Origin of the sequence: Pseudomonas sp. NPDC008258 (assembly GCF_042956345.1) — a bacterium.
Lineage (GTDB): Bacteria > Pseudomonadota > Gammaproteobacteria > Pseudomonadales > Pseudomonadaceae > Aquipseudomonas.
Window position 1 is genome coordinate 1 of sequence record NZ_JBIBGE010000029.1, and the last position, 55,591, is coordinate 55,591.

General features: G+C 62.1%; 54 protein-coding genes and 1 pseudogene (1 of these 55 cut by a window edge). 24 read left to right on the top strand and 31 right to left on the bottom strand.

Going from position 1 to position 55,591, the window contains the following annotated elements:
* On the top strand, positions 1–69 hold a 69-nt coding region (locus ACFY9W_RS21420; protein ID WP_391134548.1), incomplete at its 5' end, for a hypothetical protein.
* A 125-nt stretch (positions 70–194) separates the two neighbouring features.
* Here ACFY9W_RS21420 and ACFY9W_RS21425 read toward each other — a convergent pair.
* From ACFY9W_RS21425 to pedF, 7 genes are all read right to left on the bottom strand, one after another.
* Positions 195–1,865, bottom strand: a complete 1,671-nt coding sequence (locus ACFY9W_RS21425; protein WP_391134311.1) for a NahK/ErcS family hybrid sensor histidine kinase/response regulator — start codon at positions 1,863–1,865, stop codon at positions 195–197.
* Positions 1,849–3,012, bottom strand: a complete 1,164-nt coding sequence (ercA, locus tag ACFY9W_RS21430; RefSeq protein ID WP_391134314.1) for an alcohol dehydrogenase-like regulatory protein ErcA — start codon at positions 3,010–3,012, stop codon at positions 1,849–1,851. The genes ACFY9W_RS21425 and ercA overlap by 17 nt, the downstream gene beginning before the upstream one ends.
* A 144-nt stretch (positions 3,013–3,156) precedes the next feature.
* Entirely contained in the window at positions 3,157–3,228 is a 72-nt protein-coding gene (gene pqqA / locus ACFY9W_RS21435) for a pyrroloquinoline quinone precursor peptide PqqA (protein WP_010455123.1), read from the bottom strand.
* Between the two features lie 229 nt (positions 3,229–3,457).
* Positions 3,458–4,978, bottom strand: coding sequence for an aldehyde dehydrogenase family protein (locus tag ACFY9W_RS21440; protein ID WP_391134317.1), 1,521 nt, complete (start codon positions 4,976–4,978; stop codon positions 3,458–3,460).
* Between the two features lie 102 nt (positions 4,979–5,080).
* Complete coding sequence (locus ACFY9W_RS21445) at positions 5,081–6,046, bottom strand: quinoprotein relay system zinc metallohydrolase 1 (protein ID WP_391134320.1); 966 nt, start codon at positions 6,044–6,046, stop codon at positions 5,081–5,083.
* Between the two features lie 38 nt (positions 6,047–6,084).
* Entirely contained in the window at positions 6,085–6,849 is a 765-nt protein-coding gene (locus ACFY9W_RS21450; RefSeq protein WP_391134323.1) for a quinoprotein dehydrogenase-associated SoxYZ-like carrier, read from the bottom strand.
* 5 nt (positions 6,850–6,854) lie between these two features.
* Positions 6,855–7,316, bottom strand: coding sequence for a cytochrome c-550 PedF (gene pedF, locus ACFY9W_RS21455; protein WP_391134326.1), 462 nt, complete (start codon positions 7,314–7,316; stop codon positions 6,855–6,857).
* Positions 7,317–7,648: 332 nt separating this feature from the next.
* On the opposite strand from pedF, the gene exaA reads away from it, so the two are divergent.
* Positions 7,649–9,466 carry a quinoprotein ethanol dehydrogenase gene (exaA, locus tag ACFY9W_RS21460; protein WP_391134552.1) on the top strand — a complete coding sequence of 606 codons (1,818 nt, stop codon included), beginning with the start codon at positions 7,649–7,651 and terminating at the stop codon, positions 9,464–9,466.
* A gap of 178 nt (positions 9,467–9,644) precedes the next feature.
* On the top strand, positions 9,645–10,304 hold the full coding sequence (locus ACFY9W_RS21465) for a pentapeptide repeat-containing protein (RefSeq protein ID WP_391134329.1): 660 nt from the start codon (positions 9,645–9,647) through the stop codon (positions 10,302–10,304).
* Between the two features lie 145 nt (positions 10,305–10,449).
* Here ACFY9W_RS21465 and ACFY9W_RS21470 read toward each other — a convergent pair whose 3' ends face one another.
* Together ACFY9W_RS21470 and ACFY9W_RS21475 are read right to left on the bottom strand one after the other, a co-directional pair.
* The gene (locus tag ACFY9W_RS21470) at positions 10,450–11,088 is read right to left on the bottom strand and encodes a response regulator (RefSeq protein WP_391134332.1); all 639 of its coding nucleotides are present in this window, start codon (positions 11,086–11,088) and stop codon (positions 10,450–10,452) included.
* Positions 11,088–11,789, bottom strand: a pseudogene (locus ACFY9W_RS21475) (sensor histidine kinase); the annotation flags it as partial. The pseudogene ACFY9W_RS21475 and the gene ACFY9W_RS21470, both read right to left, overlap by 1 nt.
* Before the next feature lie 285 nt (positions 11,790–12,074).
* Between ACFY9W_RS21475 and ACFY9W_RS21480 the strand changes: the two are divergent.
* Both ACFY9W_RS21480 and ACFY9W_RS21485 read left to right on the top strand, forming a co-directional pair.
* A complete protein-coding gene (locus ACFY9W_RS21480) occupies positions 12,075–12,635 on the top strand; it encodes a rhodanese-like domain-containing protein (RefSeq protein ID WP_391134335.1) in 561 nt (186 codons plus the stop codon).
* A gap of 58 nt (positions 12,636–12,693) precedes the next feature.
* Positions 12,694–13,359: a response regulator gene (locus ACFY9W_RS21485; RefSeq protein ID WP_391134338.1), complete on the top strand. Its 666-nt coding sequence runs from the start codon at positions 12,694–12,696 to the stop codon at positions 13,357–13,359.
* Positions 13,360–13,465: 106 nt separating this feature from the next.
* On the opposite strand, the gene ACFY9W_RS21490 is transcribed toward ACFY9W_RS21485, so the two are convergent.
* From ACFY9W_RS21490 to pstS, 9 genes are all read right to left on the bottom strand, one after another.
* Entirely contained in the window at positions 13,466–15,361 is a 1,896-nt protein-coding gene (locus tag ACFY9W_RS21490) for a NahK/ErcS family hybrid sensor histidine kinase/response regulator (protein ID WP_391134341.1), read from the bottom strand.
* On the bottom strand, positions 15,330–16,493 hold the full coding sequence (nosP, locus tag ACFY9W_RS21495; RefSeq protein ID WP_391134344.1) for a nitric oxide-sensing protein NosP: 1,164 nt from the start codon (positions 16,491–16,493) through the stop codon (positions 15,330–15,332). Before nosP ends, ACFY9W_RS21490 begins: the two co-directional genes overlap by 32 nt.
* Before the next feature lie 272 nt (positions 16,494–16,765).
* Positions 16,766–17,953, bottom strand: coding sequence for a porin (locus tag ACFY9W_RS21500; RefSeq protein ID WP_391134346.1), 1,188 nt, complete (start codon positions 17,951–17,953; stop codon positions 16,766–16,768).
* Positions 17,954–18,291: 338 nt separating this feature from the next.
* Entirely contained in the window at positions 18,292–18,891 is a 600-nt protein-coding gene (locus ACFY9W_RS21505; RefSeq protein WP_391134349.1) for a hypothetical protein, read from the bottom strand.
* Positions 18,891–19,589, bottom strand: coding sequence for a hypothetical protein (locus ACFY9W_RS21510; protein ID WP_391134350.1), 699 nt, complete (start codon positions 19,587–19,589; stop codon positions 18,891–18,893). The genes ACFY9W_RS21505 and ACFY9W_RS21510 overlap by 1 nt, the downstream gene beginning before the upstream one ends.
* Before the next feature lie 94 nt (positions 19,590–19,683).
* Complete coding sequence (gene pstB / locus ACFY9W_RS21515; protein ID WP_218583469.1) at positions 19,684–20,469, bottom strand: phosphate ABC transporter ATP-binding protein PstB; 786 nt, start codon at positions 20,467–20,469, stop codon at positions 19,684–19,686.
* Positions 20,470–20,520: 51 nt separating this feature from the next.
* Complete coding sequence (gene pstA, locus ACFY9W_RS21520; protein ID WP_391134353.1) at positions 20,521–21,414, bottom strand: phosphate ABC transporter permease PstA; 894 nt, start codon at positions 21,412–21,414, stop codon at positions 20,521–20,523.
* Complete coding sequence (gene pstC / locus ACFY9W_RS21525; protein WP_391134356.1) at positions 21,414–22,379, bottom strand: phosphate ABC transporter permease subunit PstC; 966 nt, start codon at positions 22,377–22,379, stop codon at positions 21,414–21,416. Before pstC ends, pstA begins: the two co-directional genes overlap by 1 nt.
* A 70-nt stretch (positions 22,380–22,449) precedes the next feature.
* Positions 22,450–23,481, bottom strand: coding sequence for a phosphate ABC transporter substrate-binding protein PstS (pstS, locus tag ACFY9W_RS21530; protein ID WP_391134359.1), 1,032 nt, complete (start codon positions 23,479–23,481; stop codon positions 22,450–22,452).
* Positions 23,482–23,663: 182 nt separating this feature from the next.
* On the opposite strand from pstS, the gene ppk2 reads away from it, so the two are divergent.
* The gene (gene ppk2, locus ACFY9W_RS21535; RefSeq protein WP_391134361.1) at positions 23,664–24,581 is read left to right on the top strand and encodes a polyphosphate kinase 2; all 918 of its coding nucleotides are present in this window, start codon (positions 23,664–23,666) and stop codon (positions 24,579–24,581) included.
* Between the two features lie 191 nt (positions 24,582–24,772).
* Here the strand turns inward: ppk2 and ACFY9W_RS21540 are convergent, their stop codons facing one another.
* The 4 genes from ACFY9W_RS21540 to ACFY9W_RS21555 form a co-directional block, all read right to left on the bottom strand.
* Positions 24,773–25,162, bottom strand: a complete 390-nt coding sequence (locus ACFY9W_RS21540; protein WP_050491815.1) for an NUDIX domain-containing protein — start codon at positions 25,160–25,162, stop codon at positions 24,773–24,775.
* A gap of 225 nt (positions 25,163–25,387) precedes the next feature.
* Complete coding sequence (locus ACFY9W_RS21545) at positions 25,388–25,621, bottom strand: hypothetical protein (RefSeq protein WP_391134364.1); 234 nt, start codon at positions 25,619–25,621, stop codon at positions 25,388–25,390.
* Positions 25,622–25,693: 72 nt separating this feature from the next.
* On the bottom strand, positions 25,694–26,119 hold the full coding sequence (locus ACFY9W_RS21550; protein WP_391134367.1) for an MAPEG family protein: 426 nt from the start codon (positions 26,117–26,119) through the stop codon (positions 25,694–25,696).
* On the bottom strand, positions 26,116–26,430 hold the full coding sequence (locus tag ACFY9W_RS21555) for a DUF2834 domain-containing protein (protein WP_391134370.1): 315 nt from the start codon (positions 26,428–26,430) through the stop codon (positions 26,116–26,118). Before ACFY9W_RS21555 ends, ACFY9W_RS21550 begins: the two co-directional genes overlap by 4 nt.
* 106 nt (positions 26,431–26,536) lie before the next feature.
* On the opposite strand from ACFY9W_RS21555, the gene ACFY9W_RS21560 reads away from it, so the two are divergent.
* Positions 26,537–27,355: a helix-turn-helix domain-containing protein gene (locus ACFY9W_RS21560; protein WP_391134373.1), complete on the top strand. Its 819-nt coding sequence runs from the start codon at positions 26,537–26,539 to the stop codon at positions 27,353–27,355.
* Here ACFY9W_RS21560 and ACFY9W_RS21565 read toward each other — a convergent pair.
* A complete protein-coding gene (locus ACFY9W_RS21565; protein ID WP_391134376.1) occupies positions 27,345–28,130 on the bottom strand; it encodes a fumarylacetoacetate hydrolase family protein in 786 nt (261 codons plus the stop codon). The two genes, ACFY9W_RS21560 and ACFY9W_RS21565, sit on opposite strands and share 11 nt — an antisense overlap.
* A gap of 586 nt (positions 28,131–28,716) precedes the next feature.
* A complete protein-coding gene (locus tag ACFY9W_RS21570) occupies positions 28,717–29,181 on the bottom strand; it encodes a winged helix-turn-helix transcriptional regulator (RefSeq protein ID WP_391134379.1) in 465 nt (154 codons plus the stop codon).
* Between the two features lie 119 nt (positions 29,182–29,300).
* On the opposite strand from ACFY9W_RS21570, the gene ACFY9W_RS21575 reads away from it, so the two are divergent.
* From ACFY9W_RS21575 to ACFY9W_RS21585, 3 genes are all read left to right on the top strand, one after another.
* Positions 29,301–30,020, top strand: a complete 720-nt coding sequence (locus tag ACFY9W_RS21575) for an AzlC family ABC transporter permease (protein ID WP_391134382.1) — start codon at positions 29,301–29,303, stop codon at positions 30,018–30,020.
* Positions 30,017–30,319 (top strand): AzlD domain-containing protein, encoded by a 303-nt coding sequence (locus ACFY9W_RS21580; protein WP_391134385.1) that lies wholly within the window; start codon positions 30,017–30,019, stop codon positions 30,317–30,319. The genes ACFY9W_RS21575 and ACFY9W_RS21580 overlap by 4 nt, the downstream gene beginning before the upstream one ends.
* A gap of 173 nt (positions 30,320–30,492) precedes the next feature.
* Entirely contained in the window at positions 30,493–31,215 is a 723-nt protein-coding gene (locus ACFY9W_RS21585) for a TetR family transcriptional regulator C-terminal domain-containing protein (protein ID WP_391134387.1), read from the top strand.
* On the opposite strand, the gene ACFY9W_RS21590 is transcribed toward ACFY9W_RS21585, so the two are convergent.
* Positions 31,187–31,663: an AsnC family transcriptional regulator gene (locus ACFY9W_RS21590; protein ID WP_391134390.1), complete on the bottom strand. Its 477-nt coding sequence runs from the start codon at positions 31,661–31,663 to the stop codon at positions 31,187–31,189. The genes ACFY9W_RS21585 and ACFY9W_RS21590 overlap by 29 nt on opposite strands.
* 107 nt (positions 31,664–31,770) lie before the next feature.
* Between ACFY9W_RS21590 and ACFY9W_RS21595 the strand changes: the two genes are divergently transcribed.
* Positions 31,771–32,616: an EamA family transporter gene (locus ACFY9W_RS21595; protein WP_391134393.1), complete on the top strand. Its 846-nt coding sequence runs from the start codon at positions 31,771–31,773 to the stop codon at positions 32,614–32,616.
* A 153-nt stretch (positions 32,617–32,769) separates the two neighbouring features.
* Positions 32,770–33,996 (top strand): MFS transporter, encoded by a 1,227-nt coding sequence (locus ACFY9W_RS21600; protein WP_391134396.1) that lies wholly within the window; start codon positions 32,770–32,772, stop codon positions 33,994–33,996.
* 89 nt (positions 33,997–34,085) lie between these two features.
* On the opposite strand, the gene ACFY9W_RS21605 is transcribed toward ACFY9W_RS21600, so the two are convergent.
* Both ACFY9W_RS21605 and ACFY9W_RS21610 read right to left on the bottom strand, forming a co-directional pair.
* Entirely contained in the window at positions 34,086–35,711 is a 1,626-nt protein-coding gene (locus ACFY9W_RS21605) for a methyl-accepting chemotaxis protein (protein ID WP_391134399.1), read from the bottom strand.
* 186 nt (positions 35,712–35,897) lie between these two features.
* Positions 35,898–36,788: an alpha/beta fold hydrolase gene (locus tag ACFY9W_RS21610; protein WP_391134402.1), complete on the bottom strand. Its 891-nt coding sequence runs from the start codon at positions 36,786–36,788 to the stop codon at positions 35,898–35,900.
* A 226-nt stretch (positions 36,789–37,014) separates the two neighbouring features.
* Between ACFY9W_RS21610 and ACFY9W_RS21615 the strand changes: the two genes are divergently transcribed.
* Positions 37,015–38,256, top strand: a complete 1,242-nt coding sequence (locus ACFY9W_RS21615) for a DUF1835 domain-containing protein (protein ID WP_391134405.1) — start codon at positions 37,015–37,017, stop codon at positions 38,254–38,256.
* A 358-nt stretch (positions 38,257–38,614) separates the two neighbouring features.
* Here the strand turns inward: ACFY9W_RS21615 and ACFY9W_RS21620 are convergent, their stop codons facing one another.
* Positions 38,615–40,102, bottom strand: a complete 1,488-nt coding sequence (locus tag ACFY9W_RS21620) for an aminotransferase class I/II-fold pyridoxal phosphate-dependent enzyme (RefSeq protein ID WP_391134408.1) — start codon at positions 40,100–40,102, stop codon at positions 38,615–38,617.
* 79 nt (positions 40,103–40,181) lie between these two features.
* Here ACFY9W_RS21620 and ACFY9W_RS21625 point away from each other — a divergent pair, with 79 nt between their 5' ends.
* The 3 genes from ACFY9W_RS21625 to ACFY9W_RS21635 all read left to right on the top strand — a co-directional run bounded on the left by ACFY9W_RS21625 (position 40,182) and on the right by ACFY9W_RS21635 (position 43,680).
* Entirely contained in the window at positions 40,182–41,870 is a 1,689-nt protein-coding gene (locus ACFY9W_RS21625) for a M24 family metallopeptidase (protein ID WP_391134411.1), read from the top strand.
* A gap of 112 nt (positions 41,871–41,982) precedes the next feature.
* Positions 41,983–42,876 carry a LysR substrate-binding domain-containing protein gene (locus tag ACFY9W_RS21630; protein WP_391134414.1) on the top strand — a complete coding sequence of 298 codons (894 nt, stop codon included), beginning with the start codon at positions 41,983–41,985 and terminating at the stop codon, positions 42,874–42,876.
* Between the two features lie 99 nt (positions 42,877–42,975).
* Positions 42,976–43,680, top strand: coding sequence for an SDR family oxidoreductase (locus tag ACFY9W_RS21635; protein ID WP_391134417.1), 705 nt, complete (start codon positions 42,976–42,978; stop codon positions 43,678–43,680).
* A gap of 410 nt (positions 43,681–44,090) precedes the next feature.
* Here ACFY9W_RS21635 and ACFY9W_RS21640 read toward each other — a convergent pair whose 3' ends face one another.
* Positions 44,091–44,570, bottom strand: coding sequence for a winged helix-turn-helix transcriptional regulator (locus tag ACFY9W_RS21640; RefSeq protein ID WP_391134420.1), 480 nt, complete (start codon positions 44,568–44,570; stop codon positions 44,091–44,093).
* Between the two features lie 158 nt (positions 44,571–44,728).
* Here ACFY9W_RS21640 and ACFY9W_RS21645 point away from each other — a divergent pair, with 158 nt between their 5' ends.
* From ACFY9W_RS21645 to ACFY9W_RS21665, 5 genes are all read left to right on the top strand, one after another.
* Positions 44,729–46,555, top strand: a complete 1,827-nt coding sequence (locus ACFY9W_RS21645) for a tyrosinase family protein (RefSeq protein WP_391134423.1) — start codon at positions 44,729–44,731, stop codon at positions 46,553–46,555.
* Positions 46,552–48,288 carry a hypothetical protein gene (locus ACFY9W_RS21650; protein ID WP_391134426.1) on the top strand — a complete coding sequence of 579 codons (1,737 nt, stop codon included), beginning with the start codon at positions 46,552–46,554 and terminating at the stop codon, positions 48,286–48,288. The genes ACFY9W_RS21645 and ACFY9W_RS21650 overlap by 4 nt, the downstream gene beginning before the upstream one ends.
* A gap of 61 nt (positions 48,289–48,349) precedes the next feature.
* On the top strand, positions 48,350–49,954 hold the full coding sequence (locus ACFY9W_RS21655) for a hypothetical protein (protein WP_391134428.1): 1,605 nt from the start codon (positions 48,350–48,352) through the stop codon (positions 49,952–49,954).
* Positions 49,955–50,120: 166 nt separating this feature from the next.
* Positions 50,121–50,744 (top strand): NAD(P)H-dependent oxidoreductase, encoded by a 624-nt coding sequence (locus ACFY9W_RS21660; protein WP_391134431.1) that lies wholly within the window; start codon positions 50,121–50,123, stop codon positions 50,742–50,744.
* Positions 50,741–51,340 (top strand): TetR family transcriptional regulator, encoded by a 600-nt coding sequence (locus ACFY9W_RS21665; protein WP_391134434.1) that lies wholly within the window; start codon positions 50,741–50,743, stop codon positions 51,338–51,340. The genes ACFY9W_RS21660 and ACFY9W_RS21665 overlap by 4 nt, the downstream gene beginning before the upstream one ends.
* A 195-nt stretch (positions 51,341–51,535) precedes the next feature.
* Here ACFY9W_RS21665 and ACFY9W_RS21670 read toward each other — a convergent pair whose 3' ends face one another.
* Entirely contained in the window at positions 51,536–52,438 is a 903-nt protein-coding gene (locus ACFY9W_RS21670) for a LysR substrate-binding domain-containing protein (RefSeq protein WP_391134437.1), read from the bottom strand.
* 122 nt (positions 52,439–52,560) lie between these two features.
* On the opposite strand from ACFY9W_RS21670, the gene ACFY9W_RS21675 reads away from it, so the two are divergent.
* On the top strand, positions 52,561–53,409 hold the full coding sequence (locus tag ACFY9W_RS21675; protein ID WP_391134440.1) for a nitroreductase family protein: 849 nt from the start codon (positions 52,561–52,563) through the stop codon (positions 53,407–53,409).
* Between the two features lie 10 nt (positions 53,410–53,419).
* On the opposite strand, the gene ACFY9W_RS21680 is transcribed toward ACFY9W_RS21675, so the two are convergent.
* Positions 53,420–53,851 (bottom strand): GFA family protein, encoded by a 432-nt coding sequence (locus ACFY9W_RS21680; RefSeq protein WP_391134443.1) that lies wholly within the window; start codon positions 53,849–53,851, stop codon positions 53,420–53,422.
* 41 nt (positions 53,852–53,892) lie between these two features.
* On the opposite strand from ACFY9W_RS21680, the gene ACFY9W_RS21685 reads away from it, so the two are divergent.
* Both ACFY9W_RS21685 and ACFY9W_RS21690 read left to right on the top strand, forming a co-directional pair.
* A complete protein-coding gene (locus ACFY9W_RS21685; RefSeq protein WP_391134446.1) occupies positions 53,893–54,852 on the top strand; it encodes a LysR substrate-binding domain-containing protein in 960 nt (319 codons plus the stop codon).
* A 332-nt stretch (positions 54,853–55,184) separates the two neighbouring features.
* A protein-coding gene (locus ACFY9W_RS21690; RefSeq protein ID WP_391134449.1) for a DUF2199 domain-containing protein crosses the window boundary here: on the top strand, positions 55,185–55,591 show its 5' portion. It continues 82 nt past the right edge of the window; 407 of the gene's 489 nt are visible here — the first part of the coding sequence; its start codon is at positions 55,185–55,187; its stop codon lies off the right edge, out of view.

Consider the following 55,591-nt stretch of genomic DNA (forward strand, 5'->3'; position numbering starts at 1 on the left):
GGCCGTGACAAGTCGCTGCATGCACTGGAGAAGTACACCGAGCTGAAGGCGACCTGGATCAAGCTGTAATCGTAAGGGGCCGCTTTGCGGCCCATCGCCGGCAAGCCAGCTCCCACAGGGATTGCGCATGGCTTGAGGTCACCGCTGTCAGGGTGGGAGCTGGCTTGCCGGCGATGGGCTGCAGAGCAGCCCCCTCAGTGTTCCTGCAGCAACTGGCTCAACACCGCCCGTAACTTTCCAGGTTTGACCGGTTTGTTCAGCAGCGGTGCTCCCAACTTCTGCAAGCCGCGGCGGCACTGGTCACTGCGGTCGGCGGTGATGATCACCGCCGGTATCGCCTCGGCAAAATGCTCGCGCAAGTGCTTGACCACCTCGCAACCCACCACGCCATGGTCCAGGTGATAGTCAGCCAGGATCAATTCCGGTGCCCGCCCCTGCAAGGCCAGCAAGGCCCCTGCCTGATCTGTCGCGGTGACCACCTCACAGCCCCACTGCCCCAGCAGTGCGCCCATGCTCTCGAGGATGCTCACTTCATTATCCAGCACCAGCAAGCGGCGGCCCGGTAGCGGGTTGCCGACGCTTGGCAGCGGCGCAGCCTGGTGAACGGCCAACGGCATGTCTTTGCCAATCGGTACCTCAATACTGAACACCGAACCACGCCCCGGCCACGAACGCACCTCGATCCGGTAGCCCAGAATCTTGGCAATCCGCTCGACGATGGCCAACCCCAGCCCCACACCCTTGCGGTCAGCAGCGCGGCCGACGTCCAGTTGGTTGAACTCCAGGAAGATTGCCTGCAACCGGTCCTGGGCAATGCCCCGCCCGGTATCCCACACCTCCAGCCGCAAATGGCCACCTCGGCGCCTGGCGCCCAGCAAAATCCTGCCTCCATCGGTGTAACGGCAGGCGTTGCTGAGGAAGTTGCGCAGGATGCGCGTCATCAGCCGCAGGTCGGTGCTGATGGCATAGTCCGGGATGCGAGCATGCAGCTTGAGGCCTTCTGCGTCGGCCACCGAACGGAACTCCGAGACCAGTGGCCCGAACAGCTCGTCGAGGCGGTACACGGCCAGGTCCGGTTTGACCGCCGCCTGGTCGAGCCGGGAAATATCCAGCAGGTCGGTCAGCAGGTCTTCGGCACCCTCCAGGGCCTGGTGGGTGCGCTCCACCAGCACGTGCTCGGCCTCTGGCAATGGCCGCTCGCGCAAGGTCGAGATGAGCAGGCGAGCGGCATTCAGCGGTTGTAACAGGTCATGGCTGGCGGCGGCAAGGTATTTGTCCTTGCTGCGGTTGGCGGCCTCTGCGGCATCGCGGGCCTCCAACAGTTCATCGGTACGCGCTGCAACCCGTTGCTCCAGTTCGTCATTGAGCTGTTGCAAGCGCTGCTGGGCCAGCTTGCGTTCAGTGATGTCGGCGACAAAACCTTCCACCAGCCCTTCCTCCCCGGGCTTGAGCAGCAGGTTCATCAACACATCGAGGTGGCTGCCGTCCTTGCGTCGCAGGCGGGTTTCGTAGCCGTGCAGGCTGCGCTCACGGGCGAGAATCGCGGTAATGGCCTGCAACTCCTCGGCACCGCCATCAAACAGGTGGGTGGCCAGGTCTGTCAGGGAAAACAGTACCGCTTGCGGGTCGTCATAGCCAAGCATGCGTGCCAACGCCGGGTTGGCGGCCCGCATGCCGTCTTGCAGGCTGGCCTGGAAAATGCCGTGCACAGCGTTTTCGAACAGCCATTTATAGCGATTGCGTTCGGCTTCCAGTTCGTCCAGGCGGGCGGAAAGCTCCGGGTAATGGCTTTTGCGTGCCGAGTGGTCGCCCAGCCCCAGCAGCCCGGCCAGCGCCCGCTGCTGCTCGTCAGAGGGCCTCGCCATAGACCACCTCGACATCACGCTGGCTCGACGCGCGAGGGTTGGTGAGAATGCACGGGTCACCCATCGCATGCTGCGACAAGAACGGGATATCGGACGTGCGCACCCCGTGCAGCCCCAGGGTTTCGTGGAAGCCGATGGCGTGTTTCAGGGCGATCAGGTGCTCCACCAGGCGCCCGCAAATCTGCCGGTGGTTGAGGCCACGGCAATCGATGCCGAATACTTCGGCAATCACCTTGAAGCGCTCCGGCGCCGAGCTGTAGTTGAACGCCACCACATGCTCCACCAGCACGGCGTTGCACAAGCCATGGGGCAGGTCGAGAAAGCCGCCAAGGCTATGAGACATGGCGTGAACCGCACCCAGGATCGCGTTGGAGAACGCCAGCCCCGCCTGCATGCTGCCCAGCATGATCTTCTCGCGCAGGCCGATATCAGTGGGGTTGGCGATCATCTCCACCAGGTTGCCATTGATCAGGCGCATGGCCTCCAGGGCATGGGGGTCGGTCAGCGGGCCGTGGCCGGTGGACACAAAGGCTTCGATGGCATGCACCAGCGCATCGATACCGGTACAGGCCGACAGGAACGGGTCCATGCTCAGGGTGGTTTGCGGGTCGATCAGCGACACGTCCGGCACCACCGCCTTGCTGACGATGGAGAACTTCATGCGTTCCTGCTGGTTGGAAATGATCACGAACTGCGACACGTCCGCCGAGGTGCCAGCGGTGGTCGGGATCAGGATCAGTGGCGGGCTGGGCACGCGGATCATGTCCACGCCTTCGAATTCGAGAATGCTGCGCCCGTGGGCGACCACAATGCCGATGGCCTTGCCGCAATCCATAGGGCTGCCGCCGCCAACGGCGACGATCACGTCACAGTGGTTTTGCCGGTAGATTTCGGCGCCAAGCATCACCTCCTCGACCCGCGGGTTGGGTGATACGGCCGTGTACAGGCAGTAGTCGATGCCTTGCGCCTGCAAGCTGGCCTCCACGTCGGCCACCCAGCCGGCGGCGATCACGCCGGGGTCGCTGACCACCAGCACCTTGCGTGCGCCGAAGGTCTTTGCGTAATTGGCAACGTTGTGCCGGCAACCGGCACCGAAGATGATTTCAGGCGAGACAAACTTGCGAAGCGGGCTGAAACTCTGGCTCATCGTGAAGCCTGTTCTTATTGTTCTGGAAGGTAACTGCCAGCGTAAAGCATCCCGCAGCGAAAGCAACCAGACCAAAGCGTGGCACTGGCTCAACCACAGGTAATCAGGGGGAACCGGCCACCGTGGCGATGGCCGGGCGGCACATCAGCGATTGGCGAAATACATCGTCACTTCAAAGCCGATGCGCAAGTCGGTAAAGGCGGGTTTATTCCACATGGGCAGTCCTCTTGTTGTGCCGGAGGGTTCCGGTAGATGCATTAATGCACGGGGGGCGATGGGGCCGAATGCTACTTTGGAAGGAAATTGTGGGGTGCGTTGGTAGGGGTGCGTCGTAACCTGTACCGGCCTCTTCGCGGGCAAGCCCGCTCCCACAGGGACTGCACAACATCCAAACCATGTGCAGAACCTGTGGGAGCGGGCGAGCCCGCGAAGGCCACGACGCGGTTTAGAAGAAACCCAACGGGTTGATGTCGTAGCTCACCAGCAGGTTCTTGGTCTGCTGATAATGATCGAGCATCATCTTGTGCGTTTCACGCCCAACCCCGGATTTCTTGTAACCACCAAACGCCGCATGCGCCGGGTACAGGTGATAGCAGTTGGTCCACACGCGGCCAGCCTTGATCCCACGACCCATGCGATAGGCACGGTTGATATCGCGGGTCCACAGGCCAGCCCCCAGGCCAAACTCTGTATCGTTGGCGATCGCCAGGGCTTCGGCCTCGTCCTTGAAGGTGGTGACGCCCACCACCGGTCCGAAGATTTCCTCCTGGAACACCCGCATCGTGTTGTTGCCCTTGAGCAGGGTCGGCTGGATGTAGTAACCACTGGCCAGGTCGCCCTGCAACCGCTCGGCGCCGCCACCGGTGAGCAGCTGCGCGCCCTCCTCCCGGGCAACCTGCAGGTACGAAAGGATCTTGTCGTATTGCTGCTCCGAGGCCTGGGCGCCCACCATGGTTTCGGTGTCCAGCGGGTTACCACGGGTGATCCTGGCGATCTTCTTCATTACCTCGGCCATGAACGGCTCGTAGATCGACTCCTGGATCAGCGCCCGCGACGGGCAGGTGCAGACCTCACCCTGGTTGAAGAACGCCAGCACCAGGCCTTCGGCGGCCTTCTCGATGAACGCTGGTTCGGCCTGCATGATGTCTTCGAAGAAAATGTTCGGCGACTTGCCACCCAGTTCGACAGTGGACGGGATGATGTTCTCGGCCGCGCACTTCATGATGTGCGAACCCACCGGAGTGGAGCCGGTGAAGGCGATCTTGGCGATGCGCTTGCTGGTGGCCAACGCTTCGCCGGCCTCACGGCCGAAGCCCTGCACGATGTTCAGCACACCCGCTGGCAGCAGGTCGGCGATCAGCTCGGCAAAAATGGTAATCGACAGCGGCGTCTGCTCCGCCGGTTTGAGTACCACGCAGTTGCCTGCGGCCAGGGCCGGGGCGAGCTTCCAGGCCGCCATCAGCAGCGGGAAGTTCCACGGGATGATCTGCCCAACCACGCCCAGCGGTTCATGGATGTGGTAGGCCACGGTGCCTTCGTTGATCTCGGCTGCGCCGCCCTCCTGGGCACGGATGCAGCCGGCAAAATAGCGAAAGTGGTCTGCTGCCAACGGCACATCGGCATTGAGCGTTTCACGCACTGCCTTGCCGTTGTCCCAGCTTTCCGTAACGGCCAGTACCTCCAGGTTCTGCTCGATACGGTCGGCGATCTTCAGCAGCACCAGGGCGCGGTCCTGCACCGAGGTCTTGCCCCAGGCATCGGCGGCAGCATGCGCAGCGTCCAGCGCCCGGTCGATGTCCTGGGCAGTGGAGCGCGGGAACTCGGCAATCGGCTGGCCATTGACCGGCGAGCTGTTGGTGAAGTAATGGCCAGCCAACGGCGCCACGAACTCGCCGTTGATGAAGTTGCCGTAACGTGGCTTGAAGGACACGACGGCGCCTGGGGTTCCGGGTTGTGCGTAGATCATGCTGGGCCTCTGTGGGTCGATGCCTGTCCAGCGACAGGCGATGCTGCGATGGTAAAAAGCCCCGCCTGCCAGGCGAATGCATCGTTGGCAGCGTGGCTCTCGTCATTTGGTAGTAAGTGGCAGGGCCGGGCTGGAGGACGATGCGCTATCAACGCGCTGCAAACGCTGACGCTCATAACGCGGATACAGGTGGCTGACACTGCGAATCAACTCGTAACGGGTCAGGCTGATACCGGCAAACCGCTCGGGGATGGGGCTGCGGATCATCTCGGCCATGTCATCACCACGGGCCGCACCCTCGCGCATCAGGCCGTCCAGCCAGCCCAGGTAGTCGCGCATCTGCGCAAAGGGCCGGTCATCGCTGGCCACTGGACCGTGCCCAGCCACCACCTGCTTCCAGGGCAGTGCCTGCAAGATGTCCAGATCCGTGAGCCACACATCCAGCCCTGGGCTGTTGGGCGTGGTCAGGGCACGTTCGTAGAACACCAGGTCCCCGGCGAACAGTACGCCAGTGTTCTCATCCAGGATTGCCAGGTCAGCACCGGTATGGCCGCCCAACGCCAGCAGACGCAACCGGTGCCCACCGACTTCGTGGATACCCGCCTCCAGTACCCGGGTTGGCAGCACCACCTCGGTACCGCGCATCCAGTCGCCGACAAGGCGGTACATGTTCTCGGCCATGGCTTCCCCTTGCTGACGCAGCAATTCTGTAGTGCCGGCCAAGGCCCCGATCGGCACATCGGTAAAGGCCTGGTTGCCCAGCACATGGTCCGGGTGATGATGGGTCAGCAGCACCTCCAGCACCGGTTTGTCGGTAACGGCTGCAATGGCCTGGCGCAACGCTTCGCCGTAGCGTTTCGACGGCCCACTGTCGATCACCACCACGCCGCTGTCGGTGACGATGAACGCGGTATTGACGATATTTCCACCATTGGCCCTGGTGAAGTTGTCGGTGCTGCCCCCCAGTAGCCAGGTGCCCTCGGCGATCTGCCGAGGTGTCAGGCGGTATTGGAGGTCTGCCCAGGCCGGCAGCCCCAGGCACAGCAGCAACAGGACGATCCAACGCATGAAGGGCGCCTCCGGTCAGGGGAAATCGGGCAACGCGCTCAGGGCACCGCCGCTTCGAACTGGTTGCCGCTGTTGTCCTGTAACAGCAGCCGGGTCGGCCCGCTGCCCTGGACATCGAAACCCAGGTTGGGGTTTTCGCTGACCGCCGGGTACAACTCAAGGCTGGCCAGGCGCTGGCCGTCCGCGTCTTGCAACTCGGCATGGTTGAGGAAGAACTCGGGGATGCCGCTGACCAGGCCGTTGTCCATCGGGTGGGCCACCTGCAAGCGCAATCGGCTGCTGTCGCCACGCGGATAGCGCCCGCCCAGCACTTCACCGAGGTGCTCCTCCCACCCGGGTTGGGTGCGCACCACGCTGGGCGCCGTGCACCCGCCGCCAGCAGCGTCGATCAGGGTCGAGCCGACGTGCCACAGGCCATCGCGCGTCAGCACGGCAGCGCGCAGCGGGGTGGCTTGTTCGATACGGATGCGGATCGACAGCCAGGGCAGCACGTGCTCGCCGGGCTGAAAGTCGACAATACGCGGCAAGGGGTTCAGCTCTGCCCAGGCGATGATGCGTACCACCTCGCCAGAAAACGCCCGGGCGTCGATTTCCAGCGGTACCTGCCGGGCATCTTCGGCAAACGGCGGCACCAGTAGCTTGACCCGGTCATCGAAGACGAACGCGGCCTGCCCGAGCAGTTGTTTATGGTAGAAGGCCCACATCACCGAGGGCACCGGATCTGTCTGGGTGCCTTGTGCAGCCGCCCGGGCCGTCGCGCACCCCAGCAGCAGGCTACAAAACAGCACGGCAAACAGACGCATGGCCGTCACTCCTCGACGTGCACGCTGTCCAGGTAGGTGCGCACTGCCCACAGGGCTTCCTGGCTGAGGTAGTCGGCCATCTTCGGCATGTACACACGGCCATCGCGGACCGCGCCGTGGCGTACCCGCTCGACAAACCATTCATCCCCGGCGTCCCCGGCATCAAGCATGCGCAGGTCTGGAGCAATGCCACCCGACTTGGCCTCCAGGCCATGGCAGGCAGCGCAGTTCTGGTTGTAGGCCGAGGCGCCGATTTCCACGGCCTTGTCATGTTCGGGTGAGGTGCGATACGGGTTGACCGCCGCCCAGCCGTCGCCATCCAGGCTTACACCGGCGTCCTTGATTGGGGTCAGGCCCTTGGTCTCCACGGCCTGGGGCACCACATTGCCATGGGCCCAGGCCGTACCGGTCAGCACCGCCGCGGCCAGCAGCCCTGTAGCCAGCAATACATTGCGTTTTGTTGTCATTCTTATGCCCTCACCATTGCACGCAAAGCCTCAACCACAGAGGCCGTGCCGCCATCTTAAAAACAGCCCGCAGGCGGCCGAATGCTGCTTTGGTGGCCGGGCCTTAGTCCCTTGGTAGTAGGGCTTGTGGCGAAGGGCCAAATGAGGTGCCGTCCGGGAGCTTTTCCCGGCAAGAGCGGGACATTTTCCGTATCCCGCAGCCGCCGCTGCGCCCCACCCTGTGCAGGCCAAAACCTCCACTGGGAACTGCAACCATGACAATAAGATCGCTACCCGCCCTTTCCCCTCTGGCCCTGAGCGTGCGCGTGCTGCTGATGGCCGGTAGCCTGGCCATGGGCACTGTGGCAACAGCGGCCACCGCCCCTGCGGCACCTGCCAGCAAGAATGTCACCTGGGAAGACATCGCCAACGACCACCTCACCACCAAGGACGTGCTGCAGTACGGCATGGGCACCAACGCCCAGCGCTGGAGCCCCTTGGCGCAGGTCAATGACAAGAACGTGTTCAAGCTCACCCCAGCCTGGTCGTATTCGTTCGGCGACGAAAAGCAGCGCGGCCAGGAGTCCCAGGCCATCGTCAGCGACGGCGTGGTCTACGTCACCGGCTCGTACTCGCGGGTGTTCGCCCTGGATGCCAAGACCGGCAAACGCCTGTGGACCTACAACCACCGCCTGCCCGACAACATTCGCCCGTGCTGCGACGTGGTCAACCGCGGGGCGGCGATCTACGGCGACAAGATCTATTTCGGCACCCTCGACGCACGGCTCATAGCCCTCGACAAGAACACCGGCAAAGTGGTGTGGAACAAGAAGTTCGGCGACCACAGCGCCGGCTACACCATGACCGGCGCCCCGGTGCTGATCAAAGACAAGACCAGCGGCAAGGTGCTGCTGATTCACGGCAGCTCCGGCGATGAATTCGGCGTGGTTGGCCAGCTGTTCGCCCGCGACCCGGACACTGGCGAAGAAGTGTGGATGCGGCCCTTTGTCGAAGGCCACATGGGTCGCCTGAACGGCAAGGACAGCACCCCGACCGGCAATGTCAAAGCGCCCTCCTGGCCAGACGACCCGACCACCGAAACCGGCAAGGTCGAAGCCTGGAGCCACGGCGGCGGCGCCCCTTGGCAGAGCGCCAGCTTCGATGCCGAGACCAACACCATCATTGTTGGTGCTGGTAACCCCGGCCCCTGGAACACCTGGGCACGCACCTCCAAGGACGGCAACCCCCACGACTACGACAGCCTCTACACCTCGGGCCAGGTGGGTGTCGACCCCAGCACCGGCGAGGTGAAGTGGTTCTACCAGCACACGCCAAACGATGCCTGGGACTTCTCTGGCAACAACGAGTTGGTGCTGTTCGACTACAAGGACAAAGACGGCAAGGTGGTCAAGGCTACCGGGCACGCCGACCGCAACGGTTTCTTCTACGTGGTGGACCGCAACAACGGCAAGCTGCAGAACGCCTTCCCGTTCGTGGACAACATCACCTGGGCCAGCCATATCGACCTGAAGACCGGCCGCCCGGTCGAAAACCCCGGCCAACGTCCGGCCAAGCCGCTGCCGGGTGAAACCAAGGGCAAGCCGGTTGAAGTCTCGCCACCGTTCCTCGGCGGCAAGAACTGGAACCCCATGGCCTACAGCCAGGACACCGGCCTGTTCTATATCCCCGGCAACCAGTGGAAAGAGGAATACTGGACCGAGGAAGTGAACTACAAGAAGGGTTCGGCGTACCTGGGCATGGGCTTCCGCATCAAGCGCATGTACGACGACCACGTCGGCACCTTGCGCGCCATGGACCCGACCACCGGCAAGCTGGTGTGGGAACACAAGGAGCACCTGCCGCTGTGGGCTGGCGTGCTGGCGACCAAGGGCAACCTGGTGTTCACCGGCACCGGCGACGGTTTCTTCAAGGCCTTCGACGCCAAGACGGGCAAGGAGCTGTGGAAGTTCCAGACCGGCAGCGGCATCGTCTCGCCGCCCATCACCTGGGAGCAGGACGGCGAGCAGTACATCGGCGTAACCGTGGGCTACGGCGGCGCGGTGCCACTGTGGGGCGGTGACATGGCCGAGCTGACCAAGCCGGTGGCCCAGGGTGGTTCGTTCTGGGTCTTCAAGATCCCGACCTGGGACACCAAGACCGCGCAGCGTTGACCGCCTGAGGTGAAGCATCACTGGGGCTGCGCTGCAGCCCATCGCCGGCAAGCCAGCTCCCACAGGTACAGCGCAGGTCTCAAGGACAGTGCAGATCCTGTGGGAGCTGGCTTGCCGGCGATGGGCCGCGAAGCGGCCCCATAGCGCCTATCTCCTATACCGACGAGAGCCATTCGCCATGAACTACCTGCCCTTTGCCCTGTTGTTGGTACTTTCGCCCGCCCTGGCCGTCAATGCCGACGACGATGGCAACGATGCCCCGTTGACCATCAACGGCTGCGTGATCGCCGAAGCCAGCCAGTGCCCGGGCGCCAACCTGCGCGGCGCCAACCTGGCCAACCAGGACCTGCGCAAGATGAACCTGGCCGGCGCCGACCTGCGGGATGCCGACCTGCGCCACGCCCGGCTGGACCTGGCCAACCTGGAAAAAGCCCGCCTGCAAGGCGCCAACCTGACCCGCGCCAGCTTGCAACAAAGCAACCTGCGCCTGGCTGACCTGAGTAATAGCAAGTTGGTCGCCATCCAAGGCTGGGGCATGTTCGCCCAAGGCGCGCAGTTCGAGAAAGCCGACCTCGGCGCGGCCTACTTGCAGTTCGCTCGGCTGTCAGGGGCAAAGATGCACCAGGCCAACCTTCGGGCGGCGGACCTGGAGATGGCCTGGCTGAGCAAGACAGATCTGCAAGGCGCCGACCTGGAGGATGCCAATCTGCAAGAGGCTAAATTTGGCCAGAGCAATTTGGCCCGCGCCGATCTGCGCGGGGCGCGGCAGCATTACGGGAATTTCCAGGAAGCCAACATGGAGGGTTGCAAGGGGTGCCCTGAGACGTGGGACAATTGATGCAGCTACACGATCAGCTGTGGGAGCGGGCATGCCCGCGAAGCAGCCAACGCGAGCTCTGGCACCGGCTTTGCCGGTGTTCGCGGCGGTTCGACGCATCGACGCGCCCGCTCCCACAGGGGCCGCGCTCTGTCCATAAAGAATCTCAACCCGCCACCCGCACCACCCCCAGGTCGATTCCAAGATGCACCAGCTCGGCATGCGAGCTGACCTGCAACTTGCTCTTGAGCAAGGTCAAGTGGTTGGACACGGTCTTGCCACTGATACACAGCTGCTCGGCAATCACCCGCGCCGGAGTGCCCTTGGCCAGCATCGTGAAAATCTCCAGTTCACGCTGGGTCATGCGCTGCAACCGCGGATCGTTTGCGCGGTGTTGTGAAGTGCACGCCAATTCGGTGGCCAAAGGCTGTTCGATATAGGCGTGCCCGGCCAGCACCCGCTGCACCGCCTCGATCAATACTTCCGGCGCCGAGTTCTTGGTCAGGTAACCGGAGGCCCCGGCGTCCAGCGCCTGGCGCACCAGCGGCAGCTCGTCGTGCATGCTGAAAAACAGCACCCGCAGCTGGGGCAAGCGCTGGCGCAGCCGGCGGGTAGTTTCCAGGCCACTGATACCCGGCAGGCCGAAGTCCATGATCACCAGGTTAGGCACTTGCTCCTGAACACGGACCAAAGCCTCTTCGCCACTGGCAGCCTCACGTACTTCCATCGTGGGCAACACCGCCCGCAGCAGGCTGGCATAGCCTTGGCGGACCACGGCATGGTCATCGACCAATACAATATTCATCACACCTCCAGGGGAATATTCAGGGCCAGCGCCCAACCAGCGCCGGGGCGGCTGAGAATGCGCAGTTCACCCCCCAGGCTACGCGCACGTTCGGCCATCGAGTACAGGCCTACCCCCGGGCGCTGGGGCTGTTGCGCACCGCAGCCGTTGTCACGTATGAACAGGCGCAGGCCCTTGGCGCTGCGTTGCAGACGCACCCGCACCTGGCTGGCGCCGGCATGCCGGGCGACGTTGGTCAGCGCTTCCTGCAGCAAGCGGTACAAGTGCATCCTGCTCGGCCCGGGCAACGCTGGTAGATGCTCGCCAACCCGCAGCCTACATTCTATGCCCTGGCTGGCTTGCCACTGGCTCACCAACAGGCCGAAGGCGTCGGCCAGCGGCATATGCTGTAACGCCACCGGGTACAGGTTGTGCACCAAGGCCCGAAAGCCCAGCTGCAGGCCTTCGCAATTGGTTTCAAGGGCACGCGCCGTTCGCGTCACCATTGCAGGTTGCTCGGCCACCCTGCGCAGCAGGCAGAGTTGGGCACGGATACCCGCCAGGTACTGCCCCAGGTCATCGTGGAGGGTTTGCGCCAACCGGGTGCGCTCTTGCTCCTGTGCCGCCAGCAGGGCTTGGGTCAGCTGGGCATTGTCGGCCTGCGCCTGCTCCAGCGCCGCAGCCATGCGGGTGCAGTGTTCCGCCAATTGACGTGCTTGCGGCTGGGCAAAGCAACCGGTGATCCAAGGGTTGATGCGCCACAGGGCAGACAGATTGATGCGACGCATAGGCGGTTCTCCTCAAGGCGCTGGCACCATCGTAAAACCGAGTCTCACACGGTGAATTACTACCTTGGTACCGGCCAAGCGCTACTTTCCGGGGGTTGCGAGCGCATCCCAAAGCCTGCGGCCATCTACTACTTTGGTACTGCATTTACTGTCTATCGTCGCATTCACAAAGCACCGCCACTGGCATGTAATGGGCCTATAACAAAAAGGAAAAAAACCATGCCACGTGCCCTGCCCCGGCTGCCACGCCCCATACTGGCGGCACTTTCGCTAAGCCTGACGCTGGGCATCGCCCAGGCCGACAGCACACCGCTGTTTTCCGCCGAAGGCTACCGCACCACCCTTTACCGCAGCCCGACCCCGCAGCAGGTCGAAGGGGGCCAGGTCATCGACACCGCCAGCCTGCAACGCTTGCTGCACCAGCACCCCAAGCCGGTGCTGATCGACGTTTATCGCCGTCAATGGCTGCAAGGCCGCTTCATCGAAGACGAACCGCACGCCAACCTGCCCGGCAGCCTATGGCTGGCCAACACCGGCGACGGCGAACTGAGCCCGGCCTGGCAGGAGTACTTCGTACGTAACCTGCAAAAGGCCACAGCCGGCCTCCATGACCAGCCGCTAGTCTTTTACTGCCGCTCCAATTGCTGGTTAAGCTGGAACGCGGTAAAACGCGCAAAGGCCCTGGGCTACAAGAACCTGTATTGGTACCGGGACGGCCTGGACGCCTGGCAGCAGGCCAACCTGCCGCTGCAGCCCGCGCAACCCGCGCCCTTTCCCTGAATTGCATGACCCACAACGCGTGCCCCGCCCCTTCCAATAAAAACAAGGTGAAATGGCCATGTACAAAATTCTGATTGCCGACGATCACCCCCTGTTTCGCGAAGCCATCCACAACGTCATCAGCGATGGCTTCCAGGGCAGCGAAGTGATGGAAACTGCCGACCTGGACAGCGCCCTGGCATTGACCCAGGCGCATGACGACCTTGACCTGATCCTGCTCGATTTGAACATGCCCGGCATGCACGGCCTCAATGGCTTGATCACCCTGCGTAACGAGGCCCCGACCACGCCGGTGGTGATCGTTTCGGCCGAGCAGGAAAAGCAGATCGTGCTGCAGGCCATCACCTACGGCGCAGTGGGTTTCATCACCAAGTCATCGCCTCGTTCGCAAATGATCGAGGCGATCGAGCAGATCCTCAACGGCAATGTCTACCTGCCGCCTGACATCATCCGGGCGCAGAAAAGCAGCACCAGCCGGCGCCACACCGATGCCCCCAGCTTCCCGCCGGAAATGCTCCAGGCCCTGACCCGCAAGCAGCTGCTGGTGCTGGAGCGCATGACCAAGGGTGAATCGAACAAACAGATTGCCTATACGCTGGATATTGCTGAAACCACGGTCAAGGCCCATGTTTCGGCGATCTTGCGCAAGCTCAATGTGCATAACCGGGTGCAGGCCATTCTGAGTGCTGGCGATATCGATTTCGCTGATTACCTGCGGCGTTAGCCTGTTCCGGCCTCTTCGCGGGCAAGCCCGCTCCCACAGGTATCGTGCAGCTTTGCAGCCTGTAGAAATCCTGTGGGAGCGGGCTTGCCCGCGAAGAAGCCAGTCGCTATGTATCGCTGTTTAACAAGTGGCTCATCGCAGTCTTGAGTTTCATTGGCCGCACCGGCTTGTGCATCAGGGTGTGGCCCAGCTCGCGGATCTGTTGCTTGAGGTCATTGCTGTAGTTGGCGGTGATCATCAGTGCCGGTAAAGGCTGGGCGCGACGGGCATTGATCCGCGCCACGGCGTCGACACCATTGCAGTCGTTGTCCAGGTGGTAGTCGGCGATCAGCAGGTCGGCCTCGGCGTGGTAGTTGTCCACCTGGCGCGCCAGGTCTTCTTCCGACAACGCCGTGACCACCTGGCACCCCCAGCCCTCCAGCAAGGTGCGCATGCCGGCGCATATCGCCGCATCGTTATCCAGCACCCATACCCGCGCCCCGCGCAGGCGGTCGAGCATCGGCTCGCAAATCAGCGGGCCTGGCTGGGCTTTGGGCGTGAGGGTGCTCAACGGCACTTCGACGGCAAACACCGACCCTTTGCCAAGCCATGAGCGCACCCGGATCCTGTGGCCGAGGATGCCAGCGATCTTTTCCACGATCGCCAGCCCCAGGCCCAACCCGCGATCCTGGTCCGGCCGCTGCACATCCCCGCGTTTGAACTCCTGGAACATGTCTTCAAGGTGCTCTTCGGCGATGCCGATACCAGTGTCCCACACTTCGATCCGCAGGCCCCCGCGCTGGCGCCGACACCCCAGCACCACGCGCCCGCTACGGGTATAGCGGATGGCATTGCTGAGCAAATTGCGCAAAATCCGCGCCAGCAACTGGATGTCACTGCGCACCACCGCGCAGCTGCCCACGAAATGCAGTTCAAGCCCCTCGCTGCGCGCCACCTGGGCGTACTCGGCGGCAAGGTTGTCCATCAGCTCGTGCAGGGCGAAAGGCGCGACATCGGCCTTGATCACCCCGGCATCCAGCTTGGAGATGTCCACCAACGTACCTAGCAGGTTCTCTACATCTTCCAGCGAGTTGCTGACATTGCGTACCAGGTGGTTACTGTCTTGCGGCTCGCGGCGCTCGAGCAGCGCGCTGGTGAACAGCCGCGCCGCGTTCAGCGGTTGCAACAGGTCGTGGCTGACCGCCGCAAGGAACTTGGTTTTCGACAGGTTGGCCTGTTCGGCCTCGCGCTTGGCCTCGCGCAGGCGCGATTCGGCCTGGCTGCGTTCTTCGATTTCACGCAGCAACTGCTCGTTCAGGCTGGTCAGTTCGGCAGTACGTTCGCGCACCCGTTGCTCCAGGTGCTGATAGGCCTGGTGCAGTGCCTGGGCGGTATTGCGGCGCTCGGTAATGTCGCGGATCAACACGAAAATGCCCACCACCTCGCCGCTGGCCAGACGGTTGGGCACGTAGGAACGGAGCATGTAGCGCTCCTGGCCATTGATGTTGGTTTCGGCAAATTCGAACGTAACGCTCTCCCCTGCCAGCGCCCGTGCCACGTAGGCTTCCAGGCGCAGGTAGTGCTGCTCGCTGTGGGCCTGGCGCAAGCTCTGGCCGAGCATCACGCCGTGCGGCCAGCAGTACCACTCTTCATACACCTTGTTGGTGAACTCGTAGACAAGATCGGCATTCAAGTAAGCGATCAGCGCTGGGACATTGTCGGTAATCAGGCGGATCTGGTGCTGATGGGCGGTCTCGGCACGCTGCCGGGCCTCGCTGAGCAGGCGGTTGACAGCCTTGAGCTCGGCCATGGCCTGGTTCAGCGCATCGGTGCGCTCGCGCACCTGCTCGGCCAGTACCACAGAATGCTGGAACGCGGCATAGGGGTCGTTGCCCCGTGTTGCGCCAGACTCGACGCGCTCGATCAATGCGCCGTTGATTCGCTGCAACTTTTGGTTTTCGTGCTGCAGCCGGTTCACCTCGGCCTGCAGTTCAGCGGCCGACGGGACGCCGGTTGCGGGCAATGGCAACCCCGGTGAAGGTCTGGTTGATGTGCATGCCATTGAACTGTTCTCCGTAGGTATTGAAACCAATCACCCGCTGCTCGCGCAAAAACGCACCGATTGGCTCCAGGCCATGCTGGGCTTCCAGTTCCAGGCGCCGCAGAAAGCAGTCGCACCCAATGGTCAGCAGCGGTGGGCCAAGGCGCTGGTGCAAACCGTCGAACAGCTGGTGCAGGTTTGGCAACAGAGGGCCTGGGGTCATGGCGGTAAGCACGATGCCGTTCTCCACCGCGCAGTAGAAGCTCAGGCTCAGGTCCGCATGCACCTGCTGGATCGCCCGCACGTAGTACTGGTCGTGAATACGCACGGCCAGCGGGTGAGCGGCGAACACCTGGTGATCCAGCGCAGCAACGGGCACGCCGATGTGCCGGGCATACTCCTCGGCGGCGGGTTCGGCATTCAGTTCGTAAACCCGACGCAGGGCGCTGTCGGCGCCGGTTACCACCAGCTTTTCCTGGCGTGGCAGGATGTGGTGCGTGGTGAACACTTCAAAGTCGAGCCAGGTGTTTACCAATACAACCACTGCCGCCCCGCTGTGAAAAACGCCGCCGTAATACACGTGGGTACGGTTGAGGTAGTTATCGTCGCCTGCCGACCCACCGAAGTGCGGGATGTCCCCCAATGCCGCACTGAGGGCAGCGAGCACCATCTCCTCACGGCTGGACAGGCCGTCGAGCAGGGTCAGGGCAAAGCTGTGGCCCTTGATGGGTGCCAGGGTATTGCTGCGGCAGGTGCCGACCAGCCGTTCAACCATCTGCTGCGCGTCAATCAGGCTGAAGCGCTCCATTTCATCGATCAACGCGGTGGCGATGGAGAAGTGCCGGTAATCGAAGCCCACTGCCGTTACGCAATTGCGGCCGTAGCCCAGCGGGGTGATTTCGCCGGCGCTGGTGCAGCCCACCAGGCGAATGCCCCCGAAGTCTTGCTCCAGCGCTACACCCAGGGCTTGAAGGTCGTATTCGGCGGAGCAGAAGAACAGCACGCAGCCCAGGTGCGGGTGCAGCAACTGCCGGGCCAGGTCTTGTGCGGCCAACCGGGCGTCGGTGGCCAGGGACATGGCGCTGACCACACCGTCGTTATGAGCCTGCTGCATCGTGGTCTCCGGCGCGGGGTGGCTGAGCCGTAAGTGTACGAAGCCCTCCCTGTGGGACGAATGCTACTTGGGTAGCGGGTTGGCGGTTCGATGGACCTAGATTTGCCAGTTTGCACATGAGCGTGTAGGAGCGGCCTTGCGTCGCGAAAGGGCCGCAAAGCGGCCCCAGCAGTATCAGCGTCTACCCAGACATCGAGGGGCTGCTTTGCAGCCCTTTCGCGACGCAAGGCCGCTCCTACAGTTGACCGCAGCGCTGCTTGAGCTGTTCGGGCTTACCAGGTCAACACCGCGCCCACCGCAAAGGTATCGGTGTCTTCGTTCTGCGCACTGGTGTCATGCCCGTCGATGGAGAACTGGTTGTACTCGGCCACCAGCTTGAGGTTGTCGTTTACATCGTGGAACAGCGCCACGCCGCGGGTCTCGTAATCTGCCCCGCTGCCCACCGCGCCATTGCCATCGTCCTTGGTCTTGCCGTAGGACAGTGCAATGCGGTTCTTGCCAACCTTGTACGAACCCTGCAGCAGGTAGCCGTCACTGTCGACGTTGCGCAAAACCGGCTCACCCGCGTTGTTGGTGAAGAACGGGTTGATGCCCTTGGCCTGGAACCCCGAGCCGGTCAGCGACAGCCCGCCCATCTTCGCCTGCACACCGTAACCCACGCCCTTGGACGTGACCGTTTCTACCGTCGAGTCGGTGTTGTCGGAGGTCTGGTAGCTGCCGTTGACCCAGCTGTAGATCTGCGCCCCACCCAGGTCGAACTGGTAGGTAATCTCGCTCTCGGTGCGCGGGTTTTCCTGGTAGGCCTTGCCGGTCGGGCTGCTGTCGTTGGTGTCCACCGGGTCCATGATGCCTACCGCCACCCGCAGGCCATCCATCACCGGCGTGCGGTAGGTGATCTGCGAGGTGGGGAACGGGTACGGGTAGCCGCTGCCGATGTTGCCGAACGACACCCCGCCGCCATCCACCAGCCCCAGGGTGTCACTGACCTGGCCGTAACCTGCCAGCAGCTCATCGAGCAGGATGTTGGAGCGGGCGACCAACCCGAAGTCCTTGCCGATCAGCACCTCACCCCACTCGGGGTTGGCCACGGTGCCGTAGAACTGGCGTACGTCGATGGCGGTGTCGGTGCCGTTGGTTTCACTGTCGTTGATGGTGACCCAGAACGAGGCACGAGCGCCGAGCTTCAGGTCATCGACCTGTTTGCCCATGTTGAAGCCCAGGTAATTGGGCAAGAAGCCCATTTTCACCCGCGACTGACGGCGGTCGAACTGCTCGCCTTCACGGTCGACCTTGCTGTTGACGTAGAAGGCGTTGATATAGCCATCGGTGGAAAACGTGGTCTGATCCTTGTCGTACAGCATGATCTCGGCCTCGGCGACGCCGCTCAGGCCCAGGGCAGAGAAGCTGGCGATGGCGGCTGCCAGAAAACGAGGCGGCAGGTGCTTATTGTTGTTGTGCATGGCGCGCTCCAAACGGGGGACTGGATGTCGGAGGCGATTATCAGAAGCGGGTAAATGGCGAGGTATGCTGCTTTGGGGCGGGGTGGCGGGTGCTTTGGGGCGGCAGGTTGGGCGCGGTGATTTGGTGCTGGTACCAGGTTGGGCCAGGAGGGAAGACCTAAGGTGTACACCTCATCAGCATGCAGGTATCAATACAACGGTACGAACTGGGGCCGCCTTGCGGCCCTTCGCGGGCAAGCCCGCTCCCACAGGTACTGCACAGCCATTTGCAGCGGTGCGATCCCTGTGGGAGCGGGCGTGCCCGCGAAGGGCTGCAAGGCAGCCCCATTATCGTGTTGTCAGGATGCAAGTGCCTGCGAGCGTTGCTGCACGGGCATGTCATACCGATGCGGTTGCTGCCAGGCCAGCCGCGCCTGCACGTCGACCGCCGCATCCTTCACCTTCTGCGCCCAGTTTTCATCCTTCGGGCACACCACCACCACGCGGAACCCATGGTCGACGCCTTCCAGGCGCACGCCTTCGGAATCGTCCACATGCAAATCGATATCGAACGCCGATGGCAGCTTGGACGGCGAATTCTCCAGCCCATTCTGGGCGAGGATGTGCTGGTGCCGGTCACTGTTGACCACACCGTCAACATGAATGCCATAGAGCATCAGCCAGCGGCGAATGTAGGCCGGGGTGCGCCCGGAAGAGGTATAGATCCAGATGCTGCAACCCTGGCGGCGCAGGTCACGGATCAGTTCGCGGGTGCCACTGCGCAGTGGCTCGCCCAGCCAGCGGTGGACGAAGCCCGGCAACTTGCTGTCCTCGGCGGCAGCGTGTTCGGGCTGGCAGGCCAGCGTGTCGTCGATATCGAACGAAATACGTACCTGGCCGCGCTTGAGCTTGCGCTCGATGGCCTGCCGCCCGCGTTCCAACATGGAGACTCGTTGCATCAGCGGCTCCCCTCACACGCAGGCACGTGCGTGCCGCGCAAAAAGAACTTGCCGGGCTCAGGCGCCTTCGCTTCAAGGAAAGCGGCGTACTTTTTCTTGATCTTGGGTAGTTCGTACAAAGCCTTGACACCGTGTTTGGCGGAGTTGCGTATGACCGAGGACGGGTTGAAGTAACCCTCGGCGTTATCCAGCGACAGCACGAATGGCGGCAGCCCGGCACGCATCAGCAAGTAGCTGACAATGAGCGAACCTGTGCGGTTGTTGCCTTCGATGAACAGCTGCGGCTTGCTGAGGATTCGTACATACACACCGGCTGCCCGCTTCCAGATGGAATCGCTGCGGTACGAGCAGTACCAGTTGTACAAATCCTTGATGCCACCTTCGACGTTGTTGAAAAAGTGTGCCTCGGTTGCTGCCAGGTGCGGGGCGAATTCCAGGCGGCGGGCCGGGTCGCTGCCGCACAGCACGGTGGCATTGATTTCCAGCATCAGGTTCAGCTGTTGCAGGTCGAACAGGTCGATACCGCGAGCGACATAGTCGTCAATCAGGGCATACCCTTCAAGCACATTCAGCAGCACCTCGTCGGTAAACGGGTCCCGCGCTTCAGTGAAATGCTGGCTGAGTTCGGCAAAGCGGCCCTGCACCTCGCGCAGTGCGCGCTCTACCGCTGACAGATCAAGACGACGCGTCGCTTGCATTGGAAATCCCGGGTAACACTTTAACGGAAGGTAACGCGGCCGGGTGCTGCAACCTCCCTGGTTGCAACACCCGGCCACCTTGGCTGTGCGTGACTCAGCTGAACTTGCCGCTGATGTAGTCACTGGTCAGTTGTTCGCGCGGGTTCTGGAAGATCTGCGCGGTCGGGCCCATCTCGACCAGGTAACCGGTGCGAGTGCCCTGGGAAATATCCACTGAGAAGAACGCCGTGGTGTCAGCCACACGAATCGCCTGCTGCATGTTGTGGGTCACCAGGGCGATGGTGTAGTCCTTCTTCAGCTCGACCATCAGCTCTTCAACGCGGCGGGTGGCGATGGGGTCGAGTGCCGAGCACGGTTCGTCCAGCAACAGCACTTCCGGTTCGGTGGCAATGGCGCGTGCGATGCACAGGCGCTGCTGCTGGCCGCCGGACAACGACAGGCCGCTGACCTTGAGCTTGTCCTTCACTTCGTCCCACAGGGCGGCGCCCTGCAAGGCGTGCTTCACGCGGTCACCCAGGTCGCCCTTGTAGCGGTTCAGGCGCAGGCCGAAAGCCACGTTGTCGAAGATGCTCATCGAGAACGGGTTGGGCTGCTGGAACACCATGCCGATGTAGCGGCGCACCACTACCGGGTCGACGCCCTTGCCGTAGACATCCTGGCCGAGGAAGTGCACATGCCCTTCGAAGCGGAAGCCTTTGACCAGGTCGTTCATGCGGTTGAGGCTACGCAGCACGGTACTTTTGCCGCAGCCAGACGGCCCGATGAAACCGGTGATCTCGTTTTTACGGATAGGGACATGGCTGTCACGTACGGCCATGAAATTGCCGTAGAAGATCTTGTCCAGCTTGCAGTCCATGACGATGGGGGCTTCGTTGACCATGGGAGCGGCCTTTTTCGCGGTGGATACGTTCAAGTTCGGATGCTCCCTTTCTCAATACTTGGGCTTGCCGAATACACGGCTAAGAATGTTGATTACCAGCACGATCATCACCAGTACCAGCGAGGCCGCCCAGGCGAGCTCCAGCTGGTTGTCGAACGGCATGCCGGAGAAGTTGTAAATCAGTACGGCAAGCGAGGCCGTGGGGTTCATGACGGCCAGGCTGCCGTCGTGATAGATCCAGTAGTTACTGAACAACGCGGTGAACAGCAGCGGTGCGGTTTCGCCAGCGGCGCGGGCCACGGCCAGCATGACGCCGGTCAGGATGGCAGGCAGACCGGTGGGCAGGACGATCTTGCAGATCACCTGCGCACGGGTACAACCCATGCCGTAGGCGGCATCCTTCATGATCTTGGGCACCATCTTCATCGACTCTTCGGCGGTCAGCACCACGATAGGCAGCATCAGTACCGCCAGGGCCACACCACCGGCTGGCGCCGAATAGGTACCGGTGGTCATCACCACCAGGGCGTAGGCAAATACGCCAGCCAGGATCGACGGCAGGCCGGTGAGCATCTTGGCGGCAAAGCGTGCGGCGTTGGCCAGCTTGCTCTCCGGGCCGAGTTCGGCCAGGAACACCGCGGCCAGGATACCGACCGGCACCGCGATGGCTGCCGCGATACCGACCATGACGAAGGTACCGGCCATGGCGTTGCCGAAACCGCCACCCATCTCGAAACCGGTGGGCGGCAGTTCAGTGAACACTTCCAGGCTAAGGCGTGCACCACCACGGGTAATCAGCATGTACAGCACGGAAATCAGCGGCACACTGGCCACCAGTGCGGCCACCCAGGCCACGGTGGTCAGGATCAGGCTACGCAGGGCGCGGCCTTCCAGCTTGCGCTGCAGGCTGGGCAAAGCGGTTGCCGGGGTGCTGAGGTCAGTCATTATTTGTTACCCCGCTGGGCGTAGAGCATGATCATCGAGCCGAGTACGTTCACCAGCAAGGTGATGAACATCAGCACCAGTGCCGCATACATCAGCACTTCGACCTCGTTCGGGCCGGCCTCCGGGAAGTTCAGCGCCAACAGCGCTGCCAGGGTGTTGGCCGGGGCGAACAGAGAAAGGGAAATGGTGTTGGCGTTACCGACCAGCATCGCCAGCGCCATGGTTTCACCCAGTGCACGGCCCAGGCCCAGCACCAGCGAGCCGAAGATACCGGTGGCGGCGGATGGCACCATCACTTTCAGGATGGCTTCCCAGTGCGTGGTGCCCATGCCGTAGGCAGCCTGCTTGGTTTTCATCGGCACGCTGGTGAGCGCGTCCTGGGAAACGGCAGCAATGGTCGGCAGGATCATGATCGCCAGCACCAGCGCCGCAGGCAGCAGGCCCGGGCCACTCAGGGAGGTGCCGAAAAACGGGATCCAGCCCAGTTCGCTGTTCAACCAGGTGGTCAGCGGGCGGATGGCCGGGATGACCACGTAGATGCCCCACAGGCCATACACCACGCTGGGGATGGCGGCGAGCAGTTCGACAATGGTGCGGAACACGGCAGCCAGCCGTGCCGGCAGGAAATCCTGGGTAAGGAAAATGGCCATGCTGACGCCGAAGAAACCGGCGATCAACAGTGCGATAAGGGCGCTGTAAAGCGTGCCCCAGATCGCTGGCAGAATACCGTACTTGCCTTGGTTAACGTCCCAGACGCTGCCGAACAGCACGTCAAAACCGTGTTTTTCAATGCCTGGCAGTGCCTTGCGGCCCACTTCGTAGACCAGCGCGACGACCAGCGCCAGTACCAGCACCACACCAATGCGTGCAAGCGCACGGAAGGTACGGTCAACCAGGAAGTCTTTCGCAGACGGTGGCTGGCACGCGGAGTCGGGGTTATCCGGTATGGCAAAGGGTGTGTTCATGAGCGAGTTCCGGGACAAGGGACAAACACCCCCGGCAGGGCTTCATGCCGATGCCGGGAGCGCCTGGGTATTACTGGATGTTGGCCGACGCTTTACGCACCTGGTCGACAACCGACGCAGGCAGCGGGATGTAGCCCATCGAGTCGGCGATGGTCTGGCCTTTGGTCAGGCTGTACTCGACCATTTCACGCATGGCTTTGGCCTTGGCCGGGTTGCCGTTGTCCTTGCGGAAGATCATCCAGGTATAGGAAGTGATCGGGTAGGACTTGGCACCGTCCGGGTCCGGCAGCCAGGCCACCAGGTTTTCCGGCATGTTCACCGCAGCCAGTGCTTCGGCACCGCTCTCGGCGTTTGGCACTACATATTGGCCGGCCTTGTTCTGCAGCACGGCGAAGTCGACCTTGGCCAGCTTGGCGAAGCCGTACTCGATGTAGCCGATGGCGCCCGGGGTCTGGCGAACGGTAGCGGTTACGCCATCGTTTTTCGGCGACTTGATGAACTTGTCGGTGGCCGGCCAGTTGACGGTGTTGCCTTCACCCAGGCCTTGCTTGAAGTCGGCGTTGATGGCCGACAGGTGCTTGGTGAAGACGGCGGTGGTGCCGCTGGAGTCGGCACGCACGACCACGGTGATCGGGGTGGCGGGCAGTTTCAGCTCAGGGTTGGCCGCAACGATTTGCGGGTCGTTCCACTGGGTGATCTTGCCGAGGAAGATGTTGGAGTACACATCGCGCGGCAGCTTCAGGCCTTTAGGGTTGCCCGGCAGGTTGTAGGCCAGCACGATTTCACCGGCGGTCATTGGCAGCAGCTGTACGCCTTCGCCAACCTTGGCAATGTCTACTTCGCTCATGGCCGAGTCACTGGCGGCGAAGTCGACGGTCTTGTTCAGGAAGTCCTGTACACCCGCCCCGCTCCCCTTGGACTGGTAGTCAACGGTGACGCCAGCGGTGTTCTTGCTGAAGTCTTTGAACCAGGTGAGGTAGATCGGTGCAGGGAAGCTGGCGCCGGAACCGGTCAGGCGAACGTTTTCGGAAGCAAAGGCTGCCGAAGTGGCGCAGAGGGATACGGCAACAGCGAGTGCAGCGGACTTCATCAGGCGTTTCATCAAAATGTGCTCCGTGTGATGGCCGGCACACTTTGCATCAGCTGTGTTACAGCTTTGTGACGGTTGAGTGGCGGGCCGCGAGGTAGAGCTTTTTGCCTGTGCCATGACGGCAGGTTGATGTCATGCGCTGGTAACCGAAGGCGGCTATCACTTGGCCACCGCAGCCTGAGCGAGCACTTGCCATGACTTTTGAAGAACACGCCCTGATGAGGCGAATCCACCGTGAACTGCTCGACCACAGCGACGAAGAACTGGAGCTGGAACTGGCTGAAGACGGCCACGACCTGAATGCGCTGTTCGACGAGCACGTCGAGGACGGCAGCGAAAAAGCAGCGCGCAGGACGTATTTTCGCGAGCTGTTCCGCCTGCAGGGCGAACTGGTAAAGCTGCAAAGCTGGGTGGTCAAGACCGGCCACAAAGTGGTGATCCTGTTCGAAGGCCGCGACGCTGCCGGCAAGGGCGGCGTGATCAAGCGCATTACCCAGCGCCTCAACCCACGGGTCTGCCGGGTGGCCGCCCTGCCCGCCCCGAACGACCGCGAGCGCACCCAGTGGTACTTCCAGCGTTATGTTTCACATTTGCCGGCAGCCGGCGAAATCGTGCTGTTCGACCGTAGCTGGTACAACCGTGCCGGCGTGGAAAAGGTCATGGGCTTTTGCAATGACGACCAGTACGAGGAATTCTTCCGCACCGTGCCGGAGTTCGAACGCATGCTGGCCCGCTCGGGGATCCAGCTGATCAAATACTGGTTCTCCATTTCCGACCAGGAGCAGCACCTGCGCTTTCTCAGCCGTATTCACGACCCGCTCAAGCAATGGAAACTCAGCCCCATGGACCTGGAGTCCCGCCGGCGCTGGGAGGCCTACACCAAGGCCAAGGAAATCATGCTTGAGCGCACCCACATTGCCGAAGCGCCCTGGTGGGTGGTGCAGGCCGACGACAAGAAGAAAGCCCGGCTCAACTGCATCCATCACCTGCTGGGGCAAATGCCCTATGAAGAAGTGGAAGTGCCGACGATCGAGCTGCCACAGCGGCTCAGAAAGGAAGACTACATCCGCAACCCTACACCGATGGACATCATTGTGCCGCAGGTTTACTGAGACCTGTCAGCGCCGCGTATCAGGGCCGCTTTGCGGCCCATCGCAGGCAAGCCAGCTCCCACAGGGCCCGCGTCAGCTTGAGGCAGTCACTCCGGGCATCGCAGCTCATGCGGTGGGTGTGGGAGCTGGCTTGCCTGCGATGGGCTGCACAGCAGCCCCAGGTTCCCGGCACAAACGGAAAAGGTACTGTATCAAGCACAACGCCTGAGCAAGGTCTTGATCGGCCGCCTGACCCGGCGCTTGGCCACCTGCCGCGGCTTGATCCAGCGGCAGGCGTCTATTTCGTTCAACGGCCGTGGTTTGTCCGCCGCCTTGCGGGCTTCGAACAAGTAGTGAATAACCCGCTCTTCCCGATACTCGCTGACAAAGCGCAGTTCATCGAATGCCAGGCCGGTTTCTTCGGCCATCTCGCGCCGGGCAGCCTGCAGCGGCGTCTCGTCGGGCTCGACCCGGCCACCGGGCAGGTTCCACTTGGCGTTGCGCTTGCGCACGAACAGTACCTGGCCGTCCTTGCGGTAGATCACCGTGGCCCGCAGCTTGATGCCTTTGCGCCTGGCTGTAGCGCTGTCCATTGCCTTCATGCGTCATCCCGGTTCGACTGGCTGGCCCGGAGCCCTGGAACGGCTCCTGTCTCAACGCTAACGGGACAATGTGTCGATTGAATGACGGCCGGTCATGCATTATCCGGCACTTCAACGGTGTGCAGGTTTCAACCGCTCAGGCAACCCTGCAGGAGTGAACACCATGCCACCCATACGGAGCCTGCCAACGCCGCGACCAGGCTTCGCCTGCGTGTTCGAAACCAATCAACCCATACCGACAAAATCGGCATCGCCGGCATTGCCGCAGCGGTTGCGGCTCGCACATTCGAATTCGGCTTGGGCACGGGTGGAAAAATTCAGGCTCAGACGCAACTTTTCCTGAGTGTCGTAAAGGTCATAGCCCTCCCCCAATGCAACGGGGAAACCGAGCCGCCGTGGGTAAACCTCTTTCTGGATTGGCACTGCGGGCACCACAACGAAGCGCGTCTGCATGATCATCCCTCTTCGGCAGTGCTTAAGTATTAGTACTGCTATGTGAAAGCATCAAGATGACTCATGCAATATTTTGGGTCAGGTGCAAAGCTTCGCTGCAATGAGGGCGCAAAAACCCACCAGGCAAATAACCCCGACGCCGTAGAACAGTGTTCGCCATGGCTGCACGCCCCGCAGGTAGGCCAGTGTGTGCAGGATGCGGGCAAGGGTAAACGCAATGCTCAACCATAATGTCGGTTGCGCCGCTGCGTGTAGGGCAACAGCCAGCCCAGCGAGCATAAAGAAAGCCGGAATGTTCTCCAGGTCATTGGCCCATACCTTGGCGGCGCGCAACACTTGCGGGCGCTCGACAGCCTGGGCGGCGCGCCCGAAAACGGCCGCATCTTCCGGATTGGTGAAAGCGATGTAGCGCAAACGGTGATAGCCCTGGTAGCAGGAAACCAGCAGCATCTTGAGAAACAGCACCACCACGCACAGTGCATAGACCTGCAGGGTACTGCTCATGGCTGCTGCCCCTGAGCAACGCCTCTGGTCACCAGGTACGACAACGGCCCCAGCGAAACGAATACCGCGGTCAGCAGCAGGTATGGCAACACCGAGGTTGCGGCGTTGCCCCGCAGGCGATTGTCCCGCACCATCCAGCAGCACGCCAGCCCCGCCATCAGGTACAGGTCAATCACCACCTGGGCGGTGTCCGGCCGCGACAACAGCGCCAGGCCGAACGCCAGCAGCGATTGCTCGGCAATCATTATCGTCCAGCCGGTATACAGCGAAAACAGCACCAGCAACGCCAGCGCGCAGATACGCAAGCCCATGTCACGCTCCTTGGTAGGGTTTGTCGGCACAGTAGTGATAGGGTTGCCTGCGCTCAATGACCCGTGAGGTCATGGACATTGCACTCAAGGACGATCAGGGCAACGCATGAACCAGCATCTGTTCCATCGAAATACCCCTGCCCCGCACACTGCCGCTGGCCAGCATCTGCGTCACCTGCGCCAGCAGGCCAACCTCAGCCAACTGGACCTGGCATTGCTGGCCGGGCTGTCGCAGCGTCACCTGAGCTGTGTGGAAACCGGGCGGGCCAGGGCCAGCCCGAGCACTTTACATGCCCTGTTGTCGGCGCTAGGTGCGCCGCTGGAGCACTGCAACGAAGTATTCGTCGCCGCCGGCTACGCACCCCGCTACGCTGCCTCACCGCTCGATGCGCCGGAACTGGCATTGGTCAATACTGCGATCGAACACATCCTGCAGGTGAACAACCCCGCACCGGCGATCGTCATCGACAGCAACTGGGATGTAATCGCCGCCAATACCAGTACCGGGCTGCTGCTGGCGATGGCCGGCGTTACCGCACAGCCCGCGACCGAACTCAATCTGCTACAGACACTGCTGTGCCCCGGTGGGCTGGGTGACCACCTGGCCAACGCGCCAGAAATCCGCGCCGCGGCCTGGCAACGTGCGTCCCGGGAGGCCGCCGGCAACCCGACGCTGGCAGAGCGCCTGCGAGGCTTGCCGGCCCCGGGCAGCCGGCTTGATGCTGCAGCGGCCACCCCCGTGCTGCTGACTCGTGTGCGAACGCCCTATGGCGAACTGAGCTTCCTGTCCACATTTACCACCTTCGGCATGCCGCAGGACATAACCGTGCAGTCACTGCGCATCGAACACTTGATCCCCGCCGACACGCAAACACGGCAGAGAATGCAGACAGCGTTCGAACAGTGGTCGATCGTTACAGCGTAAACGACAGCGTCCGGCCAATGAACCTGGCACTGACCTGATGCCCTGTCTGGCTCAGGTCGAACGGCTGGCACATGGCCCCAGTGGTGACCACATCACCCGCTTTCAGGGTCTGCCCGCGCTCGGCGGCGTGCGCATACAGGTGGGCCAGCGACACCAGCGGGTCGGTCGCTGCATCACCGGACAAACCACCCGCCCGCAATTCGCCGTCTACATACACCTCGGCGGTTTCGGCGAGGTCGGCCAGTAGCGCCACGTCGATGCCTGCGCCCAGGCTATCGCTGATTACCAGTGCCTCGAAGCCGACGTTGTCGGCGACAAAGCTCGGCCAGCCGACAGCCTTGCGGTCGACGAAACGCGAGCGCACCACTTCGAAGGTGACGCAAGTGGCACGGATATCTTCGCTGACCGGTGCGCGGCCGGCTTGTGGGGGGATATCACGGTCCAGAACGAAGGCAACTTCGCACTCGATGGTCACTGGCGTCACAGCCGGCAGCTGTATATGCGCGCCGTCTTCGTGGCAGCGCTTGTCTTCGAGCTGGCCGACCAGGGGCCGGGACAGATTGGCCGCACGCATGCCAGCCGGGCTACCGACGCCAAGCTTCCACCCGCAACGCTGGCCCGCCGCGGCAGCAAACAGCTGGTCCTGGCTGTCGTAGCCTTGCTTCAGGGTCTCGGGCTTGAGGCTGGCGGGCAGTTCCGTCAGCAGTTCACCACTGCGCCAGTGCTGTAACAACAAGGCGGCGGTACGTTGGGATACGAAGAGCGAACTGTTCATCAAGACCTCATGGTGATGGGCGTTGGCGGGGTTCAGATGCTAGGGCCTGGCATTGATAAGGATAAATATATTGTCATGATGCCTGGGATCACAATCCGTTATGAATTTGCCCATCGCGACACCAGGCCGCGCTCATGGAACTGCACATAACTTACTGATTTAACCGGAACTCTGTGGGAGCGGGCTAGCCCGCGAACACCGGCAAAGCCGGTGCCATGCACTGCGTTGCATTCTTCGCGGGCGCGCCCGCTCCCACAGGGTAGGCGCAGCGCCCAGCATCAGTTTCACCAATGCGCTCACATTCGCGTGGCAAGCGGGTGAAGGCGCCAATATCTACTTGGATCTGGGTGATGTGCTGCTGGGCAGCCCCCCGCCGGCAAGCCAGCTCTCATGGAACTGCACATCACTTACTGATTTAGCAGGGACCCTGTGGGAGCGGGCATGCCCGCGAACACCGGCGCAGCCGGTGCCATGCACCGCTTTGGATTCTTCGCGGGAACGCCCGCTCCCACAGAGATTGCGCAAGCATGGAGATTTTGAACAAAATCGTTTTCCCACAGGTATAACGCAGGGTGACTTGCCGCAGTTAAACCGGCAGTTCGGTGGTCAGTTTGATCTTCTCCATCGGCACTTCGGTCTTCACGTTCTGCACCACGCTCAAACTGGTCAGGTGCTTCACCTGGAAGCGGCGATACGCCTCCAGGTCCGCCGCAACCACCCGCAGCATCAAATCACAATCGCCCGCCATCACATGGCACTCCACCACCTCTGGCAACAGGCGCACGGCCTCGACGAACTCATCCGTCGTATCCTGATCCTGACGCTTGAGCCACACCCGCACGAACAGGGTCAACCCCAGCGCCACCTTCGCCGGGTCGAGCAATGCCACGTAGCGCTCGATCACCCCCGCCTCCTCCAATAAGCGCACCCGACGCAGGCATGGCGATGCAGACAACCCCACCTGCCTGGCCAACTCCTGGTTCTGCAGCCGGCCATCACGCTGCAGCGCCCGCAGGATACGGCGATCGATGGCATCGAGCTTGATTGGCATTGGTTTAGATCCTTTTCCAGATTAGCAGCAGCAGATGCCAAATCCTCCGCGCACCATTGCAACTACGCAAGCCAATTTCAGCGATTCATTGGAATAATTTTCCTTCACCGGAGGAAACCATGAATACCCTTGAACCTGTACTGAGCGATCCCCCCGCCACAACACCGCCAAGCGAATTGCGCCGTGGCGCCATTGCCGCCTTGCCGGTGCTGCTGGGCTTCATCCCCTTCTCCCTGGTCCTCGGCGCGCAGGCGTCCCAACACCAGCTTTCAGCTGGCGCGGTGGCGCTGATAACCGGGCTCAACTTCGGTGGTGGCTCGGAGTTCGCCGCCATCGAACTATGGACCTCACCGCCGGCGATCCTGGTGATTGTCGCCATGACCCTGCTGGTCAACAGTCGCCACCTGCTGATGGGCGCCACCCTGGCGCCGTACCTGCATCACCTGCCACTACCCAAGGCACTGGGGGCGCTGTTCTTCATGTGCGACGAGAGCTGGGCCATGGGCCTGGCCGATGCACGCCAGCGCGGTGGCTTCAGCCTGCGCTATTTCATGGGTGTGTCATTGTGCCTTTGGGCCACGTGGGTCACCTTCACCAGCCTCGGCGCGCAAGCCGGGCCGCTGCTCGGCGACCTGCGCAGCTATGGCTTCGACATGGCCTTCGCCGCCGTCTTCCTGGTGCTGCTCAAGGGCATGTGGAAAGGTGTGCATGCCGCCTTGCCGTGGTTGTTCAGTCTGTTCACCGCAGCGCTGTTCTACCTGCTGATCCCCGGCGGCTGGTACGTGCTTGCAGGCACCGTGGCCGGCCTGGTAACCGCCTACCTGTGGGCCAAGCCATGATCGACGTCGCGACGCTGACCACCATCATCGGTATGGCCGTTGTCACCTACCTGACCCGTGCGCTGGGCTTTGTCCTGCTGCGCAAGCGCACCCTGGGGCCGCAGCTGACCCAGGTGCTGAACGCCGCGCCCGGCTGCGTGCTGATTGCAGTGATCGCACACAAGTTCGTGACCGGGCAGCCGGCCGACCTGATTGCGCTGGGCCTGACCGTATACGCCGCGAGCCGTTACGCCATCCTGCCGGTGGTGCTGTTTGCAATTGTCATCACCGGCCTGCTGCGCCTGCTTTTACCTGCGTGATCAGGCTGGAAGGGCTTCATCGAGGCCCCTGCCGCCTCCCTCGCCACATTTCCGCCATTGCCGATGCACTTACACCTCGTGCACAGCGCTGCCTTGCAACGCCTCGCTAAAAACATGACACTCGCTATATACTTTTTTATACATCGAAACCCGAAAGCCTAGATGACGCCTTGATGTACGCTCAAACCAATACACCGAACGCTGCCAACGACCAAGGTGCCGCCCTGCACGGCGCGCTTGATCAGTCGCTTGGCAACCCTGGTATACGACGCAAGAACCTCAAGCTGATACTGAGGGCTGCCAGCGAAGCGTTTTCCGTGGGCGGTTTCACCGCCACCCATTCGCACGACATTGCCGAACGCGCCGGTTTGCCCAAGGCCAATCTCTATTACTACTTCCAGAGCAAGGAAAACCTTTACGTCCAGGTGCTGATGAGCTTTCTCGAGCCGTTGCTGAAGGCCTCGGCAGCGCTGCGCCACAGCGACGACCCGGTGCTTGGCCTGCGGGCCTATATCAAGGCCCGCATCCGCATCATTCGCGAACACCCGTTCGCTGCCACCGTGTTCAGCCAGGAGTTGCTGTCAGGGGGCAAACGCCTGCCCGAGGCGGGCAAGCACATGCTGCAGGAAGAGGCCCGGCGCAACGTGGTGTGGCTGCGCCACTGGATCGAAGTTGGCCGGCTGGCACCCTGTGACCCTGAGCACCTGATGATCTTCATCTGGTCGGCAACCCGCACCTACAGCAACCTGGCCTGGCAGATGGCGCAGGTCAGGGGCCTACCCGCACCTGACAAGTCGGACTACGACCTGGCTACCAGGACAGTCACCCGGATGGTGCTGGGCGGCGTCGTGCCTGGACAACAAGCCGCTAGACTGGAACACCCAGGCCCACCTTGACCTTGTCCAGCACAATCAGCGTGCGGTAGGTCAGGATGTCTTCGTTGTCGGCAAAGTGCAGCCGCACCAGTTTTTCGAAATGCGCCACGTCACGCGCCAGCATGACGATGATGAATGACACGCCACCGTTGACGAAGTAGCACTGCTGTATTTCCGCCACATTGGCGAAATAGCGCTTGGCCCGGTCCATTACCAGCGAACGGTCGTCGCGCAGGCGCGACTCGACGATGGCGGTAATCATCTGGCCAACACGTTCCGGGGCAATCACCGAGGTGTTGGCCGCAATCACCCCACTGGCCTCCATCTGCGCAACCCGCCGCTGCACGGCGGGCGTGGACAGGCCGATATCCTCGGCAATGGCGCGCTGCGAAGTCTTGTTGTCTTGCTGCAGCAAACGCAGGATCGCGTGATCGAAGCTGTCCAGCGGACGGTTGGTGCAGTCACTCATGTTCGGGTTCCAAAGAAAGCAGTTCACTCATCAGGGGCCTATTTTCACAGCAATTGCTTCGCAGGCCGAGCACTAAAATGGCGCCACGAATGTTGCTGGAGCCACGCGTGGACGCAAAAAATGCTGGAACCTTCGCCCCGGTCGGTGCTGCCATCGTGGCACTGTTATCGGTGCAGACCGGGGCGGCCTTGGCCAAGACCCTGTTTCCACTGGTTGGGCCCGAGGGCGTGGTCGCCTTGCGGCTGGGCCTGTCGGCGCTGATCTTGCTGGCGCTTCTGCGCCCTTGGCGCATCTGGCGCCAGGCCAACATGCTGCACCTGCTGGGCTATGGCCTGATGATGGGCCTGATGAACATCCTGATCTATCGCGCCTTCCTGTATATCCCGGTGGGTATTGCGGTTTCCATCGAAGTCATCGGCCCGCTTGGGGCGGCCTTGCTGTCTTCGCGGCGGCGGATCGACTTGCTGTGGATCGCCTTGTCGGGCGCCGGGCTTACCTTGCTGCCTTGGGGGACGGACAGCCAGGGCTTGGACCCGCGCGGGGTCATGTACTCGCTCGCTGCCGCATTGGCGTGGGGGTTGTATGTGGTGCTGGGCAGCAAAGTCGCGGTTCATGGCAAGCAGTCTGTCGCCACCGGCATGTTGTTCGCGGCGCTGCTGGGGGTACCGCTTGGCGTCAACCACGCCGGGGTTGAGCTGTTGGCCCCGTGGGTGCTCATGGTAGGGTTGGGCGTGGCCCTGCTTTCCAGTACAGTGCCGTTTTTGCTCGATATGTACGCAATGCGCCACCTGCCGCCAAGCATTTTTGGCGTGCTGCTCAGCGCTTCGCCGGCAGCAGGGGCAATCGCCGGCTGGCTGATCCTCAACGAAGTGCTGACGTTGACCCAGTGGCTGGGCATTGCCGCCATTGCCATGGCCTGCGCGGGGGCGGCGCTGGTGGGGCGCGGCCGATAGCGGCCGCTCTGCGCAAGGCGTTTCATCGATTGCGCTGATGATTACTATCACCCGAGCCGCCTGTCTGCCTGGCAGGCGTGCCCCCTATAATCCCCGCCGAATCCCCCCTCTTGCGCCTGCTACAGGCGACATCCCTCCTTGGAATCCGACACCATGCCAAGTGCCAGCCAGGCCCCTCGGGCCGTCCCCGAACACAATCAACAAAGCGTCACCCAGCAGTGGCTGGCGATTCTCTCGGTCGCCGTCGGCGCCTTTGCCCTGGTCACCAGCGAGTTCCTGCCGGTGGGCGTACTCAACGACGTGGCCAGTGACCTGGGTATCAGTGCGGGCCTGGCCGGCTTGATGGTAACCCTGCCCGGCATCATGGCCGCGCTGGCCGCCCCGATCATTTCCGTGGGCGTTGGTGCGCTGGACCGGCGCTACCTGCTGATCGGCCTGACGCTGATCATGATCATCGCCAACGCCATCGTCGCCTATGCCGGCGACTTCAACCTGCTGCTGGTCGGGCGTGTGCTGCTGGGTGTGAGCATCGGCGGCTTCTGGGCCACTGCCATCGCACTCAGCGGCCGCCTGGCACCTGATGGCATGGGCGTGGCCAAGGCCAACTCGATCATCATGGCTGGCGTAACCCTGGCGACCGTGGTGGGCGTGCCTGTGGGCACCTGGCTAAGCGGCCTGATGGGCTGGCGCATGACCTTCCTGGTTACCGCACTGGTGGGCGTGCCGGTGCTGCTGGCACAGGTGTTCCTGCTGCCACGGCTGATGCCGGAAAAGGCCATTCGCGTCAGCGACCTGCCGGCGTTGTTCATCAACCCACAAGCACGGGTCGGCTTGATTGCCGTGCTGCTGATCGGCCTGGCGCACTTTGCCGCGTATACCTATGTGGCGCCGTTCTTCAAGCAGAATGCCGGCTTTGACGGGCCTACCATTGGTTCGTTGCTGCTGCTGTACGGCGTGGCGGGCTTCATGGGTAACATCTTCGCCGGCTTTGCTGCCAACCGCAGCGTGCGGCACACCTTGATGCTGGTCGCGTTCATGATTGCCGTGAGCACCGCCCTGTTCCCGCACTTCGCCACCAGCATGACTGGCGCGGCGATGCTGATCGCGCTGTGGGGCTTCGCCTTTGGTGCGTTCCCCGCCTGCGCCAACATCTGGATGTTCGTGGTGGCACCCAAGGATGTGGAACGTGGCATGCCGCTGTTCGTGGCCATGTTCCAGGTGATCATCGCCGTGGGTTCATTTTTCGGCGGGCAGGTGGTCGACCATATGGGCACGGCCGTGCTGTTGAGCCTGGCCACGGCGCTGGTGGGCTGTGGATTTGTCACGGTGCTGGTGCTGGGGCGTAATGTGAGCAATAGCCTGGCGGCGCAGCCGGGCTGAAGGGCAAATATCCAGACGGGGCCGCTTTGCGGCCCTTCGCGGGCGCGCCCGCTCCCACAGGGTGAGCGGGCTGCTTGCAGATTCGTAAGTTACACCCTGAACCGCGCCACCAGCGCCGTCATCTCCCCTACCAAACCCGCCATTGCCTTGCTCGCCTCGCTGGTCTGTTGCGCCCCCGCCGCCGACTGGTCCGACAGCTCGCGAATGTTCAGCAGGTTGCGGTCCACCTCCCGCGCCACCTGGGCCTGCTCTTCGGCCGCACTGGCAATCACCAGGTTACGCTCGTTGATTTCGCCAATCGCACTGTAGATACCCTCCAGCACCTGCCCTGAGGCCAGGGTCACGTCCAGCGTCGACTGGGCGCGGTTGGTGCTGGCCTGCATCGAGGCCACCGCCGCTTCGGTGCCAGCCTGCACACGGCCGATCATCTGTTCGATTTCCTGGGTCGACTGCTGTGTACGGTAGGCCAACGTGCGGACCTCGTCCGCCACCACCGCAAAACCGCGGCCGGCCTCACCCGCGCGGGCCGCTTCGATGGCGGCATTGAGCGCCAGCAGGTTGGTTTGTTCGGACACCGAGCGGATCACTTCCAGCACCTTGCCGATGTCCCGCACCTGCCCAACCAGTTGCTCCAGGTGCGCGCTGCTGGTCTGGATCTCGCGGGTCATGGCCTCGGTGCCGTCAATGTTGTCGCTGACTTGCCGGCGGCTTTGCGCGGCCAGCTGGTTGGACTCACTGGTGGTTTGCGAGGTGGTGATGGCGTTGCGCGCAACTTCTTCCACCGCCGTGGTCATTTCTGTAACAGCGGTGGCAGCCTGCTCCAGTTCCTGGCCCTGCTGGCGCAGGTTGCTGGCGCTTTGTTCGGTAACCGCGTTCAACGCCGTGGCGGCTGCGTCCAGCTGCCCGGCACAGTTGCTGATCTGCCCCAGGGTGTCACGCTGGCTCTGTTGCATGCGTTGCAGTTCGTGGAACAGTTGGCCGATCTCGTTAGTGCCCTGCCCTTGTACCGGCACACTCAGGTCACCCCCGGCAATACGCTGAAAATGCCGACCGGCTTCACGCAGCGGGTGCAGCACGCGCTGGGCAATGAACGCCCAGCACAACACCGCCAGCAGCAATGTAACGCCCAGCAGCCCAAGGCTCAGCAGTTGGGCGCGGGCCAGGCGACGGTCGGATTCCAGCATGATCTGCTGGCCGCGGTCGCTCAAGGCGCTGACCAGTTGCTGGCGCAGCGCCTGCAACCGACCCATGGCGTTGCCGGCGTCGGTGTTGACCTTGAAGTACTGCTCCAGCGAACGCTGGCGGGTCGCCTCACGCTGCCCGGCAACTGCCTTGGCGTACTCGGCAAAGGTGGCCTGCAGTTCGGTGGCCAGTGCATGCTGGGCGGGCTCACGGGCGTTTTCGACGAATGCGTCTACCAGCTTCTGGCTCTTGTCGTTCAACTCAACCGACAAGGCCATGCGCTTGCCAGCGCTCTCGTCATGGCCGCCCAACTGCTCGATAAAGCCTGACGACACGTTGGCGCTGGCGCGAATTGCCATCAACAGCGCGTTGTTCAACCGGTCCGACTGGTGCGCAGTCTGGTCCAGTTCGGTGATCTGCTGGTCGCTGCCCACGGCAGCCTGCCAGGCGCTGACGGTGGAAAACAGCAGGGTCAGGCTGAACAATGACAGCACCCAGAACATTCCAGTACGTATCTTCAGGTTGGCAAGCATGCGGGCAGTACTCCTTGTTGGCACCACTTCTGGTCGCTGATTCGACGGTGGGTGTGCAGCTATCGGAGGTGCCGGCGCAGGCTTGAGGCGCCAGGAAGTGGTTATGGGCGGTAACCGAACAGATGTTGCCAACGGCAGCGCATTGAAGGCATGACCCTCCCGGCCAACAGCGCCGGGCGGGCCACCTCATCGGCCAAGGAAGTCGATGACTGCCGTGGCGAATGCCTGGGGCTGGTCCAGCATGACGAAATGGAAGCTGCCATCGATACGTTTGAAGCTGGCGCCGGGTGCGCTGGCGTAGGCGTTGCGGAAGGTGCCATCAACCCACTCAACCGGAATGCCGAACTGCGTGTCATAGGCATACACGACCTCTAATGGCGCCCGAATGCGGGCGAGTTCCGGGCGCAGGTCGGTGGTCATCAGCTCATAGGTGGCGTTGGCTACCGTGATGCGGTCCGAGCGCAGCGCCGTTTCGGCCAGTGCCGGCCTGGCCGCCTCGGTCTTGACCAACCGGGCGATGGCGCTGCGCTGCATGGCTTCGGCCTGCTCCGCCGGGGCCGCCAACGTCGCATCGCGCAAGGCCGCAGCCTGCGGCACGGCCGCTTCGGCGGTGGCAGTGGGGTCGATCAGCAAGGTGTAGAACGGCATCGCGTCCACCACCATCAGCCGCCCTACCTGTTCGGGAAAGCGCGCTCCGAGCATCAACGCAACCTCGCCGCCCAGCGAGTGGCCAATGATGGCCGGCGCTGCAAGGTGCTGGCTGCGGATATAGTCTGCGACCGCTTCGGCGACCGGTGCGGCCACGCGCCCATCCCCCGCAGCTACGGCAGGCGAACCGGCAAAGCCTGCAACCTGCACCAGGTGCAGGCGGTGCTGTTGGCGCAGGGCGCTGGCGAGCCCCGCCCACACCTCACGGGATGAGGCCAGCCCGGGGATCAGGATGACGTCTGGCCCGGCCCCCTCGACCGTTACCGAAATACGTTTATCCGCAGGGGGCGCTGGCTGGCCTGGTGCGGCCAGTGCCGAGGTCAGCGACAGGCTGGTGCCGATTGCCGCAAGCAGCGTACGTAGGCGCATGGTTGGCATTCCTTTGACTTCAACCGAGTAGAGCCCGCCACTATAAAGCGCATGGCAACCTACAGGAAAACTATCGTTTGCAACCGGGAGCCCTGCACCGTTAAAGTCGGGGCCTGGGCGCCGGCTGCGCCTGCGGTCCGCGCGAAGGGGTTGCCCGAGCCTTGTGTCATCACATTCCCATACCAGCTCCCGGCTTGTCGGCGGACCGAGCCCCAAAGGAGTTGGCATGCCCGCCATCAATGCGTCCCGCCACCACGGCCTGCTCGACCTGCCTGCCTTGCGCAAACGCGCCAAGCGCTTGCTGAGCGCACTTAAAAACCACGAAGCCGACGACGCCCGCGAGCAACTGCGCACGCTTGGCCTGCCCGGCCCCGACTACCGGCTTGCCGACACCCAATGGCTGGTGGCCCGCGAGGCTGGCTTTGCCAGCTGGCCAAGGCTCAAGGCCCATGCCGATGCCGTGGCTTTCGCCGCACGCCACCCCAACTTTCGCGCCGATGACGAGGCCGCCGTGCAGCATTGGCGCTGCGGTAACGACATCGCCCACAGCTTGTGCACCGCCGGGTTTACCGGCGCCTTCCAGATGTTCGACGACCCCATGGTAATGGGGCCTGTGCCAGCACTGCCCGAAGACCAGTACTGGCAGGTTCGCAGTGCCTACGTACAACAGGCGTTCAAGCTGAGCACCCCGGACCTTGAACAGCGCCAGGCGGCACAGCGCAGCGCATTGGCCGAACTGAACCAGGACAGCAAGATTGTGCTGTGGTGCGAAGCCGACGCTTACGACCAGCTGTTCCTGATTCGTGTGCTCGCCAGCCTGCCCACCTTGCCGCGTCGGCTGGAGCTGATCGAAATTGACCAGGTACCCGGCATTGAACGCTTCATCGGCATCGGGCAACTGGCCCCCGACCTGTTGGCCTGGCTGTGGCCACAACGTCGTGCACTGGGTGAGGATGCACTGGCCCTTGCGCGCCAGGCATGGGCGGCCTACACCGCAACCGATCCGCAGGTATGGGCAAGCCTGGCTGGCCGCCAGCACGAGGCCTTGCCGTTGCTGGGCCGTGCATTGGCGCGCCAGCTTCAGGAGCTGCCGGGGGCAAATGATGGCTTGAGCCTTACCGAACGCCTGCTGCTGCGCGTACTGGCGTCACGCGGCGAGCTGGCGGCCGGGCGCGTGTTTGGCCAGTTGATGATGCAGGATGATCCCCTGCCTTACCTGGGTGACATGATGTTCCATGTGTTGCTGCAGCCCTTGATCCATGGGCCGCAACCGCTGCTGCAGGAAGGCCCGGGAGAGGCCTGGGCACAGCGACTGCTGCGGTTGACGCCGCTGGCCGAACAGGTGCTTGCTGGGAAGGTACACTGGCTTGATTGCAACCCTGCGCCGCGTTGGGTTGGCGGGGTGTTGGTGGATGCGGCTGACAGGCCTTGGGTGGTCAGCGAACAAGGTAAGGTGTGGCGGCGCTGATGCTTTCGTAGGGCTGGCACTGGCGCCAGCATCTTCGCGAGCCATTGTGAGAGCGGGTTCACCCGCAGGCACCGCGTTGAATGGCACGGGCTTCGCCCGTGTCCCGGCGGTTTGACGCATCGGCAACCCCGCTCTCATAGAACTGCGCATCACTTACTGATTTAGCTGGGACCCTGTGGGAGCGGGCGTGCCCGCGAACACCGGCGCAGCCGGTGCCATACACCGCGTTGGGTTCTTCGCGGGCACGCCCGCTCCCACAGGGTACGCGCTGCGCTCGGCATCAGTTCTCTGCGCGACAGCGCAGCCTAATGGGCTGGGCAATCCCCCACAGGATTACATCCGGGCGAGTATTTCCTTTTCAGCCCGTGGATATTGCCTTCGCTGCTTGAACCAGGCGCTCGGTGGCCAACCGGATTTCATCCACATCCAGCGAAGCAAACCCCAGGCGCAGGGCATTCTCGGTATGCCCAAACGGCGAGAACTGCCGCCCACTGCGCACGACCAGATCCAGCGCCAGCGCTTGTTCGACCAACTGATCCACATTGATCGCATCACCAAACCGCACCCACAGCGCCAGCCCGCCTTCCGGTTCCTGTACGCTGATCTGCTCGCCGAACCCAGCGCGCAAGCATGCCAACAGGGTCTCCCGGCGCCGACGGTAGTCGCGGTTGACCCGGCGCAAGTGCTTTTTCAGCTCGCCCTCATTGATCAAGTCCGCCAGCATGCGCTGCATCACCGCATCACCCTGCCCCAGGGTCAGCGTTGCCCTGCGCTCCAGCACGGCAATGACCTCCACCGGTGCCACGATATAGCTGCAACGGAACGTGCTGCCCAAGGGCTTGGACAACGTGCCGATGTAGATCACATGCCGCTGCTGGCGGTCGCTGGCCAAAGGCAGATAGGGCCGCCCGGAGAAGTGGTATTCGTAGTCGTAGTCCTCCTCCACCAGGCAAAAGTCGTGCTGGCGCGCCAGCTCCAGCAGCTGCTGCCGGCGCCCGGCCGGCAGGCTGACGGTAGTCGGGAACTGGTGATGAGGGGTGATGTACATCATCCGCACCTTGTGCCGCCGGCACAGGGCATCGATCTGATCAACCCGGCACCCCTCATGGTCCAGTTCCACGGTAACCAGGCGGGCACCCAACTGGCGGAAAATCTCCAACGCAGGCGGATAGCTCAGCCGCTCGACCAGCACCACATCACCTGGCTTGAGCAACACACTGGCGACGAGGAACAGTGACATCTGCACACCTTGGGTCAGGCAAACCTGCTCGGCGCCAATGTTCAGGCTGCGATTGTGCCGCAGCATGTCAGCCAAGGCGGCGCGCAGGTAAAGGCTGCTGCATTCGCTGCCATGGCGAACACTGTTGCTGGCAAAGCTGCTGCGCAAGGCATTGCGGTAATAGCGATGCAGCACCGCCTGCGGCAACAGGCGATGGTCACAGGCGCCATTGTCGAAAAACAAGGCACCCGGGCGCCCTTGCTGTGCGGCAGCCTGTTCGTTCGCCGTGAAGTAGGGAACGGCAGGTTCCTCTGGCAGCGCCAGGGCAAAAGGCCGCGCGGTATCGGGCTTGGCAAGTGTTACACCCGCCAGCTGCTGGCTGACAAAGGTGCCCCGGCGCTGCACGCTTTGCAGCCAGCCTTTGGTTTCGGCTTCCTCATAGGCCAGGATCACCGTCTTGCGGTTGACGTTCAGCTGCTTCGCCATCTCCCGCGTGCCCGGCAACGGCGTGCCAGGGCGCAGGCGGCCCTCGCTGATCGCGGCCACCAGCCCCTCGACGATTTGCCGGTACGATGCCTGCGCCCCATCAAGCTTGAGCAACGGCTGCCATTTGCGAAGCTGGACCATATGAATTATCCAAATCTGGAGGTTCTGCTGGTCCTGGACTATAGCAACAATCGAACCTCCCATTGCGCCCGAGGTGTTCATGCAAAGCCGCCACATCATTGAGTTGTCGCCTTCGGGCAAAACCTTCGAAGCCAGCCAGGGTCTGCTGCTCGATGCCATGCTCGCCAGCGGCCTGCCGGTCCCTTTCTCCTGTCGCCGCGGCGCGTGCGGCTCCTGCAAGGTCAAGGTGGTGTCGGGGCTCTATCAGGACAAGCAGCGCGATGCGGACACCCCCGCGCCGTCCTACCCGTTGGCCCCTGACGAGATGCTGCTGTGCCAGAGCCACGCCTGCAGCGACATGCGCCTGGAGATCCCCGGCTGGTCCCTCGACGTCCCGACACTGGCATTTCAAGCGCAGGTTCACAGCAAGCGAGCGCTGAGTGCAGACATCGTCGAGCTGGTGCTACAGCCTGATCAGCCGCTGGAAGTGCGGGCTGGCCAGTACGTGAGGTTCCAGCTGGGCAACGGCGACAGCCGCTGTTTCTCCATCGCCAACCTGCCCGCCCAGGACCAGGGGCAACTGGTGTTTCATATCCGCAAGGTTAGCGGTGGGCTGTTCACCGAAGGCCTGCTGAGTACCCTGCAAGCGGGTGACACGCTGACGCTTGAGGGGCCGTTGGGCGCCTGTACCTGGCAACATGAGGACCAACGCCCACTGGTGCTGCTCGCCACCGGCACAGGCTACGCCGGCATCAAGCCCTTGCTGCTGACTGCCCTGGCCCGCAATACCGATGTCACGCTGTACTGGGGTGGTTCATCGACGGCAGACTTTTATGACCGCGACTTTCTCGACCAGGCCAGCCATGCATACCCGCACTTTTGCTGGCACCCGGTTCTTTCAGCCCAGGCACGCGTGCAGCAGGTGGCGCTGGGCCAGGCGCATCAGTGGGCCGAAACCCAGGTCTATGCCTGCGGCAATGCCGCGATGATCAGCCAGGCCCGCGAACAATGCCTGGCCGCAGGCGTACAACCCCACCGTTTTGTCGCGGAGGCCTTTGTCGCCAGCGGTGCAATGACGCCACAGCCTTCTGCAACCAATACACGCCACCCGGAACTGGAAAAAGTCGGCCCTCGTTTTTCGCTGGATGGCATGCTCGCCGCACGCGAGCAGTCGGTACGGTCGGTGGCCGCGATCGCCAGCCAACTGCGTGTCGGCATGACCACCGCCCAAGCACTGGAGATGGCCGCGCAAACCTTGCAGGCAATGGGCGCGTCACACACCTGGCACCCCACCTACATCCGTTTTGGCGACGACACCGTGCGCACACCGCGGCAAGGTATCGACCTGCAACGCGTATTACGTACCACAGACATTGTCGTGGTCGACGTAGGCCCGGTCTGGGATGGCTACGAAGGCGACTATGGCGACACCTTCGTGTTCGGCCAGCGCGAGTTGCACCACGCGTGCGTCAAGGCACTGCACGAGGTATTCGATGAAACCCGCGATGCCTGGGGCCGCGGCCTGACCGGGCGAGAGCTGTACGACTTCGCCGAGCGCAGTGCCCAGGCCAAAGGCTGGCAACTGGAGCGAAACCTGGCTGGGCACCGTATCGCCGACTTCCCGCATGTGCTGTATGGGCAGGAAAAACTGGCCGACGTGGAAATCGTCCCGAGCGAGGTGGTGTGGGTACTGGAAATACAGCTGTGCCACCCCACTGAGCCGGTCGGGGCGTTTTTTGAAGACATCCTGATAGGTGAACCCGGCTCGGCGCAGGCAAGGGCTGCTTGAACCCCTGCACACGCATGTGCTTGTCGATCAATGCAGGTTTACAGGGTAAGGTTGCAACAGGCAACCTCACCCTTTGCGGTCTCCCTCGCCATCCGATAGAACTTCCATTGCCATGCCCGACGGTTTTCCTGATTTGCCCTCGCTCAACGCGCTGCGTGTGTTTGAAGTGGTGGCTCGCCACTTGAACTTCCGTGTGGCTGCACAGGAACTGGGCGTGACCCAGGCGGCAGTTGCCCAGCAGATACGCGGGCTGGAAGCCAGCCTGGACCTGCGTCTGTTTGAACGACTACCCCGTGGTTTGGCGTTGACCGATGCCGGCCAGGGTTACAGCGCAAGCATTCGCAGTGCACTCGCGATGATCGACGAGGCAACGCGCCTGCTCAGGCCACAGGCAACTCACCTGACGGTCAGCGTTACCCCTACCTTTGCCTCGAAATGGCTGATTCCCAGGCTCGGCAACTTTGCGCAGAGCCACCCCGACATCGATTTGCGCGTGCTGGCAACCGATCGGCTGTCTCACTTCAGTACCGATGGCGTGGATCTCGCTGTGCGTTATGGCAAGCCCGATATCGGCGCGGGCCTGAACAGTGAACTGTTGATGGAGCAACGCATCGTTGCCGTGGCCAGCCCGAGGTTGTTTGAAGGCCGCGACATTCCCGTCAACTTCGAGCGGCTTCAGGACTTCGTCATGCTTCACGATGCCCATAACTTCTGGCCTGGGTTTCTTGCAGATGTCTTTCCGCAGCATGCGCAACCGACTGCCAGAAACGTGCGCTTCAATCAGACCTCGCTGGCCATTGATGCGGCAATCAACAGTCAGGGCATTGCGTTGGCCAGCCTCGCATTTGTCGGCGAAGACATCGCCGCAGGCCGGCTGATGCAGGTGTTCACCCACCAGCTCAGGCTCGACAAGTCGTTTTACCTGGTTTGGCCGCGCAAGATGAAGCAGGCGCAGTCACTGAGCGTTGTCCTGCACTGGCTCAAGCAACAAGCTATCGATAGTTAATCTACTGTTAAAGTGAAGCTCAGCTGCCTCCCTCGCCACTGGGACTACTGCTAAGGTGAATGCACCCGAGCAATCCGTATTGAGAGACCTGGAGGCAATATGTCAGTAGAAAAAGTTGCGATTATCACGGCAGGTGGCAGCGGCATGGGAGCCGCGGCAGCGCGCCGCCTGGCCGCCGATGGTTTCAAGGTGGGTATCCTTTCCTCTTCGGGCAAGGGTGAAGCGTTGGCTGCCGAACTTGGCGGGATAGGTGTAACCGGCAGCAACCAGTCGGTTGAAGACCTGCAACGCCTGGTCGACGCTGTGGTGGAAAAGTGGGGCCGCATTGACGTGCTGGTCAATAGCGCCGGCCATGGCCCGCGCGCGCCAATCCTGGAAATCAGCGACGAAGACTGGCACAAGGGCATGGACACTTACCTGCTCAATGTCATTCGCCCGACTCGCCTGGTAACCCCTTACATGCAGCGGCAGAAGAGCGGCGTGATCATCAACATCTCTACTGCCTGGGCGTTTGAACCTAGCGAACTGTTCCCCACTTCTGCTGTATTCCGTTCTGGCCTCGCCGCGTTCACCAAGATCTTCGCCGACAATTTCGCCGGGGATAACGTGCGTATCAACAATGTTTTGCCAGGCTGGATCGACAGCTTGCCGGCCACCGAACAACGCCGCGACATGGTGCCACTGAAGCGCTATGGCACCAGCGAAGAGATTGCTGCGACCATTGCGTTCCTCGCCAGCGAAGGCGCGGCCTACATCACAGGGCAAAACATCAAGGTCGATGGTGGGTTAACACGCAGCGTTTGATTGTGCGTGGCGGCAATTGCCGTTGAGCCCGGTGCCCGCCACTGCATCTTCAGCGCCTGTGAGACCGAGCGCCGCCCGCGCGGCGCATCGCGAGCAAGCTCGCTCCTACATCTGTTTCGGGCCAGTAACGCCTGTGCCATGCGCGCGCGACCGCCTTGTTCGTACCACGCGATATCGAGTCATGCGCCAAAGCGTTCGCGCGCATATCCCGCAGGAATGATTGGCCCGAAACAAATGTAGGAGCGAGCTTGCTCGCGATGCGCCGCGCGGGCGGCGCTCGGTCTCACAGGCGCTGCATATCTTGTGGCCAACACCTGTCAGCCCTGATGCGACCTGTGAGGGAACGGGTTCGCATCAGCCTCGAAAAAGGTGCAAGAACAGCACCTTCGCAATGGCAGGAATACGCCCTCTCACGCATCGGCAACCCGCTGCAATCCCCCCTCCAGCGGCAGTTCATAAGACTTCTTCACCGTACGCACCACCAGCGTGGAGGAGTAAGTGCGAATAGGTATGTCCCGGTACGTATCGAGAAACCGGTAGATGTAGTCCGTGTACTCGGTGGCATCACGAAACTTGGCAACCATCACGAAATCGAACTCGCCAGTCATCAGGTAGCAGTCCTGGATCTCCGGGTGGCCGGCCAGGATGTGCTGCATCTTGCGGTCGATGTCGTAGCTGTCGCGGTCCAGCTTGACCAGAAAAAAAGCGGTCACCTGAATGCCCAGCTTGCGCTCGTCCAGTATCGCGACCTTGGCCTTGATGATGCCTGCGCTCTCCAGCCGCCTGATCCGCCGGTAGCAACTTGTGGAAGACAGCCCGACGCTGTCGCTGAGCAACTCCAGATTCTGGCTGCAATCCTTTTGCAGCTTTCCCAGAATTTTAAGATCCATGGCGTCTGTCATTTTCCGCGTGTCTTCCTTGAAAAACTGCAATGAATTCGCCGCAAGGGCGGGCCAATTTGCACGATTCCTGCGCGCCGGATCTTTACCATCATCTGAGCTTAGCAGCCCGGCCAGAGATGGCCTTCGGGGCGCATGAGAGGGACCTTATGATTGTTGCCAAACCGACATGGACCGCGGACATCCACGGCCTTTTCACTGCCCCCTACTGGATTCCCGCCACGCAGCGGGCGGCTGTGGCAGCCTCGTGGGCCGGGTGCATGAACGCCTATTTCGTGTACCTGGACGACCCGGATTCGGTCAGGACCTGGTCAGAAACCATCTACCAGCACCTGGCCTCGCGCAACATGCCGCTGACCCTTGACCAGCAGCAGTTCTGGCCGATCGATGCGCTGGAAACCTTCAGGTTGTGGGTCAACCAGGGCTGGCGTCTCGATGCCGGTTCGCCCTTTGACCCGGCCGAGCGTATCCCGCCACCGGACCTGCCCCAACGGGTCAAGCGGGTAAGGCAAGACATCCGTGCCCTGAGCCTTGAGGAGCTGAACCTTTACCGCGCCCGCCTGGATGACGTGATGCAGGTGGGCGACCCCGACAGCGGTTCGCCCTGGCAACGCTATGCCTACATCCACACCAACTGGTGCCTGCATTATCAGGAGGCGTTTGCCCTCTGGCACCGGGCCTACCTGTTGTACCTGGAAGAACTGATCGACTGCGCCATTCCCTACTGGGACTGGATGGCCGAAAACGCCAGCGTTGACGGCAGCCCGCAGGCCGGCCTGCCCCAGGCGTTTCTGGATGAAACCTATGTGCACCCGCACTCAGGCGAAACCCGCCCCAACCCCTTGCGCTACGCGGCCGCCAAAGACGGTTGCTCCAAAGTGTGCGCCAGTGGCGCGGGAAACGGGGTGGACTGCCGGTACGTGCAGCGTGACCCGCTGTTCTACACCCGTGGCGACGAATCGCGCTTTGAACGCACGCGCCTTTACGGCATGAGCCAGATTTTCCAGCAGCAGGTGGTCGATGCTTTGAAGTTCACCACCTTCAGCCAGCCACAGGGCGTGCCCGGTTATCCGTGGGCCAACATCCCGGTGTTCGACCCACCCCAGCAAGACAACCTGTACCCCAACCGCGCCCTCAACTTCGATGGCCTGTACGAGCAACCTCACGACAACTATCACGGCTGGATCGGCGGCGACATGGCCGACAACGCCTACACCGCGTTCGACCCGGTGTTCTGCTCCTACCACGCCAACATCGACCGCGTGCTCGAAGTGTGGATCAGGGCCCACCCCGGGGCGCAATACACCACACAGTGCCTGCTGCAGCCGTTCGCCGGCCGTGACGCCACGCAACTCACCTTCACCAGCGCCGACGCCTGGCGCTACACCACCCTGGGCGACATGGCCCAGGACAGCCGGCACATCGGCTACGACTACGGCGTGCCGGTTGCCCCGCAGTTTGGCGCCCCCAAGGCCAGCAGCCCTGCTTGCTGCAAGCACAGCGCCAAAACCGAGCCTGTCGTGCAAAACGCCGCCGGGCCTGGGCCTTGGGTGGTGTTCGACCATGTGCGCTGCACCCACGACACCTACCTGATCGACGTCTTTCTCAACCAGCCCGACGCCACTGCGCAGCACGTTAGCGCCGACAACCCCCACTACGTGGGGCGCTTCAGCCGTATCGGCATGGGGCTGGTGGATGACAAGGGCCGCTGCATCACCCACGGCGTGTCCCGCGCACTGAATGCAGCCCGCAATGCTGGCGCACTTGGCCTGGCACCCGACGATGACGTGCAGTTGTCGCTGGTGGTGACCCACCTCGACAGTGGCCGCCAGCTCACGCCTGACGCGTATACCGCCCTGCCCGGTTTCACCGCCCAACTGGTGTGGGACGACCCACGCCAGACCCTCGCCGGTCCGCCCCCGGTCGCCGGCTGCTGCTCCACCTCCACCCCTCGCACACCTGGAGAACCGACATGAGCACGCCCTTCAAGCAGTTCACCTCGCCCGCTGGCCAAGCCCCCAAGGACTACAACAAGCTGGGCCTGGAAGACCAGTTGCCACAGTTTGAAACCGACTGGAACAACGACCTTACCGGCTGGACCGAGTCGTCCATCATCGGCAACCCCTGGTCTGGCCTGTACGACGCCCCCCGCTCGGGTTACTACAACCCGCTGGTGGAAGGTTTCGGTGATATGACCGCCCCTGCAATCACCTGGGCGCCCTTCCCCAACCGGCTCTGGACGTTCTTCTACAACAACGGTGCGGCGGTCATTCCCCAACTGGGCAACAAGGCCATGAGCCTGGACCAGGTGATGGAGTTGACCGACCACGGCCAGATCACCATCAACAACACGCTGTACACGCTTTACGACCCCGAACAGAAAGGCACCTTGCTGCAACTGCCTGCCAAACGTTGCCCGAGCATCGACTGGAACGGCAAGTACACGGCGTTCTCGCCTTCCGGCCCACGGGGCTGGCTTGACGAGTACTGTGAGTGGTCCATCGTGCGCGATACCAGCGGCAACATGCGTAAGATTACCTTCACCTGCGAAAACCCCGCGTATTTCCTGGCCATGTGGCGGATCGACCCGAACGCGGTACTGGGCCTGTACCGCGACTACATCGATGCGAACGTGCAGCTCGAAGACCTGTACCTGCGCTATACCGTCGACTGCCCGACTGGCAAGGCCGGCGACCCGGTCATGGACCCCACCACTGGCAAGCCGGCCTATGACACGGTCAACAAATGGAACGCCGGCACCGCCTGTGTGCCCGGCCAGTACGGTGGGGCGATGCACCTGACCTCCGGCCCCAACACCCTCAGCGCCGAAGTGTACCTGGCCGCCGCGGCCACCATCCTGCGCCCGGTGGGCAGCAGCCAGAATGCCCAGTCGCTGATCTGCTGTGCGCAGTATGGGCAGAACTATCGTAACTCCGACCCGCACATCGGCTTCATGGCCAACTCCACGGCGGTGAACAACCGGTTGTCACTGACCAACCCCATTGGCCTGTACCTGCAACAACCTACCGACTTCAGCGGCTGGAAAGGCCCGCAAGGCCAGGACGTGAGCCAGTACTGGCGCATCACGCGCGGCACTGCCAAGTCGGCCGCCAATGGCTCCGACCAGATCCTGCAGGCAGTGTTCGAGGTGCCGGAAAGCGCCGGTTTCTCGATCAACGACATCACCATCAACAACCAACCCGTTGACTATGTGTGGGTCATCGCCCAGCAACTGCTGGTGGGCCTGAGCGTCACCGTCAAGCCGCTGACCACCGAGCCTGCGTCCTTCCCGTGCGTACAGAGCCGGGTGAACGGCCTGCAACCCTGGCCGGTGCAACTGCTGCCGCTGGACCTGTTCTACGGCCAGTCCCCCACCGACCTGCCCGCCTGGCTTGCGCACGGCAGCAGCAACCAGTTCGTGTTGGTGGTGCAAGGTGCCTCCACGGACACCACCACGCAGAATGCAAGGGTGCAATTCTCCAACCCTGGGGTTACGGCGCAGGTTACCGAGTACCTGCCCGACGCCTCGGCCATTCCCGGCCAGACCAACTCTGGCGGAACCCAGGCCTACATTCTGACCATCACGGTCAGCCCCACCGCAGCACCCGGCCTGGTGACCGTGCGTGCATTGAACCCGGGCGAAGACGTGAACGTGAGCGCGGCCGACCACCCTTGGGAATCCGGCCTGGCGCTGGTGCCCGGCGCCTGAGCTGCGCCCCTTCAACGCCGCACCTTCGGGTGCGGCTTCACCACGTGCAAGGAGCGCAATGATGGCCAGGTTACGCTTGAGTGTTCTGTCGCTACTGAGCGGCGTGCTGCTGTGCCTGTCGGCCCTGCAACCGGCCACTGCGGCCATGACTTCGGACGCTGATGCCTGTGTGCAGCAGCAACTGGTGTTCAACCCGGCCAGCGGTGGGTTCCTGCCGGTCAACAACTTCAATGCCACCAGCCAGGCATTCATGAACTGCTTTGGCTGGCAGTTGTTCATTGCCTTGAACTGGCCTGTCAACCCCGGTTGGCCGGCCACCGCCAGCCTGGCGGGCGAACCCGACATGAACAGCACCCTGGCGCAGTTCGGCGTGCCCTCCGCGCCCGGCCAGCCCATGAGCGTGGCGCCGGTTTGGGCCAGCTACAAGGACGCCAACGACATTTTCTTGCCCGGCGCGCCCACACCCACCGGCTGGGGCGTGCAAACCCTGGTGCCGTCCGGTTGCAGCACCCAGGGCAGCCTGAAGGCAGTCAAGGTGGGGGCACGCAAATTCATGAACGCCACCTCGGAAGGCGCGATCAACGCCTTGCACGGTTTTCACCTGTCCACCGGGACGCTCGCTGCCATGCCCGACTCGGTCATGGAAGCGTCCGGCGGCTGGCTGACGGACCAGGCAGGCAACCTGGTGTTCTTTGAGCGCAAAGTGGGCAAAGCCGAGTTCGACTATATCGTCGACAAGGGGCTGTATGACGCCGCGAACCAGTTGAAGGTAGCGCAGAACCAGGACGGCACGACACCGGAGGGGCTCTCGCTGCCCATTGGTGAACCGATGCGCTCACTGCCGCCGAACCCGGTACCGCAGGAGCAACTGGGCGCGATCGAGCTGAAGGCTGCCTGGCGGGTACTGACCGGCAAACCCGAACTGTTCGGGCGCTACCTCACCACCGTCGCCTGGCTTAAACGCCCCGACACGCTGGAGTGCACCCAGGAAGTGGTGGGCCTGGTGGGCCTGCACATCATCAACAAGACCCAGGCTTCGCCCAACTTCATCTGGACCACTTTCGAGCAGGTGGACAACGTGCCCGAACCGGACCAGGTGCCGCCACAACAAACCCCGCCGAACGGCTTCGCCTTCAACAACCCCGACTGCGGCACCGGCCCCGAGTGCAAACCGAATGTGGCCCGTATCCAGTGCAAGCAACACAACCCTGACAGGGACTGCACCGACCTCTTCCCCCGCGACCAGCCGGTACAGACTACCCGCGAACACCCCGTGCCCAATGACCTGCAAGCCCTTAACAGCGCCGTGCAAGCCAACTTCGCGCAGCACAGCCAGGGGCAATCGGTGTTCCAGTACTACAAGCTGATAAACGTACTGTGGACCCTCGCCCCCAACCCGCCCAGCCCGGAACCTGGCTTCAACGCAACAGTACCGCTGTCGTATGGGCCGTTTATCAGCCAAGGCAATGTGCCGGTGGCCAACACCACCATGGAGACCTATGTGCAGGGGGATGGCTGTAACCAGTGTCATCAGTACGCGACAATTGCGGGTAGCCCATCGTTGGCTTCGGACTTCTCGTTCCTGTTCAACGGTGCCAGTTCGGCTAGCAAGAAAAGCTTGATCAAACGGGTGAAAGCGTTTGAAACGCTCAAGGATCGGCCTTGAGCCAGCCGCGCATGTCGGGTTTGAGTTCCGGGTATGCCTGAAGCGCCAGGCCTCAGGCATCGCCAGCCCGCAACTGGACAAGTTACTTTTGGTAGGTTACTTTCGGTATATAGAGAGCGACTCTGTTGAAAGGCGAGCTGCTCACCCCCCACCTGGAGAGCCAACCATGCACAGCTTGATCGTCGTCGCCCACCCCGACCCTGGTTCATTGACCCACTCCGTCGCCCAGCGTATAGCACAAGCCATCACCGCTCCGGGCTCCGGGCACAGCGCCGAGCTGGCTGACCTGGTTGCCGAGGGCTTCGACCCGCGCTTCACCATGGCGGATCAAGCGTTGTTTCTGAAGAAGGCTGCTGCGCCGGCTGACGTGGCGTCAGAACAACAACGAATTGATCGTGCGCAGGCCCTGGTCATCGTCTACCCGATCTACTGGTGGTCCTTCCCGGCCCTGCTCAAGGGCTGGATCGACCGCGTTTTTGCGCAGGGCTGGGCCTATGAAGAAACCAACGACGCCAAGGTGGTGAAGAAATTGCGCCACTTGCGAGTGCACCTGGTAGGCATCGGCGGCGCCAATGAGGGTACATACATGCGCCACGGCTATGCACCCGCCATGAAGACCCAGATCGACCACGGCATATTCGACTACTGCGGTGCAGAGGTGCACAGCTCCTGTCTGATGCTGCCCGCGGATGCGGACTCTGCCGCGGCCCATCTGGACACGGCACACAGGATCGGCGCTAGCATCTTCGCGCCTCGACCCGCCACCACGCAGCGACAAACCTGCGCATGAAGTCGCCACATCACCCGCCATCGCGCCAGCGCCTCAGCAGGGAAGCGCGCGCTCGCCAGTTGCTCGAAGTCGCCTGGACACTGATAAACGATGAGGGCACCGATGCGCTGACGCTCGGTCGGCTGGCCGAGGCTGCAGGTGTCACCAAACCGGTGGTCTACGATCACTTCGGTGCCAGAGAGGGTTTATTGGCGGCACTTTATGAAGACTTCGACGTTCGCCAGACCGTACGCTTCGATACTGCTGTCGCAGCTGCCGAGCCCTCGTTGACGGACAAGGCGAGGGTTTTCGCCGACGCCTATGTCGATTGCGTAAGCACCCAGGGGCGTGAGATCCCCGGGGTGCTGGCTGCCCTTGGCGGCTCGCCGCAATTGAATCTCGTCAAACGCCAGTATCAAAAGGCGCTGCTCGAAAAATGCGCCGGAATATTCACGCCCTTCGCCGGGCCCGGTGGAATGACCCAGGCCAGCCTTTGGGCGATGTTGGGGGCCGCAGATGCACTGTCGGATGCTGCGGTGTCTGGCGACATCACTGAGCATGCGGCAAAGGAGGAGTTGCGGCTGAGCATCCTGGAGGTGGTACGGCGCAGCCGGTGAGGGAGACGCCAATGGCGGATGACTGCTGCCGGCTCCAAAGCAGCCGGTGAGCCGAACAGCAATCTTTGTGGGAGCGGGCGCGCCCGCGAAGAAGACACCGCGGTGGATGGCACGGGCTTCGCCCGTGTTCGCGGGCAAGCCCGCTCCCACAGAGTGCGCGTCGTGCTCAGGAACCCAGTAGTTTTTCAGTGTCTGCTATAGGTTGAAAGCGCCGTCAGCTAGCCGCTCGACAATCCAGTCTACGAAGACACGGACACGCGCATTCAACTGCTTGTTTGACGGATAAATCACTGAAATGGGTATCGTAGCGCAGGTGTGCTTTTCAAGGATGGGTACGAGTACGCCGGATTCAAACAGCCGCGCTGCGACAGATGCGAACGTCTGTCCGATTCCCGTTCCATTCATGATCATATTGATATGGCTGGCACTGTCATTCGTGGCAACGTCGAATCGGGATATGAGGTGCTCTGCGCCTCGCTTGCGAAATCGCAACGGCCAGACCTCACCGTTCGATGCGCTGAAATAGCCCACGATCTGGTGATGCTCCAGATCAGCCGGGGTTGATGGCGTGCCGTGCTGCATCAAGTATTCAGGGCTTGCACAGGTGACCAGTTTGTCGGTGAAAAGCCTCTTCGCAACCAACGAAGAATCCGCTAACTGCCCAGCCCGTATTACGCAGTCGACGCCCTCCTCGATCAGATTGACAGGGCGGTCGCTGACCCCCAGTGCGACCTGAATGTGGGGATGCCGCGCTCTGAACTCCTTGAGCACCGGTATCAAAAGCAACTGTGCCAGTGAAGAGTGAAGGTCAATGCGTAGTCTGCCACGTGAGGCGGCGCCCATGTCTCTTAGCTCAGCCTCGGCCTCGTCAAGCCGCGCAACGAACTGCGTTACCTTGCGGTAATACTCACTGCCCTCAGTGGTGAGCGCGATCGTCCGAGTCGTTCTCTGAAGAAGTTTTGTACCTAGGTGCTCTTCGAGTTCCTGTAATGCCTTGCTGACAGATGAGCGAGGCATACCGAGGTGAGTAGCCGCTTTGGTAAACGACCGGGTCTCAACTATCCGTTGAAAGGTGCGAATTGCTTTCAGATGATCCATCCAGCGATTTTAGCCAGGCATCACCTATTGTCCACAGCTGTGGATTGTGTAGTCGTTTTTTGATGGCTTATCTTTGTCCCTCGCAACGTTAGTCTTTGGTCAACTTTTCCAGGAGACCGCAGATGACCGACCTTACGAGTGCACAATCCCACCTCCTTCAACAGCGATATGGCAGCCAGGTAAAGCCTGAGAAGGTCATCATGACCCCAGTGGTCGAGGCGATGCTTGGCCACAAGTCGGTCCGGACATTCCTGCCGGATGCGCTTCCTGAAGGGGCTATTGAGACGATGGTCGCTGCTGCACAATCGGCATCCACTTCTTCGGCTCTAAACCAATGGAGCCTGGTCGCCGTGACGGATATGGCCTTGAAGAACGAGATTCACGACACCGTCGCGCGTGAAGTAAAAGTTGCCAGTCTTCCATGGATTCTGGAAGCTCCCGCACTACTGCTCTGGGTAGCAGATACCTCCCGCTCGGCTGCGATTACCCGCGACCAAGGTGGCGATCCATTCGTCCTGAATTACCTGGACTCGTTTCTGATGGCATCGGTGGACGCGACGTTGGCAGCTCAAAATGCTTCTCTTGCCGCTGAGTCGATAGGCTTGGGAATCGTATACCTGGGAGTGATGCGAAATATAGCCAAGGAGCTGGCCAGCATCATCAACCTCCCGGAGCACGCTTTCGTCACCTTCGGTATGGCTCTGGGACATCCAGACCCGAACCGTGCAAGTGCCATCCGCCCTCGGCCAGCTCAGCCAGTGGTGCTGCACTACAACCGCTACAATCAGGACGGCTACCGAGACTACGTACAGGGCTATGAACAAGCCTGCCAGGTTTTCCGCAGCCAACAGAAAATGTCGGCCAAAACCTGGAAAACCGCCCTGCACAATTCCATGACGAGCATGGAGTACATGGGCGGGCGTAAAGATTTGCGTGAAACGGTAACGGAGAGGGGGTTCAAGCTGCTCTAGGCAAACTCATTTACCCTAGTGCTGCGGCGAATGCTTCGGGCGTCGGGCTCTCCTGCCATTGCGCGATAGTCTCCGGCAGCGCCAGCCATGGCTGCTTGCGCCGTGTCCAGATATGCGCAACTGGCTCGAAACGCTCAGCGCCATCCAGGATGCCGGCCCGTACCACTCGCATGCCGGGCGCAGCCGTGGTCTCGTTGAACAGCCGGGTATGACATGTACCGCAGGCATATTGGGTGGACGTTTGACCTTGGTGTTCATGCTCAAAGATCGCCGTTTCGCCCACCACCTGAACGGCCGACGCCGGGCTCAGCATGTGCAGGCCAAAAGCACTGCCGCTCCAGCGTTGGCAGTTCAAACAGTGGCAGGCATACAGCGGCGGCAATTGCTGCGCCACGATCTCGATGGTGACTTGCCCACATCGGCACTGACCGGTGATTCTCATGCGTTAGTTCCTTACAATGACGCCCGGAAAAATGTGGGCGAATGATCGCTTTTCACGGGCTCGGGCAGAAGATCAATTTAGGAGCAACTGTTGGCCAAGAATGTATGAGCGGTATTGAATGGGAAAGCCAGCGTGTATTTCTCGCCGTGTTGCGCTCTGGCAGCCTAAGCGGCGCGGCGAAGTTGCTGGGTATCGCCCAGGCCACTGCGCGCCGGCGCCTCGACCACCTTGAACACGCGCTCGGTGTGAGTCTGTTCGCCCGCACACCTCAGGGGCTGACACCTACTGCAGGAGCGCAGCGCCTGATCGAACATGTGGAGGCCATGGATCTGGCCGCGCAAACCTTCAACCGTATGGCCAGCTCTGAAGCGTCGATGGATCACGGTACAGTCCGGCTGACCTGTGGCGAGTTGCTTGGCGTCGAGGTATTGCCTGACCTATTGCGCCCTTTCCATTACGAACACGCCGGGCTCAAACTTGAGTTGAGCATAAGCGATGCGCTTGAAGACATCGCCAGGCTGCAATCGGATATTGCGGTGCGGCTGGTGCGGCCCAATGAAGCTGATATCACGGTGCGGCGTGTCGGCAGTTTGCGGATTGGCATCCATGCCAGTGCAGGGTGCCTGGAGCGTTACGGTAATCCAGCCTCCCTGCTGTCGCTGCGCCAGCGGCCCCTGATCGGGCCGGACAGACGCTCAGCGGATTTGCGTCGGCTTGTCGACGCCGGCCTGTGCGATGCGGACCAGCATTTCGCCATCGCCTCTGATCATCACCTCGCTCAACTGGCGGCTCTGAAAGCGGGCATGGGCTTCGGACTCTGCCCGACGCAAATAGCAAAATCGCACGACCTCATACATGTGCTGCCACACGATTTTGGCTTTGAGGTAGACGTGTGGATCGCAATGCACAACGACCTGCGCAAAATCAACAGGATCGTTCAGGTGTTTGAGGTTCTTGGGGAGCAGTTGCATCTATGCTTGGCCGATCAGCCAGCAGCGTAGACAGTGGCATCAACTGCTTGGCCTTAACTGTAGTTATGGGTGGAAAGCGGTCAGTCGCAAATAGCTGTTTTTGAGCCATAGCAGCCGGTGAGGCGCACAGCAATCTTTGTGGAAGCGGGCGCGTCGAGGCGTCGAACCGCCGCGAAGAATCCAATGCGGAGCCTGGCACCGCCTGCGCCGGTGTTCGCGGCGGTTCGACACGCCCGCTGCATTGACCACGATTTCGATGCTTGCCGGCTGACTCTTTCGTTGATATCGCACCTCCAGGGAAGCCTTATACTGGCGCCGCGTCGGCATCACCAAGCCCGGTAGATGCAACAGGAGCTTTTAAGATGATCTGCAATGAATGCGGAAAGGAACACACCAGCGATGACATTGAGCTTGTTTTCCTACACCCAGACCTGGTAGCAGCCCTCCCTACTGAGATCAGGGCTGCTGAAGTCCAAGAGAGTAGCGACTTGTGCATTCTCAATGCCGAACGATTCTTTATCCGGGCAACGCTACCTCTTCCTGTATTGCAGCGTGATGAGCCCTATAGCGTTGGGGTATGGGTCGAACTCAGGCAACCAGATTTTGAACGTATCTATGAGCTGTGGGATGACCCCGATCAGTCCTCTGAACCACCGTTTGCCGTATCCCTTGCCAACGCCATACCGACTTTGGGTGACACCAACGGCCTTCATGCTCAATTGCGGCTGACAGGGCCGACTACCAGGCCTCAGGTAGTGCTGATGCCAAG

What these genes read in the sequence shown, in the direction of transcription:
- ACFY9W_RS21425 (WP_391134311.1), bottom strand. Translation starts at nt 1,865, where the DNA reads ATGGCGAGGCCCTCTGACGAGCAGCAGCGGGCGCTGGCCGGGCTGCTG.
- ercA (WP_391134314.1), bottom strand. Translation starts at nt 3,012, where the DNA reads ATGAGCCAGAGTTTCAGCCCGCTTCGCAAGTTTGTCTCGCCTGAAATC.
- ACFY9W_RS21440 (WP_391134317.1), bottom strand. Translation starts at nt 4,978, where the DNA reads ATGATCTACGCACAACCCGGAACCCCAGGCGCCGTCGTGTCCTTCAAG.
- ACFY9W_RS21445 (WP_391134320.1), bottom strand. Translation starts at nt 6,046, where the DNA reads ATGCGTTGGATCGTCCTGTTGCTGCTGTGCCTGGGGCTGCCGGCCTGG.
- ACFY9W_RS21450 (WP_391134323.1), bottom strand. Translation starts at nt 6,849, where the DNA reads ATGCGTCTGTTTGCCGTGCTGTTTTGTAGCCTGCTGCTGGGGTGCGCG.
- pedF (WP_391134326.1), bottom strand. Translation starts at nt 7,316, where the DNA reads ATGACAACAAAACGCAATGTATTGCTGGCTACAGGGCTGCTGGCCGCG.
- exaA (WP_391134552.1), top strand. Translation starts at nt 7,649, where the DNA reads ATGGGCACTGTGGCAACAGCGGCCACCGCCCCTGCGGCACCTGCCAGC.
- ACFY9W_RS21465 (WP_391134329.1), top strand. Translation starts at nt 9,645, where the DNA reads ATGAACTACCTGCCCTTTGCCCTGTTGTTGGTACTTTCGCCCGCCCTG.
- ACFY9W_RS21470 (WP_391134332.1), bottom strand. Translation starts at nt 11,088, where the DNA reads ATGAATATTGTATTGGTCGATGACCATGCCGTGGTCCGCCAAGGCTAT.
- ACFY9W_RS21480 (WP_391134335.1), top strand. Translation starts at nt 12,075, where the DNA reads ATGCCACGTGCCCTGCCCCGGCTGCCACGCCCCATACTGGCGGCACTT.
- ACFY9W_RS21485 (WP_391134338.1), top strand. Translation starts at nt 12,694, where the DNA reads ATGTACAAAATTCTGATTGCCGACGATCACCCCCTGTTTCGCGAAGCC.
- nosP (WP_391134344.1), bottom strand. Translation starts at nt 16,493, where the DNA reads ATGCAGCAGGCTCATAACGACGGTGTGGTCAGCGCCATGTCCCTGGCC.
- ACFY9W_RS21500 (WP_391134346.1), bottom strand. Translation starts at nt 17,953, where the DNA reads ATGCACAACAACAATAAGCACCTGCCGCCTCGTTTTCTGGCAGCCGCC.
- ACFY9W_RS21505 (WP_391134349.1), bottom strand. Translation starts at nt 18,891, where the DNA reads ATGCAACGAGTCTCCATGTTGGAACGCGGGCGGCAGGCCATCGAGCGC.
- ACFY9W_RS21510 (WP_391134350.1), bottom strand. Translation starts at nt 19,589, where the DNA reads ATGCAAGCGACGCGTCGTCTTGATCTGTCAGCGGTAGAGCGCGCACTG.
- pstB (WP_218583469.1), bottom strand. Translation starts at nt 20,469, where the DNA reads ATGGTCAACGAAGCCCCCATCGTCATGGACTGCAAGCTGGACAAGATC.
- pstA (WP_391134353.1), bottom strand. Translation starts at nt 21,414, where the DNA reads ATGACTGACCTCAGCACCCCGGCAACCGCTTTGCCCAGCCTGCAGCGC.
- pstC (WP_391134356.1), bottom strand. Translation starts at nt 22,379, where the DNA reads ATGAACACACCCTTTGCCATACCGGATAACCCCGACTCCGCGTGCCAG.
- pstS (WP_391134359.1), bottom strand. Translation starts at nt 23,481, where the DNA reads ATGAAACGCCTGATGAAGTCCGCTGCACTCGCTGTTGCCGTATCCCTC.
- ppk2 (WP_391134361.1), top strand. Translation starts at nt 23,664, where the DNA reads ATGACTTTTGAAGAACACGCCCTGATGAGGCGAATCCACCGTGAACTG.
- ACFY9W_RS21540 (WP_050491815.1), bottom strand. Translation starts at nt 25,162, where the DNA reads ATGAAGGCAATGGACAGCGCTACAGCCAGGCGCAAAGGCATCAAGCTG.
- ACFY9W_RS21545 (WP_391134364.1), bottom strand. Translation starts at nt 25,621, where the DNA reads ATGATCATGCAGACGCGCTTCGTTGTGGTGCCCGCAGTGCCAATCCAG.
- ACFY9W_RS21550 (WP_391134367.1), bottom strand. Translation starts at nt 26,119, where the DNA reads ATGAGCAGTACCCTGCAGGTCTATGCACTGTGCGTGGTGGTGCTGTTT.
- ACFY9W_RS21555 (WP_391134370.1), bottom strand. Translation starts at nt 26,430, where the DNA reads ATGGGCTTGCGTATCTGCGCGCTGGCGTTGCTGGTGCTGTTTTCGCTG.
- ACFY9W_RS21560 (WP_391134373.1), top strand. Translation starts at nt 26,537, where the DNA reads ATGAACCAGCATCTGTTCCATCGAAATACCCCTGCCCCGCACACTGCC.
- ACFY9W_RS21565 (WP_391134376.1), bottom strand. Translation starts at nt 28,130, where the DNA reads ATGAACAGTTCGCTCTTCGTATCCCAACGTACCGCCGCCTTGTTGTTA.
- ACFY9W_RS21570 (WP_391134379.1), bottom strand. Translation starts at nt 29,181, where the DNA reads ATGCCAATCAAGCTCGATGCCATCGATCGCCGTATCCTGCGGGCGCTG.
- ACFY9W_RS21575 (WP_391134382.1), top strand. Translation starts at nt 29,301, where the DNA reads ATGAATACCCTTGAACCTGTACTGAGCGATCCCCCCGCCACAACACCG.
- ACFY9W_RS21580 (WP_391134385.1), top strand. Translation starts at nt 30,017, where the DNA reads ATGATCGACGTCGCGACGCTGACCACCATCATCGGTATGGCCGTTGTC.
- ACFY9W_RS21585 (WP_391134387.1), top strand. Translation starts at nt 30,493, where the DNA reads ATGTACGCTCAAACCAATACACCGAACGCTGCCAACGACCAAGGTGCC.
- ACFY9W_RS21590 (WP_391134390.1), bottom strand. Translation starts at nt 31,663, where the DNA reads ATGAGTGACTGCACCAACCGTCCGCTGGACAGCTTCGATCACGCGATC.
- ACFY9W_RS21600 (WP_391134396.1), top strand. Translation starts at nt 32,770, where the DNA reads ATGCCAAGTGCCAGCCAGGCCCCTCGGGCCGTCCCCGAACACAATCAA.
- ACFY9W_RS21605 (WP_391134399.1), bottom strand. Translation starts at nt 35,711, where the DNA reads ATGCTTGCCAACCTGAAGATACGTACTGGAATGTTCTGGGTGCTGTCA.
- ACFY9W_RS21610 (WP_391134402.1), bottom strand. Translation starts at nt 36,788, where the DNA reads ATGCGCCTACGTACGCTGCTTGCGGCAATCGGCACCAGCCTGTCGCTG.
- ACFY9W_RS21615 (WP_391134405.1), top strand. Translation starts at nt 37,015, where the DNA reads ATGCCCGCCATCAATGCGTCCCGCCACCACGGCCTGCTCGACCTGCCT.
- ACFY9W_RS21620 (WP_391134408.1), bottom strand. Translation starts at nt 40,102, where the DNA reads ATGGTCCAGCTTCGCAAATGGCAGCCGTTGCTCAAGCTTGATGGGGCG.
- ACFY9W_RS21625 (WP_391134411.1), top strand. Translation starts at nt 40,182, where the DNA reads ATGCAAAGCCGCCACATCATTGAGTTGTCGCCTTCGGGCAAAACCTTC.
- ACFY9W_RS21630 (WP_391134414.1), top strand. Translation starts at nt 41,983, where the DNA reads ATGCCCGACGGTTTTCCTGATTTGCCCTCGCTCAACGCGCTGCGTGTG.
- ACFY9W_RS21635 (WP_391134417.1), top strand. Translation starts at nt 42,976, where the DNA reads ATGTCAGTAGAAAAAGTTGCGATTATCACGGCAGGTGGCAGCGGCATG.
- ACFY9W_RS21640 (WP_391134420.1), bottom strand. Translation starts at nt 44,570, where the DNA reads ATGGATCTTAAAATTCTGGGAAAGCTGCAAAAGGATTGCAGCCAGAAT.
- ACFY9W_RS21645 (WP_391134423.1), top strand. Translation starts at nt 44,729, where the DNA reads ATGATTGTTGCCAAACCGACATGGACCGCGGACATCCACGGCCTTTTC.
- ACFY9W_RS21650 (WP_391134426.1), top strand. Translation starts at nt 46,552, where the DNA reads ATGAGCACGCCCTTCAAGCAGTTCACCTCGCCCGCTGGCCAAGCCCCC.
- ACFY9W_RS21655 (WP_391134428.1), top strand. Translation starts at nt 48,350, where the DNA reads ATGGCCAGGTTACGCTTGAGTGTTCTGTCGCTACTGAGCGGCGTGCTG.
- ACFY9W_RS21660 (WP_391134431.1), top strand. Translation starts at nt 50,121, where the DNA reads ATGCACAGCTTGATCGTCGTCGCCCACCCCGACCCTGGTTCATTGACC.
- ACFY9W_RS21665 (WP_391134434.1), top strand. Translation starts at nt 50,741, where the DNA reads ATGAAGTCGCCACATCACCCGCCATCGCGCCAGCGCCTCAGCAGGGAA.
- ACFY9W_RS21670 (WP_391134437.1), bottom strand. Translation starts at nt 52,438, where the DNA reads ATGGATCATCTGAAAGCAATTCGCACCTTTCAACGGATAGTTGAGACC.
- ACFY9W_RS21675 (WP_391134440.1), top strand. Translation starts at nt 52,561, where the DNA reads ATGACCGACCTTACGAGTGCACAATCCCACCTCCTTCAACAGCGATAT.
- ACFY9W_RS21680 (WP_391134443.1), bottom strand. Translation starts at nt 53,851, where the DNA reads ATGAGAATCACCGGTCAGTGCCGATGTGGGCAAGTCACCATCGAGATC.
- ACFY9W_RS21685 (WP_391134446.1), top strand. Translation starts at nt 53,893, where the DNA reads ATGATCGCTTTTCACGGGCTCGGGCAGAAGATCAATTTAGGAGCAACT.